This window comes from Streptomyces milbemycinicus (assembly GCF_002154605.1).
Classification (GTDB): domain Bacteria; phylum Actinomycetota; class Actinomycetes; order Streptomycetales; family Streptomycetaceae; genus Streptomyces; species Streptomyces milbemycinicus.
Window position 1 is genome coordinate 1 of the sequence record NZ_MUNE01000045.1, and the last position, 55,082, is coordinate 55,082.

A 55,082-nucleotide genomic window follows, 5' to 3' on the forward strand; every position below is an offset into this window, starting at 1 on the left:
TCGCTGCCCGCGGGCAGCGAACATGTCGTGCTGGGCATGCCGCGCGACTGCATGCGGCCGTCCTACGTCCCGCGCTCACAGTGGGGGAGCGGTCGACAGGCGACCGCAGACCCGGGTCAAGGACAGGCCGTGGCAGATCTGGGACGGCGGGCCACATTCACCCTGGCGCCGGAGCCTGGTCGGCAGCGACGCATACGCTTCCGCCCGGCCGGTCTGGACCATGGGAACACGCCAACAGGCTGGTGGGCGGCGTATGGCAAGGGCGTTGTCAGTGCCCGGGGTTAGGGTTTTGGTCCTCCGGTACGGGGTCGGTTCTGTGACGAGCGGGAGGAGTACATATGAAGCGTGAGCGGGCGACCATGCTGCTGGGCGAGATGCTCGACCGACTGGACCAAGGCGCATGGCCACTCAACCTGGTCGAGGAGGTCTACCTGTTCGGGTCCTACATCCGCGGCGCCCTGGAAGTCGGCGACATCGACGTCGTCGTGCAGCACACCACCGACGAGCGCTGGAAGCAGGAATCCCTCGACGCCCTCTTCAACGGCAGCGACGGCTACGTGACCATGCGTCAGGCATTGCGAGGACGGCGCCGCGGCATCAGCTTCCAGTTCCAGGAACGCAGAACCCTCGAAGAGGAGGGCTTCGAGCTGCTCCTGTTGTGGCGGCGGGGCGAGCCGGTCGCCCTCGCCCGGCAGCGGTTGGACGCGATCACGCCCGACCCGGCCGCCGGCCGCGCGCCCCGGGATCACGTCCTGCCTCCGTACGAGACGATCGCTGATCTGCTCCCGCGACCGGTCCGCATTGACCTGCACCGCCTGTGCGCCGATGGCGTCGCGACGGTTTCGGCGTTCCCTCTGCCCGACGCCCACCCGCGCTCGGTCGTAGCGGCGGCGCACGCGGAAGAGCGCTGGACTTCGAACAGCCCGCTGCGTCGTGCGGCCACCGCCGCGCTCGCCCACCTGGAGAGCACCGGCCAGGTGCTGGACCGAGTAGAGGTGCATGGCCAGTACCTGCACCAGGGGACGACGGACGACGACATCGACTGCTTCGTCGACCTGGGCTGGCGCTACTGGAGACGCGTGAAACGTTACCTGGGCGACGGTCAGGCGTGGTTCGAGGTCCTGCCCGCCACCACCCGGAAGCCCCTGCACGCCCTGCGCATCACCCCCGCCTCCCGGGCATAGCAGGGGCCCGGTTGGTTCAGGGACGTCCCTGGGGCCCAGGGCGGCCGAACAGGTCGCCGAAGGAAAACGTGAACCCGGAGTCGGGGCCACCGGCAGCGCTTCCGCCTCCTTCGGCTTCCCCGGCGAGCCTGGTGATGACAGCATCCCAACAGGAGGGACGGCCGCACTTGCCGTCCGGCCGGTGCTCCACGCCTGCCTGGACCACTGCCGCCCGCACCTGGTCGGCCGGTACCTCGAAGGCGGTCTTCCACCGGGCTGCCGACGCCTTGTGGGCCGCGTCTTCGCGCCTGGCCGAGCTGGCCTCTTCCTCAGCGCGCCGCCTGGCCCGGATGATCGGCCAGTCGGGACCGCCGCCGTACTCGTAGGACATCTGCACTCCTCTCGCACCGTCTTGCTGCCTTCAACCGCCCGCCCCCTTGGAAGACGCGCCCGCCGCACCGGTTGGAGTATGAGAGATCCCGCCCGTCGGACGTCGCTGGAGACGCTCTCCTGGCGTGCCGCACGTTCTCGCCACTCCCATGGGGCGGGCCCGCCGGGAGTGCGCTGAAGGCAGAGCTGGCGCGCAAGCCTCATCTCGGACCTGCAGGACCGGTTGGAACTGCCTCGGCCTTCTGGAAGCCGCGGAGATTCCGCCGCAGGAGCGGTAGCGGGATGGTGGCGCCGAGACGGTCCAGCCCGGTCGATTCGGGTAGCGGTCCGTGCTCGGCAGCCCCGGTACGGCTACTGGGCGGACGACGTTGAACATCCCGACGTCTTCGGATGGCAGCAAACCGATGCTGGTTCATCGGCCATGTAACCCTCGTGCCGTCATCAGGTAGAAGTTTTCGCGGCGTGTGCGACTCCGCCTGGCAGCCTCCCAGAGGCAGGGCGTCACGCGCGGCCGCCCAGGGCCCAGCCGTCCGGTGCGGGGGTCAGTTCGGTGGTGATCATCTCGACGAGCTTCCAGGGCAGACAGGACCGATCGCCGAGGGTCGCCTCCATCTTCTGGCTGGTGTGCGGGGCATGCAGGAGCAGCCGCCGGTAGCGGCCGCGGGCCGGCCGTTCCGCCGCGGCCTCGGCCGCGCGGCGCGGCCGAGGCAGGAGGGGATGGTGGCTGGCCCAGACCCCGGTGCGGGCACGTGGACGCGAGGAGCCGCAAGAGCCAAGCGGTCTTCGCGTGCACGGTCTGCGGACACCGGGACCACGCCGACGTGAACGCGGCCAAGAACCAAAGGGACGCGGGTCGCGTTCCCAGCCTGTGGAGACCTCGGCACCAGCCGGTCCGCGAAGCAGGAACCCGTAAGTCGGCCAACCGGCCGACACCCCTGAGAAGGGGAATCCCCGTCATTCATGACGGGGAGGACGTCAACTCCGGATAGATGCACACGTAGCCATCAGGGCAGTCAATGGCGGCGTGCGTGGTGGCGGGGCGGCGGAGGCCGACGTCGGCATCGTCAGGGGAAGACAGGTCAGGGCTGCGGCGACAGCGGCACGCATCACAGTGCTGATCACATGACAGGGATGGACCATGCGGCCGTACGGCGTGGTGGCATGACGCGAAGTTTCACTCCGAAGGGCGCGCGGCCGTCATCACGCATACAACCCTTGGGTTTCATCGCGAGTCTCCTGATCGGCAACCGTCTCGTGAAGCCGTGGCCGATCTACGGCGAACTTCCGGCGAACGCGGGCGGAATGCCACCCCATTGACTGCGGATACCTGCCAAGGTATCCCCCGCATGCAGCAGGAGAACCCCGCGTGCACAAGCACCTTCGTATCGCCCTCGCGACGGCCGCCGCGGCCTCGCTGACGGGCGGTCTGCTCACGTTACCGGCAGCGATGGCCATCGCAGCGGACTCGACGACGGTCCCCCAGGCCGACTTCAACGGCGACGGCATTGGCGACGTCGCCTTCTCGGCCGCCGGCGCCTATGTGAGCGGCAACAAGACCGCGGGCCAGCTCGTGGTGCTCTACGGCACCTCCACCGGTGTGTCGTCCGCCAAGCGGACGGTGCTCAGCCAGAACAGCGCGGGCGTCCCCGGCACCGCGGAGGCCGGAGATGCCTTCGGTGGTGAGACCGCTTACGGTGACTTCAACAGCGACGGTTACGACGACATCGCCGTGGCCGCGGACGGCGAGGACGTGGGCGGCGACACCGACGGCGGCACCCTTGCCGTGCTGTGGGGCTCGGCCTCGGGTATCACCGGCACCGGTGTCACGATCGCGGACCCGGCCGTCTCGTCGCACGACTTCTGGGGCAAGAACCTGGCCGCGGGCGACTTCGACGGCGACGGGAAGGACGATCTGGCCGTCGGTAACTCCTCCAGCACCGTCTATGTCTACAAGGGCGGCATCAGCACCTCCGGCACCGCCGGCGGCCGCTACACGATCAAGCCCCCGATCCAGTCCGGCGGCAGCGCCCGGGGCCCGATGAACCTCACCGCCGGTGACGTCAACGGCGACAGCCGCACCGACCTCGTGGTCGACGGCTTCGAGACGCAGACCGACTGGGGCTGGAACACCAACTACTACGTGCCGGGCACCGCGCGGGGCCTCAGCACCTCCTCGGCCACAGCCCTCAAGCCCGGCGTGATCACAGCCATCGGCGACGTCAACGGTGACGGCTTCGGCGACATCGTCAGCGGCGCCTACTGGAACAACACGACCGACGACGGCACGACCATCCCGAACTCCGCCCTGGGCGGCAAAGTCAACATCACCTACGGCTCCACCGCGGGCCCCGGTTCGACCACGGGCATCACCCAGAACACCGGCAACGTCCCCGGCGGGTCGGAGAAGAACGACCAGTTCGGCTACGAGCTCGACCTGGGCGACATCAACGGCGACAACTACCAGGACATCGTCATCAGCGCCGCCGGCGAGGACCTCAACGGCGTCGCCGACACCGGCGCGGTCACCGTCCTTTACGGCTCCGCGAGCGGCCTGAACACCAGCTCCGGCGCCCAGTACTTCGCACAGAGCACCGCCGGCGTGCCCGGCGACGACGAGAAGTATGACGGGTTCGGCCTCGACGCCAAGCTCGACGACGTCACCGGCGACGGCAAGGCCGACCTGCTGGTCAGCTCCTGGGAGAACTCCGGCAACGGCGCGGTGACGTACCTGCCCTCCAGCGGAACAAAGATCACCACGACCGGCGCCCGCTCCGTCTCGCCGAGCTCATCGGGCGTCTCCACCACCGGCACGCCGAACTTCGGCGCCAACTTCGCCGACTGACCACCACCCCAACCCTCACCGGGCCCGCTCCCCACCGGGACGCGGGCCCGGTCCGTCATGATCCTTCCTTCTCCTCGGGCTGATCGGTTCCGGTGCGGGAATGTCTGGGGATCGGTGCTGGTTGGACTACTCGCGGGTGCCGGCCGGTGGACAGTGTCCCCGGGCCTCACCTATTGCCCGTGGGGAAGATCGTTCGGCTGAAGCCCCATGGCGCGTTTCGCCGCGAAGGCGACCGCCACCGTCGGCAGCCCGCACCCCACAGTCCGGCGTCGGCCAGGTTCCCCCGTCCTGGCCGACGCCCTCTTCCACGCCTCTCAAGGGCCGGGTCATCAACCGACTTCCGCTCCAGCAGCTGGCAACTGGCACGGCGATCACGGTCGTCCGGTACGGCCCGGTGGCGCTGATTTCGGCCGGACATTGCCCGATATTGACCGTACCTGGCCGGTATCGGCCTTACTGCTTGTCCTGATGTGCCCTGGATAATTTGGCGTCGTCGCCGCGCCGTCGGCGCGGCGCCTCGGCTTGGAGGGGCCCATTCCGCCCTCCTCCGTCTGATTCACCTCGGTTTCTCTCTGTACCTCTCTGTACCTCTCCGCTCCATCGCACCAACGGGAATTCACTGATGGTCATTCACGCTCGTGGAACGGTTCGGCACCTTTTCCGGATCAACCGAAGACATCGTGGGAGACACACGTGAGAAAGCAGAAGTTGGGCAGCAGATCGGCCCGACGGGCGGCCGTGCTGGCGGTCGGCTTACTGATGGTGAGCGGCCTGTCGGCCACATCGGCCGACGCGGCGCCGTCCTCGGCCAACGCCGCGCCCGAACTGGGCGTCCGGTTCTACCCCGACGGAGACGGCCAGTGCGACGGGCCGACGAATCCGCCGGAGCGGTGGGTCACCGCGCCCGACTGGACCTCCACCATCCGCCTGGACACCGACAACCGCGCGGGCGGCTGTCAGCTGGCCTTCGGCATCTACGACCCGTCGAACACTCTCGCGGGCCTGAACGTCACCTACACCTGGATGGTGGAGCCCGGCAGCGACGAGAGCCAGTGCGAGAACGAGGGCACGCACACGATCCCGATCAAGACGTTCAGGACGTTCGGCGACAACATCCGGGTGGACACCGACGGCCGAGCGGGCTGGTGCAACCTCACCTTCGCCCTGTCCGGTCGCTCGGACATTCGGCTCGACGTGCAGTGGTACGGCGATGGCGGACGCGATGCCTCGGGGCAGTGCAAGGGGTACATTCCGCAGGGGGGCTGGGACACGGTCGATGAGACCAAGTCTGTGACGGTGGGCGACGACACGGACGGCCGCGCCGGCGGCTGCTACCTGTCACTCCGCCTGAGCCGCTCGTTCTAGGGGGCCGCGGACGGCCCGGGGTGCATGGGGGTCTGCCCCCGGGCCGTATGGAGTTCGCTGCCGGGTAGGGCGGTCATCGGTTCATTGGTGTGGAGGCCTTCTACCTCGACGACGACCAGCACACCGTGGTTGAAACCCTCACCGCCGTCATCAACGTCCGCCAGCCCCGCGAGATCTCCGACTACGCACGGGCGTTCACCGGCCTGGCGAAGCTGGCCGTGCACGGCGATGCCGCCCGCGCCCTGATCCGGTCCGCGGTTGACACTGAATCCGCGCAATCATCCGCAATTTCACTGAGACCCCTCCAGCGGGCCTCCGTAGCGTCGAAGGACACCGACGCCACCACCAGCAGCGGAAGAGGCGGCCCGTGCGCACGCGCACGAGCAACACCGCCGACGCTGCACCGGATGGTCACGGCCTTCAGACCCAGGACGACAAGGCGAGCAGTGACGATCACGCACCGAAGACGCCGGTGACCAACACGCATACGGTCCTGTACGACCCTACGGGATGATCGAGGCGGAACTCCCCTTCGACCGCGCCCCCACGAGACACTCGCCATGGCCATGCTCGCGTGGAGGGACCCGCGCCTCGCACCGCGCGACTACGAGCAGATCGCACTGCAGCTGACCGGGCACGCCCGCGCGGTCGCCGCAGACTCCAGCACCAGGCCCACCGACTGCCGGAAGACGATGGCCGGCGGGCGCTTACAGGTCGTCCTCGCCGAGGCCGAGCAGTTGCTGTCCGTCCCGCTGGAGGGAACCGCCGCGTGCGTCCAGGGCCTTGCCCGGATGGTGCGCGGTCTGTACGAGCGACTCGATCGCCTGACAGAAGCCTCCCCGGCCTCCGCCTGAACTGTGCCGTACACCCGGGCATGAGCAGGGTCCCCAGGTGCGCGGCCCAGCACGATTCCAGCTCACCGGTCCGGGCGGCACGCGATCCGACTCGAATACGACACCGTTGTCGACGCGCCTGCGCCCCGATCCGGGCCATCGCCCCCTGCCGGGCGGGACGAAGCTGCCCCTGTCACCTCAGCTTGTCGTTTAACGTTCGACGGCCGGCACCGGCATCTTGAGCGTCCGTGCGACCATCACTGTCGTTCGGCAGCGAACACCAGGTTGTGGACCATGAAGTGGAGTTGCCCGTCGTCCATGGACTCCGTCCACAACCCCTCAGCGTCGAGCACGGAGGCCGCGGCCATCCGTGCCTCTGCGACGAGTTCGGGGTGGTAGTTGAAGCCCGGCCAAGGGAGGACGGGGTAGTCGTTCTCCTCGCCGAACTGCCGCACCCGCTCGATGTCGCCCAGGACGGCGTGCGGTAGTGACTCGTTCGCCCAAGACCACAACCAGGTCTGTTGGGCAAGGCTGACGCTGCCGATCATCGTGAGTCGGCCGGTGAGGAACACCTCTCCGTCGCGCGACCATGTGATCTGCGCGTCGTCCATCGACCAGTCGTACTGCACGTCCCCTGACAAGCCGAAGCGCTCGACCATGAGGGCCTGCCGCGAGCGGGCACGCTCCCGAGCTGCGAGCACGACCGCCTCCCAGCCGGAGTGGTCATGCTTCGAGCCGTCGTCCACCTTGCCTCCTCATACAAAACTGTCGGCAAGATCCTCCCATCCCGGCTTCTGGCAGGACTTCCGGGCTCGGACGGAAGATCTGCCTGTCGCTCATCCTGTTCGTCGGGGCTTGGTTCCCTTCTGGTGATGCGCAGGCGGGGCGTATGCCTCGCCGGTGGCGAGGACTCTGCCGACGTCGTGGCGGGTGGCTAGGCGACGGTTCTTCGAACCTGGCGGTCGTCCTGGCCCGGGGTGTGCTGGTGGATGTGGGACGGCTGGCCGGACAGCGGCGAGACCGAGCGGCGCCTGGCCTACACCCCGCATGGCAAGACCGCCGAGGAGGTGCTGCGCCGCTGGTGGCGCGGGTGACGGCGGACACCGGTGCGCGGCCCACATGTGCCCGTTCACCTGATGTCCATTCACACGCCACTCCACCACAACCCTCCGCCTCGCTTGGGTGTCAAAGCCACGGAAGCCCGACCCCGCACCTCTGGGAGAGCCCGTGCACATACGAACCCTGGCCGTGACCGCCACCGCGGTGGCACTGGCCGCCGTCCTCACCCCCTCGGGCCCGACCGAGGACACGGCCGCCGCGGCACCCTCGGCTCTCAAGGGTGACTTCAACGGCGACGGCTACGGCGACCTGGCCGTCACCGCGCCCGGCGAACAGCTGAAGGACACCGGCGACGACCACGAGGGCACCGCCACTGCCGTATGGGGCTCGGCGTCCGGCTTCAGCAGCGCGCTCACCGCGGCCAAGGGCCGGGCCGACTGACGACTCGGCAGACTGCTCACCGTCGGCGACTTCGACCACGACGGCCACCAGGACCTCGCCGTGACCACCGAGGGCAACGGGGACGGCGGCACAGACGCGGCTGCGCTGCACCTTCGTGAGGTGGCGAGCCGGTCCGGGCGTGATGTGCGCAAGATCCTCGAAGAGGTGTGTCGCGGTGTGTGCGGGCTGTGAACCGGTGCTGCTCACTGCTCGTACGCGGATGCTGGACGGCAAGAACATCGCCGACATGGCTGTCGCGTCCGGCGCCGCCGCTGTGGCCGCTGCCCGCGCCCGCCTGATGTGAGCCCGCCGGGCCGCTGCTGCCCGTTTCGAGGAGGGGGAGGAGGAGCAGTGACCGACAACCAGCGCGTCTACCTGCACGCGGGGCTCGAGGGTCAAGGCAACCAGCCGCTGGTACGTCCGAAGGCGAGGACCGGCGGCCGGACCCGACGGCGCTACCAGGTCGCTATCGAGGCCCTGGTGAGCACAACGGCCGACCCTGCTCACGTCGCAGATCTGCTCCCAGGCCAGCGGCGCATCTGCGACCTGTGCCGGGAGGTCAAGTCGGTGGCCGAGGTGTCGGCGCTCCTGTCGATTCCGCTCGGAGCCACCCGCCTCCTCGTCGCCGAACTCGCTGCGGCTGGCCTGGTGGCCGTACACCAGGCGGGCGACGGCAACCCCAGCGGCCCACCAGAGGCGACGCTACTCGAACGAGTGCTCAACGGGCTCCGCAACGACGAAGCAGTGGAGCGGTGGCTCGCGGATGGCTGCCAAGCGGTGGTCGACGACCTCGGCCATGCCCTGGACACTGAGGCAGGCCTTCGTGAGGTGCTGCTTCAGCACCACCACGACGCCGCCGTTGACAGTCTCGATGATGTTCTGGACGTCGAGGCCGGCCTGCGCGAGGCCTTGGGAGTTCAAGCCGATCTCGACACCTGAGAGACCTGACCCGGTCAGCAGCGGTCCGTGAGGTGAAGGCCGTCTGGGACGTGGTGCGTCAGCTCCACGTCTACCGCCGTCTGCCGGTGGAGCGGCATCTGGGTGGGCGGTGGTTGACGGTGGAGCCGGCTGCTGTGGGTTGCCGTGGTGGTGAGGCGCGTGGCGCAGCATTCGCACGGCGCCGTCAGGTCTCGCAGCGGGCGCGCATCACGTCGGCCCACTGCTGGGGCGACGCTCTCACAGCCGGCGCAGCGGTACCCGGCGATCCAGACACGGGCCGGGTAGTCCTGCTGGGCGGAGGGGCGGGTGCGGTCGTACTCGATCCGGAGCGGTCGGCGAGACAGCGGGCAGAGGCCGTCTCCGAAGAGCGGTTCGTGGTTCATTCGGCGGACTGTGCACATGGCGGCGGCTTACCGTCGCGGGCTGGCGGGTCGGCCCGCCGGGCGGGCGCTCCAGGCCGCCGAACCACAGCTCCGCGAGGGCCGCACTGTTCGCTGCGCTGGCCGCCCCTCCCGCCCTGGCCGCCGTCGCTCTGGGCTCAGCGTGGTCCCGCGCCAGCGCCACCCCTGCTCCGGGCCCTTTTCGTCGCCCGCAGGAGGGAAACACGGAGCAGCTGATTGACGGACAGCGAGCCAACCGGTAGCAGCCTGCCGCCCCGGGGCCGACCGCAGGACGGCCTGTGACCAGCGTCGATGCTGCTACGGCCGCTCCAGCCGTCGGGGCGGCGGGGATCACCGGCGCACTGCGTGCCCTGTCAGACCCGCTCCGTACGGTTCTGCCGCCAGCGCGCCACACACGTGACGCGCTACCGCATCGAGCAAGGAAAGAGATCACTGTGGATGAGTCGACCATCACCGTGGACAACCTGCCGGACTTCATCAAGCAATGGGCCGCAGACCACGACATGTTCCTGCTGCCCCCGTTGTCGGCGTCGGACAGCCAGCACGCAGTGCAGCTTGATGCGCAGGACTTGGGCATCGAAGCCTTCTGCCACCTGGCATCCACTCTCGGAGCACGTGTCCTCTACCAGGACATCGACCGCTTCGACGTTGACGAACACGTCGACTGCTACACCGCTGCCGACAAGCACACCGACAGCGAGAAGCAGGAAGACAAGCCCTCGGACGACGCTGTCCAGCAGGCCCTGACTGACATCCAGACCAAGGCCCGCCCACACGACGGCAAGACCGCCCGCGTCGAAGTGAGTTTCGTGCACGACGCCGTCGCCCACACTTGGGAAGCAGTAGCCCCCTGGTACACCGCATTAGTCGCCGAGTGTGACGACGTCCACGCGCTGCAATGCACCGCCCGACAGGAACAGTACGAGGACCACTACCAGGCCAGGGAGGCAGAGCGGCAGGCAGACGAAGAGCAGCAGGTAATCATGGCCGCGCACCTGGCTGAACGCCCCGATTTCCGCTCGGCCAAGAACGCAGGAGCACGCCGCGAGATTGCGGAACGCGTCTTCCCCGAGCCGCAGGACAGCGAAGGTTACCGTCACTCTTTCCGGCTCAACCGTGCTGTCGCGACCGCCCACGCCGCTGTCCAGGCAGCTGTCCGGGCTGTCTACGCGGATTATGAGTGTCGCCTCGATGAGCTGGCCGAGGAACTGCTGGCCAGCGGGAAGCTTGATCAGGCAACGGGTGCAGGGCCTCGCAGGATCCTGGCAGCCGACTTCCTCACTGAGCGCTCTGGGGGATACCCGCCCCCCGGCCGCACATTGACGCTCTTGCTCGCCCGGCCACAGCTGAAGCCGGGCAAGACCCCGTCCTCCAGCGCTCTCTCATTGCCGCTGACCTGAGACAGGGAGCAGCTCGCGATGGCCGCCGCCGGGAAGCGCAGCTTTGTGGACCGGCGGCGCCCACAGCCGTCGGCGGCCGTGGTCTGTCGGGCTGGTCTGCATGTATGCGCGCATACGGCGCCTCGGATACGCGCCGGACGTGGGTGCGGCGGCATCGATGAGGGCACCGGGACCTCCCGGGGGCGAGCGCCATCTTCATGAAGCAGGTCGGCTCGTCCCGGATGCGTGAAGCATAGATCGCGGGACCCAGCCGTTCGGTGACGAGGCAGCAGGGTGCCTGCTGGCTAGCGGCATTCAGCTCAGATGTGGAGGGGAGGTCCCCGGGCCCGTCGTGTCCGCGATCCGCGGACGACCCGGCCCGGGAGGCGCCGTCCACGGTCAGGGCGAGTCGGCACCCGGCAGATGTGCCGAGCGGCGGATGCGAGGGTGTCGCGGCGGCCCCTGTCTGATCCGAGCCATTTGCTCGCGGTGACGGAGCAGTCCCGAGTGACGGGACTACGAGGTGAGATCAGACATGCGCAGTGGTTCCCGCCGTTGGCGCCTGATGCTCGAAGTCGTCCCCGACTGCATTTCCGAGGACCAAGAAGCCGTCCGTCTGGCCCCGCTGTGCGAGGAGATCGGCGCCCCCCGACTACGGGCTGGCCGTCCGCCGCTTACGCGCTGGTGACTGCCGTGCCCTGCCCGGCATCGTCCTCTGCCCCCTGTCGGGTTCCAGGCTCGTCGGCCTGTGCCCGGGATGACGATCATCACTTTGAGGCGGCGCTATCAGATCATGCAAATGAGCGCCTAATGTATGCCTAAGTAATTTCCATTCTATGCCTAGATGGATGTACCCTTGAGGTATGAGTGGTGAGCAATTCGACCGTGTGGAGGCGTTGCTGGAGGAGGCGCGGCTGACGGCACGTATGCCGAAGCCGGCCGAGCGTCTGCGTCTGCGGCAGGCCGCCGGTCTCTCCCGTGCCCAGGTGGCGGCGGCGGTGGGTGTCGGTCGGCAGACGGTCGCCAACTGGGAAGACGGCACCACCGATCCGCAGCCGCCGGGGCGCTTTAAGTACCTGCGGCTGCTGGAGGGCCTGGCCCAGATCCATCCCGCCGCCGCCCCGGCCCAAGGACCCACCGAGACGGCCGCCCCGAGCGGCGCCCCGGTCGCAGGATCCGCCGTGCCTGAGACCGCGTGGGGCCCCAACGGGCTAGCCGTACAGGGCGAGCCCGCCCCCTGCCTCCGCTGCGGCGTCACGACGCCCTACAAGGCCACCGACGGCCGTTCCCTGCACCCCGGCGCCATGTGCCAGTCCCCAGCCGCCGTGGCGCCGCTCCAGGCCGCCGCCGTGCCCGTGCCCGCCCCGGTCAGCGCACCCTCACCGGCACCCTCACCGGGTCCCGCGCCGGTTCCCTCGCGGCCACAGCGCCGGGCGAAGTCCGCGGCCCGCGCCCAGGCGGAGACCGCCGGCCTCATCGGCCAAGCCGTGCACGAAGAACTGGAACGCGCTCAAGGCGACGCCGACGCCGCCATGAAGGCCCTGGTCAAGCGCGCCATCCCGGATGTCATGCGCCTGTTCGGGGAGACCCGGGCCACCGCCCGCTACACCTACACCGCCTACCCGGCCCTGCCCGACATCCTCACGAAGCCCTCGAAGAGGGAGCCGGACCAGATCTGGGAAGCCCGCCCCAACTTCCACCACCCCCGCTACTCCCTCAAGAACCCCGGGAGCATCGCGGTCACCGCCCTGGACGTCAACGCCGCCTACCTCTCCGCCCTCAAGACCTGGCTCCCGATCGGAAAACTGGAACACTCCACCGGTATGGACGGCATCGACCCCAAACGCTCCGGAGTCCACCTGATCACCCCCTCACCCTGGCACCACCCTCACCTCCCCGACCCCCTCGGCGACCGCGACCAGCCCGGCCCCGTATGGGTCACCAACGCCACCCTGCGCCTCCTGTTGCGCCTCGCCACGCCGAAATACGGGCTCCTCGATCCGCCGGTGGTGCACGAATCGTGGACGTCCGGCGCGACCGAGAATTTCCTGGACGCCCTGCGGAAGACGCTCACCGCCGCACGGGAGACGGCCATCGCCGAGGACGACACCATCACCCTTGAATACATCAAGGCGATGTATTCAAAGTTCATCTCTACGATGGGCGAATCAATCCACAACCGCGAAATCATGCGCCCGGACTGGATGCACATCATCCACAGTCAGGCGTACGCCAACCTCTGGGGCAAGGCATACAAGGCGCACCAGGCCGGTCTGGACGTCATCGCCATGATGGGCACCGACGAACTGCACGTCGCAGGCGACTGGCGGCAGGTCTTCCCCGAGGGACGGGGTGTCGCCCAGATGAAGATCAAGCACAGCGATGCCAAGGCGTCCGGTGAGTACACCATCGGCACGGCGGCCCGCTGATGGCCGGCACCAGCGGCCGGTGGAGGGACCTGGGCGCCTTCCGCGCCCGGGGCGTCCACGGGGGAGTGGCCCTGGCCGAAGGCATCGACCGGATGGTCACCGGCATCGAGTCCCCCGTCGACTCCGAGCGGGGCCTGGCCGCCCGCCTGCGCTACCTCACCGCCAGCGACGCCGGGTACGAGGCCATGGACCGCGCGGGCATCCACGTCAGACCCCGCACCCTCATCGCCTGGCTGGCCGGGGAACAGACCCCCAGCAAGGCCAACCTCGCCCGCCTGGACGCCGCCTACTGGGACCTGCGCCGCTGCAATGTAGTCGCCGGCCTCAAGCGCCGGCTCAACAACCGCGGCCGCGGAACCCGCATCGAGATCGACCCCGTCGACCAGTCCCGCGTCCAGCACAGACACCAGCGCGACCTGCAGACCCGCAACATCAACGTACGCGGCGCCGTATGGGACCGCGCCGTCGACGCCTGGATCGCCCACGACACGCAGGAACTCGAAGCCATCTGGGACGACATCATCCAAAGCACCCTCGGCACCGACTGGGACGCCTACACCCACGTCTCCTCTATCGGCTGGGCCGCCTGAAAGCACCCGTATCGCGAGAATCCCTATGGGCCCGGCAGTTTTTGCACGGATCAGAGCCACTCCTTGAGCGGGAAACCGGTCTTGAGCTCTCGCAGCGAAGCGTTGTCGTCGAAGGTTGGTCACCGCTGGGACCTTCATGGAACACGCGGCCGGCCGTCCCCGATGTCACGTACAGAGAGCGGCTTCGCGGTCCTGTCAGGCGCGGTCCGTCAGGTCCTCTGCGAACACCTGTGACAGAGGCTGCGGTCCCACGTACTGCTGGCAGTTGCACTGGCCGGCCTCGTAACGCAGCGGCTTCTTCTTCTCATCCCAGGCTGTTGGCACCTCGACGCGTTCGTGGCACCGGCCCTGTTTGTCGTGCTTGGCGAGATGGTGCGTGCATCCGCACACTGGTTCCGGTGGCTTGTGCGCCGCTTCGATGGCCAGACGTTCCTGCCTCGCCGCTTCCAGCAGCTGCAACTTGCGCTCATGCCGATTGCGCAGTGCAGTGCGGACGTTGTCGGCTGCCCATGCGAAGCCACCCGTCCAGAAGACGATGAGAACCCACCAGAACCAGTCCATCAGCTGCCCCTTCCCCCTGTGCTGCTGCGGGCCAGCATAGATGGCTCATCCGAAGCGCCTTCGTCTTTGCAGGCCTCAGGCACAGCTTCTGAGTAAGCGCATGGCGGCGGGCGTTGTGCACGTAAACCGCCGCCCGTGTCCCGAGCTCCTCGGCGAAGATCGGATCGTCGTGGTCGAAGCCGTCGGGACGCTGATGGCGTACGAAGGTCGCCACCCCCGGAATGGCCCCGCGGGCGCTCAGCGGAATCGCACGCCCGGATACCGGGCTGGGTCTCGGCCGGAAGCGGGCGGGCGGCGATACCTGCGGGGCGGCCCTCTCTCTCCTCTGGCGCCCACACCGTTTCGGGATAGTCCGTAAGAACGGACTTGGCGGGCGACACGGCGCAGTGCGACCGGATCCGGGAGCGGCTCGGTTGAGGGTTCCCCGCCCCGCAGGACGGCATCGGACAGCTCCAGTGACGGTGTCGGCGAACCGGGGGACGGCGGCCTCGGCCGGCTCGCGGGCGGTGCATACCGCGTCCAGGGTGCTGCCGATGCGCTGGCCGGCCGTGCCCCGGGAGGATGATTCGGTCCCGGTCGGTCATGAGTCGCTTCCAGCGTTCCTCCTGATCCAGGCGGACGGACCTGGCCGGCCACGAGGCTGACACCGGAGGATGGCGCCACCGCCGTGGTGACGGCGAGGCGACCGCCTGGCGAGACCCCATCGATCACGAGGCCGTAGACAGCGGCGGCCGCGAGCGGTCCGGGCTTTGACCACCAGGCCGCAGCGGCAGCAGCGCGGCGGCCACCAGGGGCGCGAGCAGCGAGTAGCGAGTAGTAGCCCGCCCGCCGCACGAGGCTGCCGCCCGCGGTCTCGAGCTTTGGGGCGGAGGCCAGCCCGATGCAGACGATGAACAGGGCGCACATCTGTCAAGTCGACGGATAGTCAGGGAGATGCCTCCTCCCACGAGGCCCGATGCGATGGTGGGGGAGGGACGGTCCGGGCTCCTGGCCCTCGTCCGGCCAAAGGGGGCCGCCGGATGGCGACCATGGCGAGATCGTCATCAGGCCGGCCACCGGTGTAGATCTGCAGGTCATGGAGGATGTGCCGCACGAGGTGTTGGGGGTTGTCTCCGGCCCAGGGGACGGCCCGGTCGCCGATCGGGTAAAAGGCGCCGGCGGAGCTGCGGGCCTCGATCGCGCCGTCGGTGCAGAGCAGCAGGGTGTCTGCGGCGTGGAACGGGAAGGAGTGCAGCTGGTAGGCGTCGGGAATGAGGCCGGCCAGGCCGGGGGGCGGTGCGGGACGGTCTGTGTGCAGGGCGGTCACCCGGTGGGCGTGTGCCAGCAGGGGCGGAGGGTGGCCGCAGCTGATCATCCCGATCGTACCGATCTCGTCGGGTATCTCGACGATGAGGGCAGTAATGAAGTGTTCACCGGCCTCTTGGCCGGTCTCGGCGATCTGGGTCAGGTGTCTGCGGACGCTGTCCTCCAACGAGGGGGCCGGCTCAGGCAGGGTGGTGCGCCGGTGGGCGGCTTCCCGGAAGGCGCCGAGTACTGCGGAGGCGTCGTCGATCGCGGGCAGGCCCTTGCCCCGGACGTCGCCGATCAGAAAGCGGGTCGCGCTGCTGGTACGGACGTATCTCTCGGCCGCCCGGTACGCCGGGGCAACCTCCAGCGGGCCCATCCGGTCCGGTAGGGGGCGCAGCAGGACCCGCTGAGCGGTCTCGGAGACTGCTCGTACCTGGGCCGGCTCTCTGGGATCGCGGTCGCGCAAGGTTCGGAAGGCGATGACGAAGCCCGAGACCACAAGGAGTGCGACGACGTGCACCAGCAGGACCGGCGAGTGCAGCAAGCCGTCGTGAATGTCGACGACGGCCCCGACTGCGCCGGCCGGGATGGCAACGCCTGCGGTGTACGGGGCGCCCGCGAACGCGGCCACGGAGGTGGGGGCGGCGACCAGGAGAGGGGCGAGACGGACATGGGGGCACAGATGCCGGCCGGGGTTATCGCCACGGTCAGTGCGGCCGCTGTCGCCGGCGCCGTGCAGTTACCTGCCGGCCACGGCCGACGGCCGGGCGTGCCGGGGTCCCGCGGATGTCGGGGACGCAGGCCGCCGGCAGTGCCGGTACCGGCTTCCCCGGCGCTGCTCTTGAGATCACCGACACCGGCTGTGGCACGGGACGAGAGGCATGAACTTCATGGGCGGTCCTTGCGGAGCAGGGCGGATTTCTCGCCGACGGCCTCGCCGGGAACCGCAGCCGGGACGTCGACGTACACCCCGCCCGGGCGCCCCGGGACGGCGGCGCGGATCACCCGGCTGGCACTGCGTCCGATGTCCTCGGCCTCCTTGACCCGGTAGGCCGCCTTGACAGAGGCCGGGCCGCTGCCGGCAGGCCGGTTTCTTCGCCGTCGCGCGGCAGATCGACGGTGTGCCGCGCGCTGGATCCGGAGATCTGCACCGCCTGGAAGCGATGCGTTATGGCGTTGGCGAGCACGGCGAGCCCGTTGAAGAACCCGGCAGCCGCCGCGGCAGGCGCTGCGTCGCTGGGAGCGGAAGCCGATGAAGCCGATCCCCGGCGCCCGCACCAGGCGCGCCGGGCCGGTGACCGGGATGCCGGCCGACCCGTGGGCGGCCTCGACGCCGTTGAGCTTGGGCGTGCCAATGACCAGGCGGCAGCTGTCGTTGAGTCCGGCCGAGGTCGCGGCGCCCTGCGTGGTCTGCGGTGTGGAAGCGGCGGCCATGCTGCGACTCCTCATATGGTGCCCTGGTTCTTTTGCCGTTCTGGTCCCACGGTTTGGCAGCGAGCGTCGCGGCGTCCAGGACTCGTCGATGACCGGCCGATAAGCAGGATCTATCACTGAGCGGTGCGCAGAAGGTGCCTGGTCCGGGAAGCTGTGGGTGAGCGATACCCTCGCGCACACCAGCCGGATCGCCGTACTTCTTGCCCTGGAATCGGACTCGGACAAGGGCGGAGCAGGTGGCGGCAACCATCTTCGCCGCCTGCTGCCTGCTGCCTGCGTCGACCGGCCCGGTCCCCCCGCTGATCGAGGGGCCGGGCCGGCCGGGGGGAAGGGGAGTGCTCAGCCCTGGCGGGCCTTGGATCGGGGGTCCTTCTTGTTGATCACGTAAGTCACACCCCGGCGGCGCACCACCTGTGCACCGGGCTTCGACTTCAGCGAGCGCAGGGACTTGCGTACTTTCATGATGTTCTCTTCCTGCTCACGCGCCGGTCCGCGGTCAGCGGCCGGCCGGCGCCGTGCGGCCGTAGCGCCGCTCGAAACGCTCCACCCGGCCGGTGGTGTCCACAATCCGCGAGGTGCCGGTGTAGAACGGGTGACTGGCCGACGAGGTCTCGACGTCGATCAGCGGGTAGGTGTTGCCGTCCTCCCACTCGATGATCCGCGATGTGTGCGCGGTCGAACGGGTCAGGAACGTCGCGCCCGCCGCGCGGTCGCGGAAGACCACCGGCCGGGAGACGGGGTGGATTCCAGGCTTCATGATGTTTCCTTCCTCGTGACCGTCCGCGAAAGGGCAACGGCTGGGTTCATCGCTCCTCGCGGAAGAGGACGTGTTCCCCGGCCACCGGGTCGTACTTGCGCAGGACGAGCCGGTCGGGGTCGTTGAGACGGTTCTTGCGCGTCACGTAGGTGACGCCGGTCCCGGCCGTCGACTTCAACGTGACGACGGGGCGTACGGTGGTGCGTGCCATGAACTCCTCCTTCCGCTCACATTCGGCGGGTCCTTGATCCGCCCATGTCAGCGACGTTCCTCTCAACGCCACCCCCCGCTCCTGCATTCCCGACGGCTGCCGAGCCGGTCATCAGGCTGTTGCGGCGGCTCGCACCGGGGCCGGCAGGCTGCCGATGTCGTAGGCGCCGTGGTGCCTGCGTCCGTGGACGAAGAAGGCCGGCGTCCAGGCCACGTCGCTGAGATCCGCCGACTCCGCGTCCCCGGCGATCCGCGCCGCACCTGCGTGGGCGCGCAGTCCCGCTCGGAGCGCTCCTTGTCCAGGCCGGTCTGTGCCGCGTACCGGCGCGGATATTCGAGGCGCAGTGCGACTTCTTGCTTCGATGTCACCATCAGTTCTCATCAGCCTGTCCTCAATCTTGGCTGGTCAGGGTGTGAAGTTTCCCCGTGATCCTGGACACTCTTCTTCTACGCTGCGAGTGTTTGGTCGTTGCGGAACCGCTGGCGCGTCTCGTGGGGTGTGAGGTACCCGAAGAGAGGGTGTTTGCGCAGGCGGCGCCGGTTGTAGAAGGTCTCGATGAATGCGAAGACATCGGCGCGGGCGGTAGCCCGGTCGGGCCAGGTTCGGGTGCCGATCTCTTCCTTGAGGACGGCCCAGAAGCTTTCGGCTGCGGCGTTGTCGAAGCAGGAGCCGGTCCGGCCCGTGCTTTGCCGAAGCCCCAAGGCGTGTATCTCAGCGCGGAATTCGGACGAGGTGTATTCGCTTCCACGGTCGCTGTGTGCGATGCAGCCGGGTTGCAGGCTGCCCCGGCCGTGAGCCATCCGCAGCGCGTCAGTCACCAGCTCGGCGCGGTGGTGGTCGGCCATCGCGTAGCCGGCGACCTCGCGGGTGGCCAGGTCCAGCCAGCAGGCCAGATACAGCCGGCCCTCTCGCGTGGGCAGGTACGTGATGCCACCCGGCCGGGTGCCCGGCCGGGTGCCGGGCCGGGTGGCAGTGAAGTCGCGGCCGATCAGGTCCGGCGTCGGCCACGCCTGCTTGTCGGGCCGGGTCAGCGAGCGGCGTCTTCGGCGCCTGAGGCCGACGATCGCGCGTTCGCGCATGATCCGTTCCACCCGTTTGCGGTTGACCGGCTTTCCCAGCCGGTGCAGCTCGGCGTGCACCCGCGGGACACCGTAGGCACCTTTTGAGGCCAGGTGGATCACGGCGATCTCATGGGCGAGCGCGTCATCAGCACGTATCCGCAACTGCCGGGCCTCCTCCGCTTCCAGCCAGGCGTAGAACGAGGAGCGGGCCACGTACAGGACACGGCACAGCAGGGCCACAGGGTATGCGGCCTTCTCCGCGTCGATGAACCGGTAGCCCTCGCTCACCGGTCGCTGTCCTGGGCGAAGAAGGCCGCGGCTTTTTTCGGGATCTCGATCGTCTTGTGCTGCTCGATGTTCTGCTTGCGCAGCCGCGCGAGCTCCTCGCGTTCGGTACCGGTCAGCTCGCCCGGCCTGTCCTCACCACGGTCGTTCCGGTCACGCTTGACCCAGCCGCGCAGACTCTCCGGACTCACCCCCAGATCCCGCGCAACCTCCGTGATCGTCTTGTCGGAGGAGCGGGCCAACGCGATGGCGTCCCGCTTGAACTCCTCCGAATACCGCTTCGAGTACTGACTACCCACCTGGCACTACTTCCTCTGGAACCTCATGTCCCAGTCCCCAGGTGTCCAGTCACAAGGGGAAGCTTCAGTGGGGCCGCGCTAGAACGGTAGGACAGCTTCTCAGCCCGCCGGTATCCCGTAGCACGCGCACTTCACACGACGATGCAGGTCATGGCCGCCCACAGCAGGGGTGAGTGCTCGGTCCGGCCGTCGGCGCGCCAGCGGTCGAGCTGCTCGCGCTGCCAGCGCCCGAGCCGCTGCACGGGGTCAGGGTCCTCGTGGGCGGTGTCGACGGCGACGATCGCCTCCGACAGTGGGCGCACGGACTCGGCCAGACCTGCCAGCCGGTGGAACGCGAAGCTGGTCGGCAGCACCCAGCGGGTGGCGGTGACCAGTTCGGCACCGTTGTGGATCATCGCCGTGGCCAGGCCGAACGACTCGGCGAACCGCAGATCGCCACCGCTCTCACAGCCGATCAGGGCGACCCGCGGCGGCGCGGGCCAGATCCGCGCCCCCGGCTCACCGTCAGCCCGCAGGGGCAGCGTGCCCAGCAGGAGGTCCTTGGCCGACAGCGGCCGATGCGTGCGGACCGCCTCGGCCAGGCCGACGGTCTCCGGACCGCAGGACAGATGCAGCGTGCCGTCCTCGCTCTGCCCGCCCTCGACCGGTGTGCCGCTCACATGCCCGACGTACATCAGTCGGCGTGCCCCCTTGCGGAGCACGCCGCTCAGCCAGTCCCGGTCCAGGTCGGTGCGGCGGAACGCCTCCGCCGGGCCGGCGAGGGACGGCTCGACGGCGCCCGCGTCGAGGCGGCTTTGGACCAGCGCCAGCAGCTCCGGATCCGAGCCGGGCGGCCCCAGGACCGAGCCGAGCGGGGAGTCGGCGCGGAATCCGGGCACCCGGGGGTCGAGGACGAGCACGACCGGGCCGGTGTCCCGCGCCGGACCTTCAGGAGCGCGCTGCACTGTGTTCTGTCGTCGCAACGACGTCGGCGCGGTGGTCACCACGTCCGCCAGCTCGATGAGCCGGGTGCCGGCGTCGTCGACGGCCAGCAGTTCCCATGGGACTTGAGCGACCCGCGGCGACGGCTGGATGCGGACCAGCGGGCGGCCCGCGCGCTCCGACACCTGGCGGATCTGCGCCGTCAGCCCCTCCGGCCACAGCGCCTCGGCCAGCGTCCGCGCGAGTTGCCGCTCGGCGCGGTGATCGGCCAGCGCGCCCGACTCGAACGCCCGCCGCATCCCGGCGGTCCCCTCGCCCGAGCCGGGGAGCGCCTCGGCCAGCTCACGTACCGCACGGTCGACTTCGGCTGCGGGGCCGTGTCCGGTGCCGAACCCCTGGGCGCCGCCGGCCCACGTCCAGGTCATGAACAGGTCGCCCGCGTCGGCCAGCCGGATCTGGACCACGGGGCGGGCGGTCAGCTCGTCGGTGATCCAGAACGGCACCTCCTCCTCGTCCACGATCCGTCGGCGATAGCGGAACTCTGCCGCCGCGATGAACTCCTGGAGCGCGACCCGGCCGGACTCCGCCGACATCCGCACCTTCCGCGGCGGCGCGACCCGCAGCCCGGCGGAGGCGGCGGCCTCGGCGGCCACACCCCCGAGGGCCATCGGCCCGCCGTCGCCGTACGCCTTCATGCCCGCGTTCGGGAAGACCGTCGGCCCGTCATGCCCGTCGTCGGGGCCCGGCCCTGGACCCAGTGCCAGCGCGGCGCCTGCGCACCGGTGTTCCACCAGCTCGAAGAGGAGCCCCTGGTCCTGGCGGCGCACGGCGAGACGGAACGCCAACTGCATGGCCCTGTCCGCCAGTTGAAGCCACTGGGCGCGCGCGTGGGCGGTGACGAAGTCGTGGCGTGCCGCGGCCAGCGCCAGGGCGGCGGGCAGGGCGAGGGAGAGCGCGGTGTCGATGGACCGCGTCTCGTGCCGGCCGTGGTCCGTCCGGTTCAGGTTGTCCTCAAGGGCGCCCGCGAGCATGAGGTCGACCTGGGCGCACCGCTCGTGGATCGCCCGTGCCTGGTAGACGTCACGGGCCTCCTGGGCCAGCCGCTTCATCTCCTCGATGTCGCCCCGCTCGTACGCGTGTTGGGCGCCCAGCAGCATGGAGTCGGCGGCGGCCACCGAGGCGCCGAGCCGCTCGAACCGGTCCAGGCTCGCCGTCGCGAGGTCGTGCGCCCCGGCGGTGTCGCCGCGCAGACCGGCGAGATGGCTGCGGGCCTGTTCACAGACCGCCAGATCACCGAACCTCCGCTGCTCCTCGAAGAACGCGGACGCCTCGGCGAACAGCCGCTCAGCGAGGTCGAGTTCACCGCGCTCCATGGCGAGGGACGCCCGGTGCGCGAGCAGCGTCTGCCGCTCCCCGGTGTCCCCCAGCGCCCGGAAGCCGTCGTCCGCGCGGGCGAAGCAGTCCTCGGCCAGGTCGAACCGTCCGGTCGTGGCACAGATCGTGCCGAGCGCGGTCAGCAGGCGTGGGACGGCCTCCGCGGCGGTGGCCGGAGTCGTGGACAACAAGAGCGTGGCCTGTTCCTCCGCCCTTCCCCACTCGCCCCGGTTCATCAGCAACAGGACCCGGTTCAGGCCGAGTTCGGCGGCGCGCAGCCCATCAGGGTCGTCGAACTCGGGGAACAGGGCCGCCGCTTCGTCCAAACAGGCCAACGACTCGTCCAGACGCCCCGTCCTGCTCATCACGTCGGACCTGGCGATGAGTGTCTTCAGTACGGTTTCCAGCCACAGTTGACGGCCCTGCGGGCCCATCTGCGCCGACGCGATGCCCTCGAGCAGGGCCAGGGACCGTTCGACCGCACCCTCCGCCCCGGGCAGGTCCGAGGCGGTGAGGAGGACGATGGCGAGGTCGGACAGCACGTGCGCGCGCAGGAACCGCACGTCGGGCGAGTCCTCGATGGACTCGGCCAGGGTGAGCATCTCGCCGTACACGGCGCACGCGGCCGCGAAGTCGGCGGCCATGTGGTGCTCGTGGGCCAGGGCGAAGCGGCTGTCGAACGGCTCCCCGTACAGTTGCGCCGCCCCCTGGACCTGTGACTCGTTCTCGTCCGGCATCCGTCAGTAGTCCTCACGCGTGGCGGTGGCGGCGAGGGTCTCGGCAAGGAAAGGCGCCGAGACGCTGTGGTACGCGTCGTCGGATGTCAGGGGCTGCGCCGCGGCGGCCAGTCGGCGTCGGGCCAGGGCGCGGGCCGCGTCACGGTCGGCGCGGCCCCCGGGACCGGCGCCTGGGTCGAAACCGGGCAGCAGGACTCCGACGTCGACATGGGGCGGTGTCGTCGCCGGCAGATCGAGATGCGGGCTCAGGCCGAGATCCGCCCGGCCGGTCCACACGTCGTCCCGTCTGGCGAGGGGCACCCGGCTCGGCGGGCCGCCGTTCACCTGGACCTCCGCGACGAGCAGCGCACCCGCGACGGGAGCCGCGACGTGCGCGACGACCTCGACCTCGATCTGGCGGCGCGCACCGAGCGCGCGGGCGGTCCAGGAGACCGAGTCCTCGGCGGCGTCGACGAACCCCGGCGGGTAGCGGCGCCAGTCGTTCGTCCCCGAGCCCCGGGCGACGACCCGGCCGCCGGGCACGGGTGCGTCGCCTGCCGCGAGGGCGTAGCCGTCCCGCCGAGCGAACAGCGTGCCCGCGTCGACGGGCGTACGTACCAGGCCCCGCTCCAGGGCCGAGCGGAGTTCACGCAGGGCCGGCCCGTCCAGCCCGGCGCCGTCCGCCGCGTCGTCGATCAGCCGCAGGACGTTCTCCAAGTGGCGTGCCGTGCCCGCTGGTTGTGGTGCCGAGCGCCACCACTGGATCAGCGGGCCGAGTCCGGCCCGGTGCTCTTCGATGAGTTCGGGCACGCAGTCGTCGGGCTGGTCACCGAAGTCGTCGAACAACTGCTGGCACCGGTGGGTGAGCGCCGCCGACTCCAGGCCGAGCACATCCGGTTCGAGCACCGCAATGCCGTCGGTGTACGACGCCGGCCACCACCGGGCCGCCCAGTGCGCCAACCCGAGCCGGGCGGCAGCGCCCGCGAGAGCGCCGAGGTCCACCGGCACGGGGCTCACCTCGCCTCCCCCTGCCGCGCACGCGTGCACCGCGGCAGCGGTGGGCTCGCCGTAGACCGCCCACAGCCATTCCAGCGCCCGCCCCACGTCATGCACTTCCGCCACCGGCGGCCTCGGCTCCCCGAGGATGGGCCAGACCAGCACAGCGCCCGCGACGTCGAGAACGGAGCGCGCGAAGTCGGGGCCTGGGGCGTCCACATCGTCATGGGTGAAGACAGGGCTGCCGGCGGCGACCCGGATCGTGCCGTCCGCGCCCTGCGCGACGTGGATGAGCGACCCGTTCTGGGCCATCACGTGCTCCTCGGCTCGGCCGTGTCCACGGCGGTCGCCGCCGACAGGGTGCGCAGTGCCGATCGGACCCTGTCGCGGTGGTCCATCATCACCGAGCGGGATACCCCGTCGAGCACCGCCCAGAGCGAGGCGAGGTCCCCCAGGGGCGCGTCGCGGACGTCCCGCCCGTGCAGCCGCACCCACAGCCGCCGCATATAGGCGGCCCAGGGGGTGCGCAGGTCCCGGGCGAGGGCGTCCAGGACGCCGCCGCTGTCGCCGTGGCCGCCGTCCGGGTCGGGGCGGGGAGAAACGGTCATCCTGCGGGCGCGCAGGACCGATGCCTCGCGCCGCCAGCGGCTGTTGACGGCCCGGTGCGCCGCGGTGCGCCCCGGCGCGGGTTCCCCGGTGCCCAGCGGGTCGAGGCCGACCGCGAGCCGCCCGCCGAGGACGACGGCGACGCGCAGGCTCTCGTCGTGCAGGCCGAGCGGAGCGCAACTGCGGCCGACCTCCCGCTGAACGAGATCCGGCACGGCCGGCAGCTCCTCGCGCCGGGACGACGACTGCAGCACGACGAAGAGCCGCTCGAAGAGCGTGCGGTCGAGCGGCGCGGGAAGCGTGGCGGTGGAGGCGGCGCGCCCGACCTTAGGACGCGGCGGCGCCTGGCGCGCGGTCAGCCCCAGATGCGCCGGCAGCTCCTCGGCGCCCCAGACCTCGCCGGCATGCGCCCACAGCGCCCGGCCGAACAGCCCTCCGTGCCCCGCCTCGACCATGGCCGTGTACTCCGGCGAGTTCACCGCCGGCCCCATCGGCCCCGCCGCACCGCACGCTTCGAGCACCTCGCCCGCCAGCGCGACCGCCACACCGACGTCGGCGGCGACCGGAGGCCGGCCCGCCCACGCGACGGCCAGCTCCCCGTCGAGCCGGGCCCGCCGCGCGGCGTCCGCCAGATGGCCCTTCAGCGCTTCGACAGTACGTCCGCCGCCCGCGTCCGCCACGTCCTCCACCACGCCCCTCGCCACGGCGTCCGCACCGGCGGAAGGCGCCCCGTACCCGGTCGCCAGCTCGAAACACCGCTGGAAGTACAGATCCTGGGGGTGACCCGCCACGATCCCCAGAGCCCGGCGGGTCTTCTTGAGCAGCGTGAACCACTGAGCCGTCGCCCGAAGACGCGCACCGGACTCCTGGATCAGCGCGTCCAGGCGCGCGGCCTGCGCCGGTTCGAGGAAATCCGCCGCGAGTTCGGGACACAGCGACGGCCTGACGATCAACGGCAGCACGATCAGCTTGACCGTCCGGGTCAACGGCGCCCCGCCGGGCCCGCTCAGCGACTCCAGCCCCGGCCCGAGGCCACGCCAGGCACGGTCGATGACCAGGGCGCGAGATCGGCATGCATCGGTCGGCTGGCTCGGCGGCGGCATGCGGCGAGCGTACGTCGTCCGGGAACGGGCGGGCGAACCTGGGATCGGTAGGAGGTTCGGGCCGCCTAGCGTCCACACCGTGCACCGCACATGACATCACCACAAGGAGAAGCGGCCATGGGAATCTTCAGCAAGCGCAGCAAGAACCGCGAGGTGCGGGCCGCCGAGATCGCCGACCAGGTGGCCGACGGCAAGGGGTTCTACGGCCGTGCCACGCGCGCGTTCCTCGCCAAGGAGGACTTCGCCAAGGTCCAGCAGACGATCGGCGCGTACAAGTCAGGCCAGGACGTCCGGCAACTGCTCGCCATGGGTGCGCCGACCGTACCGGCCGTCGTCGTGTCGATCGGCGACACCGGCCGGCTGGTCAACTTCGACCCGGTCGTCGACCTGGTCCTCCAGCCGTCCGGGACAACCGACCGGACCACCGTCCAGACCGTCGTCTCCAAACTGCGCATCCCCCGCACCGGCGACCAGGTCCTGCTGATCGCCGACCCCGCGCGGCCGGGCGGCTACCTCTACGCCGGGGACGGCGTCACTCCGTGACCTCGCCGATCTTCCACGAAGCGCCGGCGAGCGACTTTGTCCTGCTCTCCTTCGACGGCCGGGTGCTGGAGGTGTTCGGTTACGTCGACGACGCCCGCTATCACCTCTGGGAGCGGCCTCGGCTGGAGTTCCGCCCCGGCCGAAGCCGCAGAGCGTCGATCGTCACCAGGCACGGCAGACGCCACACCATCCCGTACGACGCACACCTGCTCCCCGGCCTGCAAGCCCTGGCGGCCCGGCTGGCTGAGAGCGTGTCCGAGACCCCGGAGCCCTGACATGGCGGACGACGCGGACGGGACCCGGTGGACGCAGGTGTCGCGGGTCGGCCCGGGGGGTGCCGCCTCCGCGTACGGCAGCGCGGCGGTGATGTGCGTGTGCGGCCCGGTCATGCTCGGCTCGGCCCTCCTCGGCGCCGCGGACCTCATGGTCATGGGCATCGTCTTCACGGTGGTCTTCCTTCCTCTGGGCCTGGCGTTCTGGGGCAACACCACTGTCGAGCGGGAGCACAACCGACGGCTCGACGCCGTAGGGGTTGCGGCGACTGCGGAGATCACCGAGCTGACCGACTGGGACGACGGAGACGACGTCGGCGTCACGGTGGGCCTGCGGGTCAGCGGGCCGGGATTCCGGACGTTCGAGACGACCTGGAGACGCTCGCACCATGGCGCCCTGCGCGTGGGCCTGCGCCTCACGGCCGTCGTGGACCCGTACAACGGCATCTTCCGCGTGGAGATCTGATGAGGAATCACGAGGCACTGGAGTTCTGGTGGGTGATACCCGCCGCGCTGGCGCTGCTCGGCTACGCGCGCTCGCTCGCCGGGGTGACCCGGGCCCAGCGAGCGGTATGGGTGAAGGCGCGGATCGTGGCAGTGGAGCAGCCGGCCCACGGCGGCTCCAGGAAGCCCGGGATACCGGTGACGCTCACGTTCCAGGACCCGGGCACGGGCCGGGAGTTCACCTTGTCGAACGCCGGCAAGCACGGCGAGGCGATCGAGGAGGCCTGGGTGGGCCGGGAGGTCGAGGTGCGCTACCCGCCAGGGCAGCCTCTCCGGTTCGCCGTCGTGCTGGGCGGCGCGGGGGAGCAGACCGGCCGCGAGGGTCCCGACTGTGCAGTCATGCTGCTCCTCATCGGGCTGGTGATCCACGCGACCGTCCGCTGGGGCTGGCCATGGGCGCTGCTCGGCTTCGGCACTCTGCTGACGGCTGCCGCGGTGAGGAGCCCCGACATCCGCATGGTGCGCGCCCGCAACGCCCAGCTGGCCTCGGCCGTAGCCGTCCCGGCCCGGGTGGTGGCCGTCACCCGGGACGTCTACACCGACGACGAGTCCGGCGGCGACATCGTCGTCCATGCCCCGGTCATCGCCTTCACCACCCACGAGGGCGCCCACGTCACCGCCCTGTCCGGCGAGGGCATCCCCGATCCGGGCCGGTCCCTCCACCGCGCCCTCACCATCCACTACGCCCCCACCGACCCGGCCGTCTACACCCCCGACCCCGCGGCCGACCGCCGTTCGGGAGCGATGAACATCGCCTTCGTCGTCGCCCTCCTGCTGGCCGGGGCAGCGGGGGCAGTGGTCGGCGCGGTCATGTTGTGACACCCCGGAAGGCGACCGGAAGGGGATAAGGAGCGGAAGAGGAGCAATGCGCAGCCATATAGGTGTGTTCGTCGAGAATCTCGTGTTCACAGCGCTCTGCTTGTCGACAGGCCCGGTCTTCCTCGTCCTCCAAGGCGCCGCCTGTCATGACGGCACGAGCTGGGGCTGGGCAGTGTCCGCATTCGGCGCGGCCGTCACCGTCATGATCTCTGTCCTGGCTCTCCGCTCGACGCGCGCCGAGTTCCCTCGGATCACGGGCGGGGACCGCGTGCGGGCCGAGAGCGGCTCGTACGGGGACGACACCTTCGTGATGTGGGCGCCACGGTCCGAACCGGGGTCGGTGGGCGCGCGGTTGGTGCGGGCGGACGTCCTGGAGGCGTCGTCGGTGCGGTACGACCCTGACGGAGAGGGGACGTTCACGACGTACGTGGGCGACTACGCGCCCGCCGAGTTTACGCCGCTGGTCAGGCTGAGGCTGCGGGTGCACGCCGCGGAGGAGGCGGAAGGGGCTGTGGGGCTCTCCGGGTTCGAGATCACGGACGAGTGGCGGGCCCCGGCCCTGTGCCTGTCGGCGATCACGGCGGGCCGACTGGCCGTCCTCACAGACGGCCTTGGCAAGGTCACCGCCCTCTGGCCGCACAGCGTCCTGCTCTCGGGCACGAGAACCTGCCGGTTCATCGACCACGACGGTCGGCTGATCGACGTGACGCGACGCACCGGGCATCTGCTGGAACAGATGCGGCTCTTCTAGTGCCGCATCAGGCAACGTTCGCCCTGTCATGACGCATCGTTTTGTTGCTGCGCGCGGAGGCGCTGGCCGGTTTCTGGACTACCGGAGGACCGGCGTCCGCGAGTAGGTCGTCGGCTCGCTGACCACGGCAATGTTCGGGCACTTCATCCAATTCACGAACGTTGATCGCGCGCGGTGCGCTCGCTGAGGATGATCACAGCCAGAAAATGAGTGTGCGGTTGCATAGCCTCAACCGATCATGGGGGGTGTGGCCGAACATCTGACGATCAGCACCTTGATTTTGCAGCACAGGATTCCGGACGACTGGGCGGCGGATCCCTGGGCCGAAGTGCATCCTCTGATCGACGGCGTGGACGTCCTGAAGGAAGTCCATCCGGAAGGCCTCGGGCTCAGCTGCCGACACTGGAGGGGGCCGGCCGAGAGCTGGCCGCTGGCGGTCACGGAGGAACCCCGCAGGATCATGATCACCGAGCCGACCTGCACGGCCGGCTGCTGCGGCGCCCTGTACGTCACGATACGCCGCGAGGGCGATCAGGTGATCTGGGGCGCCTGGGAAAACACCAGCAACATCACAGCGGTGCCGGCGGACTTCCGCTTCGACAGTGCGCAGTACGAGGCTGAGCTCGCGCGGGCCGCTGCGGACCGCAGCTGGGAAGAGCCAGTGGACACCGTTGCTCGGCTCCTCGAGCAGACGCTTGCGGACAGCGGCTGGTTCGAACGGTGGGGCTGCGTTCTTACGAATTGCTGGCCACGACGTGAGGAGCCCGGTCTCCCCGAGGAGTTCACCAGTCCCCAGGGTGTTGATGTCGACTTCCACCAGGTCCGGGGGCCAGGCGAGCGTACGGATCTCTACCGGTACGAGTTGTTCGTCACCCGCGATCACCCCGTGGAGGAGCAGGTACGGCGGCTGACGGACCTCGTTCTGGCGGACGATCCGCGGAAGACCGCCGAGATGCAACGCTGAGGACCGGCTACCGGCGACACGGTCGCGACGGGGCGGCATCGGGCAGCCAGAATGACGACGTGGCCGAACGTGTGCGGATCCGGGAGATTGATGACGACGAGGGCAGGAGGTTGCTGCGGATCATCCGCCGGGGCACCGGTTCGGTGGTGACCTGGCGGCGGGCCCAGATGGTGCTGTTATCCGCGCAGGGCATGTCCGTGGCGAAGATCGCCGAGGTGACGTTTACCAGCCCGGACCGGGTCCGGGACGTGATCCACAACTTCAACACCGACGGCTTCGACTCGCTCTACCCGAAGTACAAGGGCGGCCGGCCGAGAACCTTCACCCTTCCCGAACGCCGGGAGATCAAGAAGATCGCGAAGTCGAAGCCGGCCGAGCACGGCCTGCCGTTCTCGACCTGGAGCCTGGCCAAGCTGGCGGACTTCCTGGTCGCCGAGGGGGTGGTCGACGACATCAGCCACGAGGGTCCTGCTCCGCGAGGAGGGCGTCTCGTTTCAACGCGTGAAGACCTGGAAGACCTCCCGCGACCCGCACTACGCGGCCGAAAAGGCCCGCGTCGAGCATCTCTGCGCGATCGCCGACGGCGAAGTCATACCCGAGGACGGCGAGCCCGAAGTCGTCTTCTGCATGGACGGGTTCGGTCCGCTCAACCTCCAGCCCCATCCCGGCCGGCAATGGGCCGAACGCGGCGGCCGCCACAGGGATCCCGACCGCGAGCCCAGACCACGGCGCCGGGCGACCTACACCCGCCCACACGGTGTCCGTCACCTGTTCGCCGCCTACGACCTTGCCAAGGACCAGCTCTACGGACACGTCAAGAAGACCAGGAACCGCTCGAAGTTCCTGGAGTTCTGCCGCTACCTGCGCTCGCTGCACCCGGCGAACGTGCGCATGGCGACCATCTGTGGCGACCTGCTCGGCGGCCTGGAGTCGATCTCCGCCGGCATCACCACCGTCGTCGACCGCAGCCGCCTCCAGACCTCCGCCGACATCAGCGCCGCTCTGCTGCGTGGCCTGTGGGACAGCGGCGTGGGCGGCTACTTCGCCTACGCGTTGCAGAACGCCCCCGACTGGTCCGGTGACGCACCCGCCGACCCGGAAGCCCTCAACGACCTCCTCACCCGGGCACCGGACCCGGAACACGACGAGCGCTTCCACGGCATGCGCAAAACGCTCACCGACCTGGACCGGACCGGCTCACACCGCCTCCGGCTCGGCGTGGCCCTGCCCGAGACAGCCCCCTACCTGCCGCTCGACCTGGTCCGGCCCCTCCTCGAACGCGTCCGATCCCTGGAGCCGGCCCTCGTCACCGGGCACTGGAACGCTCTGGTGCACGGGGACCACTACGTCTCCACACTCGGGCAACTCGTCGAGGAAGGGCTCTTCGACGGGACGACGGTGCTGTCACACTGCAACCAGCTCAACGACGGCGACCTCGACGTCATGGCCCGCGCGCACATCGGCCTGGTCACCACACCCGGCACCGAAGGCGGCATGGGGCTGGGCCCCTTCCTCGCCAGCCGGCTCGTCGCCCGGGGCGGAGCAGCGGCTCTCGGCGTCGACACCACGTGCTACGCACAGGTTGACATCCTCGGCGAGGCGCGGACACTGCTGGACGCGGAACGCCGAGACGCGGCCGTCACGGCAGGCGGCATCCCGCAGGAGGTGCAACCCGCACGCGCCGCACTGGAGTTGGCAACCGGCGTCGGGGCCCGGGCCGTCGGACTACAGGACGAGGTGGGCTCCCTCACCCCGGGCAAGCGCGCGAACGTCACGGTCGTCCTCCCGGACGCCGTACGAGCCCGCCCCGCCACGGACGCCGTCGCCACGCTGGTCCACTACACCGGACCCGGCGACGTGGAGACGGTGCTCGTCGACGGCGAGATCCGCAAGCGCGCAGGCCAACTCGTCGGCATCGACATCGCCGACCTCGCTCGGCGGTGTGCGCAGTCGCTCGATGCCATCCGCAGGCGTTATGCGGCCCTGCCCGCCGATGTCGTCGAAGGCGCGTGGCGCGGCATGTTCTGACGGCGGACCGGGCACCGAGGCGCATCGCCCCGGGCGGTCGGGACGATGCGCCTCGGTATCCGTTTGGTAACCGCTGTCCGCTGCGGACTAGCGTGCTGTCCGGGCGTCGCACGACGCACCTTCATCCCGGTTGACCAGCACTTTCACCGGGCGCAAGGAGAAAGCATGAGCACCGGCACGGCGAGAGACACCAAGCTGCCCACGCGGTTCGGCTCCCGCCGGCGCACCACTCCCGCCACCCCCCACCTACAGCTCGACCAACACGTGCCGAGGGTGCTCCAGGACGACCTGTGGAGCTTGATGACCGGCTTGCGGGGCGTGCGGATCGGGCGCAGTGGCATCTCGTTCCCGCAGACGCGGGCCCTGCACCTCGACCCCAGGCCCGCTCTGGGCCCCCGCGACGCGTTCATGGCCGGAACCGAGTTCGCCCACCTGCACGGCGACGGCAGCGGCAGCCTGCACGCGGCTCTCTCGCCCGAGCGTGCCGCAGCGGCGATCCGCAGTCGGCTCACTCACCTACTTCGACCTGGTCTTCGTCCTGACCGGCGGCGGCCCCGGCTACGCCACCCGCATCCTGCCGCTCGACATGTACATCACCGGCTTCCAGGGCAACGAGATGGGCCTCGCCAGCGCCGTCTCCGTCGTGCTCGTCCTGGCCGGGCTGATCCTCTCCCTCGCTCCCGTCCGGTTCTCCGGTTTCAGCCGGATGCGCAGCCAGCAGGCAGGTATGTGATGTCCGCGCTTTCCCACGCCCCGTCCACCGACTCGCCCAAGATCCCGCGGCGCGCGGCGGCGCCCGCGACGCCACCGGGCCGCGCCCGCCTCGTCCGGCGCCTCCGTCGCACCAACCCGCTCGGTGCGCTGGGCGGTGTCGTCTGGCTGGTCGTCGTGCTCGTCCCGGTGTACTGGGCCGTCGTCACCAGCCTCCGCACCCGCGAGGGCTACTTCGAGGCCAACCCCCTCGCCATCCCCACCGACCCGGCCCTGGAGAACTACCGCCAGGTCCTCGACAACGACTTCACGCACTACCTGCTCAACAGCCTCGTCGTCACGGCCGGCGCCACCCTGCTGACCCTCTCGGTGTCCTTCCTCGCCGCCTACGCCATCGTGCGCGGCACCAGCCGGGCCCTGTGGTGGACGTTCAGCGTGTTCCTGCTGGGTCTCGCCATCCCGCTACAGGCCACGATCATCCCGGTGTACTACCTGATCGCTAAGGCGAACATGTACGACACCCTGCTCGCGATCGTGATGCCCTCGGCGGCCTTCGCCATCCCGCTCACCGTGATTATCTTGGTCAACTTCCTGCGGGACATCCCCGACGAGCTGTACGAGTCGATGCGTGCCGAGGGCGCCAGCCACTGGCGCATGCTGTGGAACCTGGCCCTCCCGCTGTCCCGCCCCGCCCTGATCACGGTCACGATCTATGACGCCCTGAACGTCTGGAACGGCTTCCTCTTCCCGCTGATCCTCACCCAGAGCCCCGACAAGCGGGTCCTGTCCCTGTTCGTGTGGAGCTTCCAGGGTGAGTTCACCATCAACGTGCCCGCCATCCTGGCCGCCGTCGTCCTGTCCACTCTCCCCATCCTGGCGCTGTACGCCATCGGTCGTCGCCAGCTCATCAGCGGTCTCACGGCCGGCTTCGGCAAATGACCGCCCGCATGAACCGCTGCGCCCGAACTCACCTTTCGCCGAAGGGCACCAGTACATGACAGGCACCCGTCCCGTCCGCTGGGGCATCCTCGCCACCGGTACCATCGCCCACCTGTTCGCCGAGGACCTGCGCCTCGTCCCCGACGACGCGGAAGTCGTCGCCGTGGGCTCCCGCACTCCGGAAGCCGCCCGGAACTTCGCCGACCGGCACGGCATCAGCCGAGCCCACGGCACCTGGCGGGCCCTGGCCGACGATCCGGACGTCGACGTCGTGTACGTCGCCACGCCGCACTCGGCACATCACACGGCCGCAGCCCTGTGCCTGGAGGCCGGAAAGGCGGTGCTCTGCGAGAAGCCGTTCACCGTCAACCTCGCACAGGCACAGGACCTCGTGGCCCTCGCCCGCAAGCGGAACGTGTTCCTGAGGGAGGCGATGTGGACCTACATCAACCCGGCCGTGCTGCGCATGCAGGAGCTGATCGCGGACGGCGCGATCGGTGAAGTCCGCTCGGTCCACGCCGACTTCAGCATCGCCCTGCCGTACGAGGCTACCCACCGGCTGCACGACCCGGCGCAGGGCGGCGGGGCCCTCCTCGACCTCGGGGTCTACCTGGTCTCCTTCGCCCACCTGCTGCTCGGAACCCCCGACGCCGTCTCCGCGTGGGCCCACCTCAACCCCTCGGGCGTCGACGACAACACCGGCATCCTGCTCGGCTACGACAGCGGTGCGGCCGCGGTGCTCTCCTGCTCGCTCGGTGCGCAGACGGAGCAACGGGCGTCGGTCAACGGCACGCTGGGGCGCATGGAGTTCGTCCGCGAGTTCTTCCACGCGGACGGCTTCGTCCTGCACCGGCAGGGCCGTGAACCCGAGGAGATCCGCCTGCCGGACGGCCCGGGCAACGGCTACACCCACGAGGCATTGGAGGTGGCCCGCTGCCTGCGGGCGGGGCAGACCGAGTCGCCGTACGTCCCTTTGGACGGCACCCTGTCGGTGATGGCGACGCTGGATGCCGTCCGGGAGAGCATCGGGGTGCGCTACCCGGGCGAAGGGCAAGCACCTTAGCTTGGTCGGACAGCTAAACGGCCGAGTCGTCGGCGATGTCAGGCGAGCCGGTGAGGTTCGCCTCGATCCGGGCCAGCAGGTACATCGCCTGGTCGTACTCCTCGTCGGTGAGGCCGTGCGCGGTGACCTCCTCCAGGTCCCGCCACGCTTGAAGGACCCGGTCGCGCAGGGCCTGGCCCGCTCGTGTCGTGTCGACGACGACGGCGCGGCGGTCGGTGGAGGACTGCCTGCGGGTGACGAAGCCGGACTGTTCGAGGCGCTGCAGCATCTTGGTGACGGTGGACGGATCCAGGCCCAAGGTCTTGATCAGGTCCGCTTGGCGCTGCTCGCCGCGCTCCCAGAGCTGCATCATGAGCAGCTCCTGGCCCGGATAAAGGCCGGTCTCGCGCAGGAGGCTGCCAGCCATTATCCGGTGGACACGAGCGGCGCGGAAAATCGCTTCGCTCATGGGGGCGTCGGCGACGGTGGGTACCGCGCCGTCCTTTCCCGGCATCGGCTCGGATGCTGGCGCCATGGTTCGTGTTCCTCCTGTGTCGTGCGGATCAGAGAATCATCTCACCCCTTCACTCCATTGGTCGACCAATGGAGTACGGTGGCCGCAGATCGCCGATTTAACAGCGGAGTGGAGCCATGGGTCTGCCTGCCCTTTTTGGTGCGAACGTCGACCCGCTGTGGGGCGACGGAGACCAGCCGTTGCGGCGTGCGCTGCAAGCCGATCGGGAGGGTCTGGACTTCGTCACGGTCCAGGACCACCCGTATCAGAAGGCCTTCTACGACACCTGGACGCTGATGGCGTTTCTGGCGGCCCGGACCGAGCGGGTGACCTTCGTGCCGACGGTGGCCAACCTGCCGCTGCGCCCGCCCGCGATGCTGGCCAAGGCCGCCGCGAGCTTCGATCTGCTCTCGGGTGGCCGGCTGCAGCTGGGTCTGGGTGCCGGAGCCTTCTGGGAGGCCATCGAGGCCATGGGCGGTCCGCGCAGAACCAAGAAGGAGTCGCTCGAAGCCCTGTCGGAGGCGATCGACGTCATCCGGGCGATGTGGAGCGGTGAGCGCTCCGCGCGGGCCGGTGGTGCGTACTACCGCGTGGCCGGTGTCCATCCGGGGCCCGCACCGTCGCACGCGCTCGGCATCTGGCTCGGCGCCTACGGCCCCCGCATGCTGGAGCTGACCGGGGCCAAGGCCGACGGCTGGATGCCCTCGCTGGGCCATCTCGGCCTGGACCGCCTCGGCGAGGCCGTCGCCCGCCTCGACGACGCCGCGGCCCGGGCCGGCCGCGATCCGGGAGAACTCCGCAAGAGCTACAACCTCAACGGGATGATCACGTCGACCTCCCGCGGTGCGTTCCATGGCCCCGTCGAGCAGTGGGTCGACCAGATCGCCGAGCTGTACCGCGATCATGGCATGAACGGCTTCTCGTACTGGCCGAACGAGGACCACGACCGCCAGCTGAGTGTCTTCGCCCAAGAGGTGGCACCCGCCGCGCGGGAGGCGGTCGCGAAGCTGTGAAGAGCCTGGTCGAAGCGGGCGGCTTCATCTGATTTTTCCCTCGGGAATAGATCAGCGTCACCCGGCGCTGACGGGATCGATTGGTCGGCCAAATAATTTGAACCTGCCGACTGATCCGGCATCGGCCCACAGCGCTCACCTTGAAAGGTCCCCTTCATGTCCGCAGAGCGTTCCACCGCCGACAACACCGCGATGCTGCTGATCGACCACCAGCAGGGCACGATGAGCCAGGTCGGCCCCATGGCCCTCGAGGAGATGAAGGCCAACGCCATCTCCCTGGCCAAGACGGCCAAGGCGCTGGGCATCCCGCTGATCCTCACCTCCTCCCAGGAGGAGAACATGCAGGGCCCTCTGATGCCCGAGCTGGAGGAGATCGCCCCGGAGGAGTTCGCCGCAGCGGTCAAGGCGGCCGGCCGCAAGAACCTGATCATCGCCGGTGTCACCAACGACGTCTGCACCGTCTACCCCACCCTGACCGCCCTGAGACAGGGCTACCAGGTCCAGGTGGTCGCCGACGCCGGAGGTTCCCCGACCAGGGTGTCCGACGACCTCTCCATCCGCCGTATGGAGATCGCGGGAGCGGTGATCACCTCCACCAACTCGCTCATGGCCGAGCTGGCCGGGAACTGGACCAGTGAGCACGGCAGCAAGATCGTCGCGATCGCGATGGAGCGCATGAACCAGCAGTAGTCGCGTCCAGCCGGAACGGCATCGCCCGGGACCGCCCCGACGGCGCGGCGGTCCCGGGCAGCCGGCGGCCCTCACTTCTCCCACCCCACACTCCGGAGCACGCCATGCAGTTCGGCACTTTTTCCATCGGCGACGTCAACGCCAACCCCGTCACTGGCCAACCGCGGACCGAGCAGGAGCGGCTGAAGGACATGGCCGCGATCGCGGTCAAGGCCGAGGAAGCCGGCTTCGACGTCTTCGCGACCGGCGAGCACCACAACCCGCCGTTCGTCTCGTCCTCGCCCACCACCCACCTGGCCTACATCGCCGCGAAGACCAGCCGGATCATCCTCTCCACCTCGACGACGCTGATCACCACCAACGACCCGGTGAAGATCGCCGAGGACTACGCGGTCCTCCAGCATCTCGCCGACGGCCGCGTCGACCTGATGCTGGGCCGCGGCAACACCGGCCCGGTCTACCCCTGGTTCGGCAAGGACGTCCGCCACGGCATCCCGCTCGCCATCGAGAACTACGCGCTGCTGCACCGGCTGTGGCGTGAGGAGTACGTCGACTGGGAGGGCCGCTTCCGCACCCCGTTGCAGAGCTTCACCTCCGTCCCGCGCCCGCTCGACGGCATCCCGCCGTTCGTCTGGCACGGCTCGGTCCGCAGCCCCGAGATCGCCGAGCAGGCCGCGTACTACGGCGACGGCTTCTTCGTGAACAACCTCTTCATGCCGAAGGACCACTTCCGCCGCCTGATCGGCATCTACCGCGAGCGCTACGCCCACTACGGCCACGGCAGCCCGGAGCAGGCGATCGTCGGTGCCGGCGGCATGATCTTCGTCCGCAAGAACTCCCAGGACGCCGTGCGCGAGTACCGCCCCTACTTCGACAACTCGCCCATGGCCGGCCACGGGCCGACGATGGAAGAGTACATGGAGCAGACCCCGCTCATCGTCGGCAGCCCGCAGCAGGTTATCGACAAGGCGCTGACCTTCCGCGAGCACTACGGCGACTACCAGCGCCAGCTCTTCAACATCGACACCGGCGGCGTGCCGCTGAAGGCCGTGCTGGAGACCCTCGACCTGCTCGGCGAAGAGGTCATACCCGTCCTGCGCAAGGAGTTCGACGCCCTGCGCCCCAGCCATGTCCCGGAGGCACCGACACACGCCTCCCGGCTCGCCGAGCGTGACGCGACCGTCACCTTCGTCGACGCCGACAAGGAGGAGTCCAAGTGAGCGCCCGCCAGCCCCAACGGCTCGCCGTCGTATCGGCCGGCCTGAGCGTCCCCTCGTCCACCCGGCTGCTGGCCGACCGCCTCACGGAGGCGGTGCGCGCAGAACTGGCCGGGGCAGGACGGGAGGTTGACGTACAGGTCGTCGAACTACGCGATCTCGCCGCCGACATCGCCAAGAACTTCGCCTCCGGCTTCCCCTCGCCCGACCTCGCCGACGCCATCGAGTCGGTCACCTCGGCCGACGGACTGATCGCCGTCACCCCGGTCTTCACCGCCTCCTACAGCGGGCTGTTCAAGTCGTTCTTCGACGTCATCGACAACGACGCCCTCACCGGCAAGCCCGTCCTGGCCGCGGCGACCGGCGGCACGGCCCGGCACTCGCTCGCCCTGGAGCACGCGCTGCGTCCGCTCTTTGCCTATCTGCGCGCCGTGGTCGTACCCACCGCGGTGTACGCGGCCTCCGAGGACTGGGGCGGCCACGGCGATCCGCTGACCGACACGCTGCCCACCCGGATCGCCCGCGCCGGCCGCGAACTGGCCGCGCTGATGCGCGACCTCCCGGGCGGCGCCGCGCGGGCGGACGACGGCACGGACGTGGTGCCCTTCGCGCAGCAACTGGCCGCGTTGCGGCCGGAGTAGCGCGGACGAAGAACGAGAACGACGAGCAAGGGAGAGACATGGCAGCACCGGCGAATCGGGCCGGACGGTCATCCTGACCGTGGACGACGACCCGGGAGTGTCCCGGTCCGTAGCCCGGGACCTGCGGCGCCGCTACGGCGACACGTACCGGATCGTGCGGGCGGAGTCCGGTGCGACCGCGCTGGACACCCTGCGCGAGCTCAAGCTCCGCGGTGACCGGGTGGCGGTGATCCTCTCCGACTTCCGGATGCCGATGATGAACGGCATCGAGTTCCTGGAACAGGCCATGGACGTCTATCCGGGCGCCCGGCGAGTGCTGCTGACGGCGTATGCGGACACCGACGCGGCGATCGAGGCGATCAACGTCGTGGACCTGGACCACTACCTGCTCAAGCCATGGGATCCGCCGGAGGAGAAGCTCTACCCGGTCCCGGACGAGCTGCTGGAGGCGTGGCGGAACACCGAGCACCGTACGGCGCCCACCACCAAGGTCGTCGGGCACCGCTGGTCGGCCCGCTCGTCGCAGGTCCGCGAGTTCCTGGCCCGCAACCACGTGCCGTACCGCTGGTACTCCTCGGACGAACCCGAGGGACAGCGGCTGCTGGCGGCGGCCGGACAGGACACCGAGCGGCTCCCGCTGGTGATCGCCGCAGACGGCATGGCCCTGGCCGAGCCCTCGGAGCCCGACCTCGCGGCGCTGGTCGGCCTGGCGACCACGCCGACAGAGGAGCTACGACCTCGTCGTCATCGGCGGCGGCCCGGCCGGGCTCGGCGATCGCCGCGCACAGCGTCCTGCTGGCAACGGGCGTGTCCTATCGCCAGTTGGAGGCGCCGGGCCTGACAGAGCTGACCGGACGCGGTGTCTTCTACGGCTCCGCGCTCACCGAGGCACCCTCCTGCCAGGGCCACGACATCTACATCGTCGGCGGCGCCAACTCTGCCGGTCGGGCGGCGATGTACCTGGCCAAGGGCGCCGAGTCGGTGACCCTGCTGGTGCGCGGCCCGGACCTGTCGGCGTCGATGTCGCACTACCTGATCCAGCAGATCGAGCAGACGCCCAACATCTTCGTGCGCACGCGGACGGCGGTCGAGTCCGCGCACGGCTCGGACCACCTGGAGCAGCTGCCCCTGCGCGAGGTCGACAGCGGGCACACCGAACTGGTCGACACGCAGTGGCTGTTCGTGTTCATCGGTGCGGCTCCGCTGACCGACTGGCTGGACGGCGCGGTGCTGCGGGACGAGCGCGGGTTCATCCTGGCCGGGCCCGACCTCACCCCGGACGGGCGGCCGCCGGCCGGCTGGGAGCTGGACCGGCCGCCGTACCACCTGGAGATGGAGACCAACATCCCCGGTGTGTTCGTGGCGGGTGACGCCCGCGCCGAGTCCGCCAAGCGGGTCGCATCCGCCGTCGGAGAGGGAGCCATGGCCGTCATGCTCGTCCACTGCTATCTGGAGCAGTCATGAGCGGACAGCCGCTGCCCTGCGAACGGGAAGAGCTGGGCAGTCTTTTCCTGTTCGAGAAGTTGACCGATGAACAGCTGGCCCGGCTGTGCCGCGAGGGCCGGGTGGAGAAGTTCGAGCCCGGCTACGTCTACCGCGAGGGCGAGCCGGCCACCTGTTTCTTCGTCCTCCTCGAGGCACGATGGTCGTCACACGCCGGGTCGGGGACGACGACGTGGAGATCAACCGCACCTCCCACCGGGGTGCGTACGCAGGTGCCCTGCAGGCGTATGTGAACGGCCACGAGAGCGACCGATACCGGGGCTCGCTCCGGGTCACGGAGCCCTCGCGGTTCTTCGTGCTCCTCGCCGAGATCTTCGCCACGATCATGCGCGGCTGGTTCCCGATGGCCGTCCACCTTCTGGAAGGGATGTTCTTCGGCACCCAGAACACCCAGCAGACCATCAACCAGCGCGAACGGCTGCTGGCACTCGGCTCCCTGTCCGCCGGTCTAACCCACGAGCTCAACAACCCCGCCGCAGCGGCCGTACGTGCCACGGCGGCACTGCGCGAGCGGGTGGCCGGGATGCGGCACAAGCTCGCGGCGATCACCGTCGGCCCGTACGCGAACGAGGCCCTGGCGCTCGTCCACCTCCAGGAACGCACCGCCGAACCGGTGTCGAAGTTCACCTCGCTCAGCCCGCTCGAAGCATCCGACCGGGAGGACGCGCTCGCCGACTGGCTCGACGAACACGACATCGACGGCGGCTGGGAGCTGGCGGCGACGTTCGTGCAGGCCGGTCTCGACATCGACTGACTGGAGGAGGTGGCGTCGACTGTCGACGAGCAGACCCTCGGCGGGGGGTTCCGGTGGCTCGAATACACCGTGGAGACCGAGCTCCTCATGAACGAGATCGAGGACTCCACCAACCGCATCTCGCAACGACGTCCAGGTGATGGACGGGGCGGGGACGCTGACCCTACGTACGGCTCTCGACGGGGAGCGGCTGCTCGTGGAGTTCCGGGACACCGGGCCCGGCGTGGATCCCGGGATCCAAGGGCGCATCTTCGACCCCTTCTTCACGACCAAGCCAGTCGGGGAAGGCACCGGGCTCGGGCTCGACATCTCCTGGCGGATCGTCGTGAACAAGCACCACGGAAGCCTTGACGTGCAGTCCGTCCCGGGCGACACACGGTTCCAGGTACGACTGCCCCTGACAGCGGATTCACCTGACGGAAACTGAATGTGTATGCACCTACGCCATAATGGGTGGCATGCCTCAGCCAATCATCCGCATCCCGGGCATCGAGCCGCTCAACCTGCCGGGCGCCCGGCAGGCGGTCGCTCCGTTGCACACCTTCCTGCGTGAGTGCATCGTCGACGGCCGGCTGCCACCGGGAACCGTGCTGTCGCAAGTGGCGCTCGGGCGGCAGCTGGGCGTGAGCCGTACGCCCGTGCGTGAGGCATTGCGCATGCTGCAGGAGGAGGGCTTCGTCGAGGCGGAGCCCAACCAGCGGATGCGCGTGGCGTCCCTCGACCCGGCCGAGCTGGACGCCACCTACGCGCAGCGCATCCTGCTGGAGACGCTGGCGCTGACCATGACCTTCGACGGGTTCGGCGCCCGGGAGCGCCGGGAGGCCAAGGCGCGGGTCACGGCGATGCGGCGGGCCGCGCGGGCCAAGGACCTCGAGACGTGGTTCGTCGTGCACGCCGAGTACCACGGCCTGCTCACCGCCAGGGCGAGCGAACCGCTGCAGCGGCAACTGCGTGCGCTCTCCGACCGAAGCGTGCGCTACATCCGCATCGCCCAGCGTTTCGACCCCGAGAGCTGGTCGGAGGCGGGCGACATCGAGCATCCGGCGATCCTGGAGGCGGTTGTCGCTGGGGACCGTGAGGCGGCGGTGTCGTGCCTCGCGCACCATCTGGAGCGCACGGCACTGCGGGTCATGCGCGATCACGCCCCCGACCACGTCCCTACGGCGGTGCAGCGGGCCATGGCCCTGGTGCACGCCGGTCCGGCACCCTGGCCCGCGGCGGACGAGGCGGCGTGGCCGGGGGTGGCGTGACGGGGGCGGGGAGGCCGCTTACTGGGCGGGTGTGGTCCACTCTCGCCGTGCCCAGTCCTCCAGGGTCGTCAGCTCGGGGTGCTGGGCCCGCAGGGCCGGAAGATCGGCGCTGAAGCCCTCGTCGTTGAACCAGCCGAACATAAGGCCCATCTCCTCGTTGAACTGCGTCGCCTGCTTGATGGGCAGCTCCTGGAAGCGGGTGGGCAGTCCGGACACCTTCTCGAACACCTCGGCCATCTGCGGACCCGTCAGCTCCTCGGTAGCCAGTTCCGCCTGGCGGCCCACGTACTCCTCCGGATTGTCGAAGGCGTCAGCGGCGGACAGGCCGATGTTCTCGGGGGCGAACATCTGGAGGGAGACGTCGGGATTCAGGCCCAGGGCGAGGACCAGGCCGTCCCCGGCGCGCTGCGGACCCGTGAAGGCGAAGTTGTTGATGAAGAAGGCCGGACGCAACACCGTGGCGGGCAGCTTGAGTTCGGCGATGTGCTGCTCGATCCGGCCTTTGCTCTCGAAGTGCAGGACCCCGCTGTTGCGCTCGGTGCCGCCCACCGAGCCATAGACGAAGTGCCCGACTCCGGCGCGCGACGCGGCGTCCGCGACCGCCCGGCCTTGGCGCTCCTCGGCCTCGATCCCGCCCGGGCCCATGAAGGTCTGGACGCTGTAGACGCCGTACACCCCGCTCAATGCGGCGTCGAGCGACTGCGGGTCGTCGAGGTCGCCCGCCACCACCTCCGCGCCGGCCTTGATCAGCGCCTGGGTCTTCGCCGACTGCGGATCACGCGTCAGCGCGCGTACGGGCCGGCCCCGGCGGAGCAGCTCCCGCGTCGCCGCACCGCCCTGGCTGCCCGTCGCACCCAGCACAAGGATGGTTCCCCTGGTGTCGTTGGTGGGCATGGCTCACGCCCTCTCGTCATTTATTGGTCGGCCAAGCAAGCGTTGGCATGCATGTACGAAAGGAGACTCGCTGACGTGGCCGGCCAGCTGAAGAGCGAAGCGAAATTCGCCCGGCGACGACTGTGGATCTGATCAGCATGCGTAGTCGGCGTCTGATGTCGCGACCCAGCCCAGGAGATCGCGAAGCGTGGTGCGCTCCCGGGTGGACAGCATGGCGAACAGGCGGTCCTCGACTTCGGTGAGGGTTGTGTTCAGGGAGTCGAGCGCGGTCATGCCCTAGGGGCAATACTGGTGATTTAGGTGTTTTTCTGGTGTCTGCTGGTTGGTTTGGTGGGTGGGGTGAGGGTGATGGTTGGCGTCGGTGGTCGGGGTGGGCTGCGGTGGTGGGTGTGTTTGAGGTGCCAGTTGGTCATCTTGCGTTTGATGACGCGGGGGTTGGAGCGTGGCCTGCGGGGTGGCAGGAGGCGTTCTAGCAGCTCACGGGTGGTGTGAGTCAGGGCTTGTCTGAGTCGTGAGGGGGGAAGGTGCCGCCTGGTCGGTGACGTGGCGGCGGGCGATGCGAAGAGTGCGGGTGAAGGACACTCGAGGTCGTTGAGGACGGCCACGAGCACGCTCGGGTTGACGTCGATTACGTCGATGAGTGCCTGCTGGCTCACCGGCCCGGAGCCGAGGTGTATCAGCGTCATCGCGTGGCGTGGGGTGAGCGCGGGTGCGGCGGCGGGACGCAGGGATGGCACGCCTGGCGGGCGAGGGCGGACAGCGCTGACGCTTGACGCCCGCTCAAGGGCGCGGACCTTATGGCGGGCGCGGGCGCAGTCGAATCAGCCGGTGTGGGTCGTCGCGCGGGCGAGGCTGTCCTCGATGCGGCTCAGGACCTCGATGGCCTCGGTCTGCTGATCGGGCGTGAGGCCCCCGGCGACACTGCTCTCCAGGTCGAGCCAGACACGCTCGACCTCCTGGCGCAGGGCATTGCTGGCGGCCGTGGGTTCCACGATGGTGGCACGCTTGTCGATGGGGGAGGAGAGGCGTCGGACGAAGCCCGCCTTCTCCAGCCGCTGGATGGTACGAGTCATGGTGGCGGCGTCGGAGCCGAGGAGGCGGGCGAGGTCGGTCGGGCGCTGCGGGCCGCGCTCCCACAGCTGCATCATGACCAGCTCCTGGCTTGGGTGGAGGCCAACACGGCGAAGCAGTTGGCTGGCCAGCATGCGGTGCAGACGGGCCACTCGGAGGATCGCGTGGCTGACTGGGCCGGCCATGACGGAGGTCGGAAGGGGCTCGCTCGCCGTCGACGACACGTCCCCGGTGTCCTCGGTCTTCGGCTGGCTCATACAGTCCCCGCTGCGCCTGAAGTTGGCTGAACATGCAAATCGTACCTTCCCGCGGTGGGGCGTGGGCAGTGCGGGCATATTCGCCCCAGTCGCGACCGGGGGCGTGGATCACGCGCCACTGGGGAATGGTCCATGGGGTTTACTTGTTCGGACAGTAAATAATGCTCCGGGCAACGGCTGGGCCGACTGGCCACCGTCGACCCCAGCGGGCAGCCGCAGAACAACCCCGTCATGTTCAGCCTCGCGGCTGAGGGAACCATTCTGATCGGCGGCCACAACATGGGGGCGTCGAAGAAGTGGCGCAATCTGCAAGCCGATCCCAAGCTGGCGTTCGTCGTCGACGACGTGGTCAGCTTCCGGTCCTGGAAGGCGCGTTTCGTCGAGATCCGCGGCAGGGCCGAGCTCCTGGACGGCGCCACCGCGCGGCGCGGGATTCAGTTCCGAGGTGATCCGCATCCACCCGGAGAAGATCTTCAGCTTCGGGGTGGATCAGTGAGCGCCACGGTCAGGCTGTCACCATGGGCATGATGTCCAGGTAGACCTGCATGTCCTTGATGATTCCGTCCGCGCGTCGACGGAGGAGGGTGACGGCGGGCAGGCACATCGTGCGACCGTCGCGGAGGGTGTAGTCGACATCCGCGACGAGCACCGCCGAGTCGCCACACTCCCACACCTGGCGGAATCGGTGCGAGACGCGGCTGATCATCTCGAGGAACGGTGCCGCCGCCGCTCGGTACTCGGCGTGGCCGATGGTCTCCTTCCCGCTGCCGAACCGGACGCGGGCGTCTGCAGAGAAGCGGGCGACGGCGGCATCCACGTCCATGGCGTCGAAGCACGTGTAGAGCTCTGTCACCCAGGTGGGTATCTCGTCGGCGAACCGTACGGCGGCGGTGGCGGGCTGATTGTCGATCATGATGTCTCCCTGCGGCCTGGTCGTCCCTTGGTGGTGCGTCTGCGGTCCCCGTGAGGTGCTTGCTGCGGGTCGTGGTCGGTGCGGGCTCACGCCCGCACGAAGCCCCCGTCGACGACCAGCGTCTGGCCGGTCATGAAGGCGGCGTCGTCGGTGGCGAGGAACGAGACCACGCCCATCAGGTCCTCTGGCAGCCCGGTGCGTTTGATCGCCTGGTTCGCGACGATCGCGTCGAAGGCGCCCAGCTCCAGCTGCGGCCCGGAGAGGGTGCCGGGTGTGCGCACGAGACCCGGCGCGATCGCGTTGACGGTGACGCCCTGTTCCCCGACCTCGGCGGCCAGCGAGCGTACGAAGCCGATGACCGCGCCCTTGCTCGCCGTGTAGGCGACCATGCCGGCGGAGCCCGCGTGGAAGGTGGTCGAGGCCATGACGACGATCCGGCCCCAGCTGCCCCGAGTCATGGCAGGCAGGAACGCCTTGGTGAGGTGGAAGACGGAGTCGAGGTTGACGTCCATGATCCGGCGCCAGGGCGTCCAGTCGGTGTCCGCGAAGGGCGCCATGGGGTAGATGCCGGCGTTGTGGACGAGGATGTCGACGCCGCCGAAGCGGTCGGTGACCGCCTCCGCGCAGCGGGCCACACTCTCGGCGTCGGAGACGTCGCATCGCACCGAGAAGACCTCACCGCCGTCCTCCCGGACGAGCTTCTCCGTCTCGTCGGCCGAACCGAGGTCGGCTATGGCCACACGGTGCCCGTCGCGGGCGAGCCGCAGGGCGTAGCCCTGTCCGATGCCCGCGGCTACGCCCGTGACCAGGGCGACTCTCCGAGGTCTGTGTTCCTTGGCTGTGTCGGTCGGCATGCCAACTCCCTTGGTAGGGCGGGGGGCGTGTCCTCAGAGGCCACGCCCCTCGATAGGTGTTCAGGTGCTGGACTTCTCGATGCCGAGCAGGTGCTCGTAGTACGCGCGCTTGGTGCCTTGGTCCTTGTCGAGGTAGGCCAGGACCAGGGCGTAGATCTCGTTCTGCTGAATGGTGTAGTGGTCGTCATTGCCGGCGAGGAGTTCGCCCAGCTGGTCGAGGTGGAGGTGCCAGGCGGCGCTCAACAGGTGCTCGCGGCCGACGGAGAACGGCAGGGCATGGGTGAGCGCGATGCGCGAGCCGTCGCCGTCGGCCCGGACCTCCCAGCGCATCGTGGTGCCGATCAGGTCGGGGGTGTGGCCCCAGGCAGGCACGTCCCAGGTCAGCGCGAGGACGCGCTCGGGGTCGTACTCCAGGACCTTGCCGTAGACCGTCGCGCCCATCTTGGGGGCGATCTGGATGACCACCTCGCCGCCCACGACCGGCTCCAGCTTGTCGATCGGGCCGCCCATCCACTTCGCCAGCGACTCGGGCTCCGAGACGAAGCGCCACAGGCCGGTCAGGGGCGCGTTGAAGCGCCGTTCGAAGTGCACCTCGTTCATCTCGGAAGTGCGGCGGATGATTCCGTCCACGGGGTCCTTCACTGGTGTCACTGCTGCTTCCTCCTCGGGGGCGAAGTCGGGGTCGAAGTAGACGTGCATGCGGCTGATCCGGCCGTCGCGGAAGTCGAAGACGGCACAGAACCGGCCGGGGACCGTACGGCGGCCGTCCCAGGTTTCGCCCGTGACGAGCTCGCCCTCCGTCGTGCCCTCGACAACGACGCGGTCGCCCTGCTCGACGACGTCGAAGTCGGCGACGTGGTGGGCCATGTGACGGAACCTCACACGGCCCTTTCCGGCGGTGACCATGGCCTCGATGCCGGTCGCGGTGCCGAACTTGGGGGCATAGATCTGAACGTCCTCGGTGAACAGCTCGACGGGGTTGCCCTCGATTCGGCCGTCGGCGATGTCGTAGAACCGCTTGATCGTGGCGACGTTCTGGGAGTTCACCATGCGAGATAGCCTCCGTCGGCGTTGACTACGGATCCGGTGATCAAAGAGGCCTCGTCGCCGCACAGCCAGGTCACCGCGGCCGCGACCTCCTCCGGTCGGCCCGGGCGGCCGATGGGCTGGCGGGCCAGGACGGCGGCCACGGCGTCGGGCGGGTTGGCGGCCGTCATCGGGGTGTCGATGTAGCCGGGGGAGACCGCGTTGACTCGGATGCCCTGGGCTGCGTACTCGACGGCCGCCGTCTTGGTCAGCCCGGCCACGCCGTGCTTACTGGCCACGTACGCCGCCTGAGTCGGCATGCCCGTGTGGGCCCAGATCGAGGTCGTGTTGACGATCGCACCGCCGCTGACCTCGAGCATCGCGGGGATCTGGTACCGCATGCAGAGAAATACGCCGAGCAGGTTGACGTTCACCACACGGGTGAAGTCCGCCTCCGCCAACTCTCCTGTAAGGGCCATGGAGTAGGTCCCCGCGTTGTTGTGGGCGAAGTGCAGCCCGCCGTACGCCGTCGAGATGGCGTCGACCGCCGTGCGGACCGCGTCGCCGGAGGCCACGTCGGTGTGCACGAAGAGCGCCGCGCCCCCGGCCTCCTCGATGAGGGCAACGGTCTCCTTGCCACCCTCGGTGTCGATGTCGCACACCCCGACCGCCGCGCCACCGGCCGCGAAGGCCAGCGCCGAGGCCCTGCCGATGCCGGAACCGGCGCCGGTCACCATCGCGACACGCCCCTCGAACCGTTCGGATGCCGGCACGGGCTACTCCGGCTTCGATTCGAAGTTCTGCAGGAACTCCTCCGGCATGATCGGGCACCACACCGCCGGAGGGACGTCCCAGTCCTTGCCCTGCCAGTCCTCCGTGATCTGGTCGATGTCGCTGAAGTACTCGATCCAGCTGCCCCACGGGTCGCGCACGTAGTGGAAGAGGTTGGAGCCGAGGCTGTGCCGGCCCAGGCCCCATCCGACCGTGTGGCCCTTGCCGGCCATGATCTGCGCGCCCATTGCCAGCTCGTCGAGGTTGTTGACCTCCCAGCTGGAGTGGTGCAGGCCCGGGTGGCTGGACTGGATGAAGCCGAAGACGTGGTGGTCGCCCGGGCCGGAGTTCATGAACACGGCCTTGCCGGTGATCCGGTCGGACAGCCTGAGTCCAAGGGCGCGCTCGTAGAAGTCCTGGGAGCGGTTGACGTCCGAGGAGAAGATCAGCATGTGGCCCAGCCGGCGCGGGCGCGGCGCGGCGTCCGCGGTCAGCCAGCGGGCCTCGTCGACGCGCTGATGGTCACCGGGCAGGTTCTGTTTCACCGGCTGAGCGGGACGCGCCGGGGCGAGTTCCTGCTCGCGGACGTTGACCGCGTTGCCGTCCGGGTCGCGGAACCACAGGCCGCCCTCGGGGGCGCCGGCCGGGGCGTCCAGCAGGGCAATGTCCAGGGATTCGAGGTGACGCTGGAACTCGCCCAGCGAGCCGGCCGGCGCGGCGAAGGCCACGTGGTGCAGGCGCTTGTCCTGCCCCTCGACCAGCAGGGTCTGGTTCTGGTCGCGTCCGTCGCAGCGCACGACCAGACGGTCGGAGTGCTCGTCGACGGCGAGGCCGAAGTCGGTGTAGAAGTCCTTGCCCTGGGCCAGATCGGGTAGTTGGAGGCCGTAGTGCAGCAGGCCGCTCACGCGCATGGTGCGTTCCTTAGGTGGGGGTGGGGGAATTCAGGATTCGGTCGTTCGGCGCAGGTGCGCCCAGAGCCGGTCGAGCAGGGGCGGCGCTGCCGCTCGCCAGGACGCGATCTCGTCGGGGGTGAGGGGGCGGCTCGCCCCCGCCTGGCGGGCTGCGAGGTGCAGACGGCAGGTGACGTCCAGCAGCCACATGCGGGCCACCGCGTGACCGGGTGAGCAGCCGGTGGTGACTGCACCGTTGCCGCGTAGCACGAGCGCGTCGGCCTTGCCGAGGGTGCGTACGGCCGCCTCGGCGATGGCGGCAGAGCGCATGAGCCGGGCGTCGTCGTGGACGGGGACCGCCTCGCCGAGCATGGCGCCCTGGCCGTGCAGGGGCGGGATGCGGGACGTGACCGAACCCGCCGCGAAGGCCGATTCTGGGATGGCCCGGGCGACGGCGTCCACGTCGGGGCGGGCCCGGTAGACCGCCAGATGGACCCAGGCCTCGCCGGGCGCGCCCGCCGGCAGGGTCCGGGCGTCCAGCGGGATACCGACGAGGGTGTCCGGCGTGGCCTCGGCGAGGTCGATCGCGGGGGTGATCAGGACGTGGTCGGCGTGTCGCACCGACACGTGTCCGAACGCGGTCACCATGCCGAGCGCCGCGAGGACGCGGGCCGCGGTGACCATGTCCTCGCCAAAGTTCGGCGCGTCCGGGGTCATGACCGCGGGAGCCAGGGGCGGCGACCGCTCATCCCGTGACCTCCTGCGCGGCCACGGCCTCGGCGTCCAGGGCCGCGAACAGCGGCGCGGCGTCGATGTGCACGCGCAGCGATGTGATCAGGGCGGAGGGGCCGCGGCCGATGACCGTGACGGTGGGGAGGATCACCTCGGCGCCGCCCCGCGTGAGGTAGTGGACGCGGGCTTCGAGCACGAGGGTCGTCGGGGTGACCTGCCAGCGGTTGCACCACTCGTGCCGCATGCCGGTTAGGGCCGCACGCAGGTTCTCCAGCAGTTCGCGCACCGCGTCGTGGCCGATGGCGGGCGGGTTGTTGCCGAAGACGATCTCCCCGTCGGGGGCGAAGCGGTCGAGGACGCGCTCGGTGAGCTGTGCGTCGACGTCGGCGTAGAAGGCGTCGGTCCAGTCGCCCCAGTCGGACTTGTCAGACATCTTTGTCACTTTCCGTCCGTGTTTGTTTTCGGCGTCAGGCTGCGTCAGCCGTCGCCAGCCGGCGCATCGCGTCCCTGGTGGCGGTGATGGCCTGGAGGTAGTCGGCGGTCATGGTCCTGGCGTACGTCTCCTCCGCCTCGGAGCTGCCGGGGATCCCGACGAGAACCAGGGCGAAGCTGAAACGCAGCTGCATGTCGTCGCCGTCGCCGTCGATCTCGTTGGCGATCGTGCCGAGCACTGGCCCCGACAGTCGGGTGAACACCACCCGATGGGGTTCTTCGAGCGTAATGCGCTCTCGGAATGAGTCGCTCCGGATGCGTATGTCGCGGTCGAAGCTTCCGTCCTCGTATTCGGCGACGACAGCGCAGTCGCTCATCGCGGGCACGAACGGCAGGGCGTTGTTGGCCTTGCGGACCAGGCCCTCCCACACCGCTGCGCGGTCGAGACAGGGGGCTCCCGGTTCGTTGACGGGCACTGAGTGGCTCACGAAGATCATTGGATCTCCTCCTCCGGCCGGCGGCGTTGCCGGTCTTGTGGGCGAGTGCGAGGGGACGTCGCTACGACGCCGCGGGCAGCTGGCGCTGCCGGATGGTCGGCGCGACCGGGCCGCGCCACATGTCGATCGACGAGGGCTGCTCGAGGTCGAACACGCGCGGCGCCCACGTCGTGTCGTCCTCGATCAGCTGCCCGCCGACGGCGTATTCGTAGGTGAGGTTCTCGGGGCCCCTGAAGTAGAGGAACACCGAGCCGGAGGTGGGGTGGCGCCCCGGGCCCATGACGATCTCTACGCCCTGTTCGATGAGGAAGTGCCAGTTGCGCATCAGGCCGTCCAGGGAGCCGACCTGGAAGTTGACGTGGCAGAGCGCCGCTTCGTCGCCGCGGAACACGGCGAGCTTGTGGTGGACCGGGTCGATGCGCATCAGGCAGGCGCCGTCGCCGACCCAGTCCGACACGCGGGCGTTGAAGGTGGTGGACCAGAAGCGGTACGCCTCATGCACGTCGGGCGCGTCCAGGCACAGGTGGCCGAACTCGGTGACGCCCGAGGCCCGGCCGAGCCGCACCGGTTCGGCGGACTGGAACTGCGCGGCGGCCAGCTCGACGCGGTTGCCGAACGGGTCGTCGAAGGCGAGGTAGCCGGAGACCCCGCGCGAACGCGCCCCTGCCTGGTCGCCGCGCTCCACGCGCACCCCCTGCTTCTCCAGTTCGGTTTCGGCCGCGGCGAGTGCGTCCGGACCGGCGACCGTGAACCCGGAGGAGATCACGCCCGAGGGGCCCTCGACGAAGGTGAGGCAGTGGTGCCGGGCGTCCGCGCGCAGATGGACAACACCGGGTTCGCCGGAGTCGACTACTTCGAGCCCGACGATGTCCCTGGCGAAGCGGACGGCCCCGTCCAGATCCTCGACGCCCGAGCGCACGTAGGCGATGTCGGTCAGGGTGATCACGGGGTGGTCCCTTCGTCGTAGCCGAGGAAGCCGCGCGACTGGGCGCTTTCGGGCCAGTGGCCGCAGATGGCGCCGGTCAGCTGCGTCTGCAAGCACCGCGGCGGGTTGCACGGGCAGGTGCGGCGGGCGCCGGCGGTGCCGGACTGCACCTTCGTGGGCCAGTCGGGGTCGACGAAGAGAGGGCGGGCGAGGCCGACCGCCGAGGCCTGGCCCGTTTCCAGGACCTGCACCGCCGCACGCGGGTCGCCGAGGCCGCCGTTGGCCACTACCGGGATCCTCACCGCGCGTTGCAGTGCCTCGGTGTCGTCGAGCGAGTAGCCCGGCTTGGCGAGCATGCCCAGATTGGCAGGCAGGCGCATGGTCTCGAAGGTGGCCGGGATGGCGAAGAGGAACGCCGCGCCCTCGGCCTCCAGCAGCGGGGCGAGCCGTACGGCGTCGTCCAGAGTCCAGCCGCTGTCCACCCGCTCGTCGCTGAGCAGGTGCACGCCGACCACGAAGTCCGGGCCGGTGTTCGCGACGATGCGGCGTACGACCTCCAGCGCGAAGCGCGTCCGGCCGGCGAAGTCGCCGCCCCACTCGTCGGTACGCCGGTTGGTGCGCGAGGACAGGAACCCGGAGATCAGGAAGCCCTGCGCGGCGTGCACGTCGACGCCGTCGAACCCGGCGCGCTCGCACAGCCGCGCGGCGCGCACGAACTCCTCGATGGCTTCCTCGATCTCCTCGGGCGTGATCTCCTGCGGGGTGACGACCCGGCCCGGAGCCAGTTCGAAGGGAATCGCGGAGGGCGCGAGCCGGGGCCTGGCCTCGTACTCCTCCCAGGGGCCGGCGTACCGCCCGGAGTGCACGATCTGGACGATCGACAGGGCACCGTGCCGACGGATCTCGTCGGCCAACCGCCGCAGGCCGGGCAGCTGCTCCTCGTCGCTCACCAGGGTCTGCAGGGGCATCTGGCGGCCGGCGACGCTGATCGCGAAGTTCTCCGTGACCACGACCCCGGTGCCGCCCTGTGCGCGGCGGGCGTAGTGCTGGATCTCCTTGTCGGTCACCGTGCCGTCGGGGTTGGCATATCCGACGGACATGGGGGCCTGGAAGATGCGGTTGCGGGCCGTGCGCTTGCCCAGGCTCAGCGGTGCGAACAGCGGAGCGAAGTCCGCGGTGACGGCGGTGTCACTCGTACTCGTGGAGGTCATCCCTGCTCCAAGGTTTCTCAGGCCACCTGCGGGTCCCGCTGGGCAGACGGCTCGCCTGCACGCCACACGTGATTGCGCAGGGCGCCCAGGGGGTTGATGTCGATGTGCAGTTCGTCGCCCGGGCGCAGCGACAGGCCCTTGGCGGCGCCGACGCCGGCGGGTGTGCCGGTGGCGAGCACGTCGCCGGGTTCAAGGGTCATCAATTGGCTGGCCGCAGAGATGAGTTGCGCCACGCCGAAGATCATGTCCTTGGTGTTGCCGTCCTGTTCGAGCACGCCGTTGCGCCACAGACGGATCGGCAGCGACTGGGGGTCGGGCGCGAACCAGGACGGCGTCACGCCGGGACCGATCGGGGTGAAGGTGTCCCGTCCCTTCGACGCGAGCCAGTCGAAGGCGAACGGCGGAGCCAGGGGGTTTGGCCGGGCATGGAGGCCGCGCGCCGAGATGTCGTTGACGATCGTGTAGCCCGCGACCGCCTCCAACGCCCACTCCACCGGCACCTGGTGGACGCGCCGCCCGATCACCACGCCGAGTTCGGCCTCCCAGTCCACCCGGGCTTCCGGGTTGTCCGGGATCTCGATGGCGTCGTCCGGCCCGACGATCGTGGTCGGCGGCAGCAGGAAGAAGTACGGCTCCATGCCCGGCGGCACGTCGCCGACGCCCATCTCCTGCAAGTGGTCGCTGTAGTTGGCGCCGGCGCAGACGAGCTTGCCCGGCGACGGGATCGGCGTGAGGAGCCGTACGCCGTCCAGGGACTTGCCGTCCGCCGGCTGCCAGTCGCGCAGGACCGGCTCCAGCTCTGTCCAGTCACGCAGCGCCGCCCCCACGTCGGGGTAGCGCGCCAGGTCCGGATGGCGCCACACGCGCCCGTCGGCGTCGGCGGCCGCGACGAATGACTCCGCTGGTTCCGCATCGCGGCCCTCAGGGCGGCAGGTCACCAAACTCCATACGGTCATCCGAACTCCCGAAGCTCGATTATTGGCCGTCCTACCATTTGGCAATGACTCGATGCAACGCTGCCTGGCGGCCATGACGACCACAGTGCATACAGTTTCATCGCCAGTCAATAGGTCGACCAAGGGTTGACTTCGGTCCGCGAAAGTGCACACAGTTTGAGCGTGGATCGCCTGCCGGCCCAGCCCGGCGCGCACCTGAACCGACCCGATCGGAGATCGCCAATGACGGAGTTGATCGCACGCCCGGCGGAGCGGGGCGAGGGGGTGACGTCATGACCGACGCGACGCTGACCGAGGCAGCGGACACCCTGCTCGCCGCCTACGACACCCGGGTCCCGGTCGAGCCGCTGGTGGACAAGTATCCCGGGCTGACACTCGCCGACGCCTACGAGATCCAGCTGGTGCAGATCCGCCGCAGGGTGGAGGCCGGCGCCCGGATCAAGGGCCACAAGGTCGGCCTGTCGTCGCCCGCCATGCAGCGTCAGATGGGTGTCGGCCAGCCCGACTACGGCCATCTGCTGGACGACATGTTCTGGCTGGAGAACGCGCCCGTTCCGGCGTCGCGGTTCCTGCAGCCACGCGTCGAGCCGGAGATCGCGTTCGTGCTCAAGAAGTCCCTGACCGGCCCGGGCGTCACCGTGGCCGAGGCCGCGGCGGCGGTGGACTTCGTGCTGCCCGCCCTGGAGCTCATCGACTCACGCATCCGCGACTGGCGCATCGGCATCATCGACACCATCGCCGACAACGCCTCGTCCGGGGGAGTCGTCCTGGGCAGCACCCCCGCCCGGCTCACCGACGTCGACCTCCGCCTTGCCGGCTGCACGCTGCACCGCAACGGCGACCTCGTCGGCACCGGCGCGAGTGGCGCGGTGCTCGGCTCGCCGCTCACCTCACTGGTGTGGCTCGCCAACACCGTCGGCACGCGTGGTGTGGTCCTGGAGGCCGGGCATGTCGTGCTGCCCGGCTCCATCACCGCTTCCGTGCCGGTCGCCGCCGGGGACACCGTCACGGCGGCCTACGCCGGACTCGGCAGCGTCACGGCACGTTTCACCGAGGAGACCTCATGAGCAAGGCGATCGCGGCCATCGTCGGCCCCGGCAACATCGGCACCGATCTGCTGGCCAAGCTGCTGCACGGCGAGACGGTCGACGTGCGCTACATGGTCGGCGTCGACCCGGCCTCGGACGGCCTCGCCCGGGCACGCGACCTGGGCCTGGAGACGTCCGCGGAGGGAGTCGACTGGCTGCTGTCCCGCGACGAGCTGCCCGAGCTGGTCTTCGAGGCGACCTCGGCGAAGGCGCATATCGCCAACGCGAAGCGCTACGCCGAGGCAGGCATCCAGGCGATCGACCTGACGCCGGCGGCGGTGGGCCCGCTGGTCTGCCCGCCGGTGAACCTGGGTGAGCACCTGGACGCCCCCAACATCAACATGATCACCTGCGGCGGACAGGCCACCATCCCGATCGTGCACGCGGTCTCCCGCGTGGTGCCGGTCGCGTACGCCGAGATCGTCGCGTCGATCGCCTCCCGGTCCGCCGGACCCGGCACCCGCGCGAACATCGACGAGTTCACCGAGACCACCGCGCAGGCGATCGAGCAGGTCGGTGGCGCCCGCAAGGGCAAGGCCGTGATCATCATGAACCCGGTCGAACCGCCGATGATCATGCGGGACACCGTGTTCTGCGCGATCCCGGAGGACGCCGACCGCGACGCGATCAGTGAGTCGATCGTCCGCATGGTCGACGAGGCGGCCGAGTACGTGCCCGGCTACACGCTGCGCGCCGACCCGCAGTTCGACGACCCGCGCCCCGAGTGGAAGGACCAGGCGCGGGTGGCTGTCTTCCTGGAGGTGCGCGGCCGGGGCGACTACCTGCCGCCCTGGGCCGGAAACCTGGACATCATGACGGCCGCGGCCGCTCGCGTGGGCGAGCTGCTGGCGGGCGCGAAGACGACGGCGGTGACCTCATGACCCCCGAAACGACCACCGGCACGACACCTGAGACGCCCCCCGAAGGGACCGCCGAGCCGCGCAGGTTGCGGATCACCGACTCCACCC

Annotated in this window: 57 protein-coding genes and 5 pseudogenes (1 of these 62 running past the window's edge); 34 read left to right on the plus strand and 28 right to left on the minus strand. The window is 69.7% G+C overall.

Translation table 11 applies throughout. The features are described from left to right. The first annotated feature begins 338 nt into the window (after positions 1-338). Entirely contained in the window at positions 339-1,184 is an 846-nt protein-coding gene (locus CCN51_RS03910) for a nucleotidyltransferase family protein (RefSeq protein ID WP_086859250.1), read from the plus strand. A 16-nt stretch (positions 1,185-1,200) separates the two neighbouring features. On the opposite strand, the gene CCN51_RS03915 is transcribed toward CCN51_RS03910, so the two are convergent. After that, the gene (locus CCN51_RS03915) at positions 1,201-1,554 is read right to left on the minus strand and encodes a hypothetical protein (protein ID WP_014172602.1); all 354 of its coding nucleotides are present in this window, start codon (positions 1,552-1,554) and stop codon (positions 1,201-1,203) included. A 748-nt stretch (positions 1,555-2,302) separates the two neighbouring features. Between CCN51_RS03915 and CCN51_RS03920 the strand changes: the two genes are divergently transcribed. The 5 genes and pseudogenes from CCN51_RS03920 (at position 2,303) to CCN51_RS03940 (ending at position 6,614) form a co-directional block, all read left to right on the plus strand. Then, on the plus strand, positions 2,303-2,542 hold the full coding sequence (locus tag CCN51_RS03920; RefSeq protein WP_238545230.1) for a hypothetical protein: 240 nt from the start codon (positions 2,303-2,305) through the stop codon (positions 2,540-2,542). A gap of 377 nt (positions 2,543-2,919) precedes the next feature. Continuing rightward, positions 2,920-4,395 (plus strand): integrin alpha, encoded by a 1,476-nt coding sequence (locus CCN51_RS03925; protein WP_014174078.1) that lies wholly within the window; start codon positions 2,920-2,922, stop codon positions 4,393-4,395. Between the two features lie 693 nt (positions 4,396-5,088). Then, a complete protein-coding gene (locus CCN51_RS03930; RefSeq protein ID WP_238545302.1) occupies positions 5,089-5,760 on the plus strand; it encodes a hypothetical protein in 672 nt (223 codons plus the stop codon). 89 nt (positions 5,761-5,849) lie between these two features. After that, positions 5,850-6,023: pseudogene (locus tag CCN51_RS03935) on the plus strand (transcriptional regulator); the annotation flags it as partial. 303 nt (positions 6,024-6,326) lie between these two features. Beyond that, complete coding sequence (locus tag CCN51_RS03940) at positions 6,327-6,614, plus strand: restriction endonuclease (protein ID WP_238545303.1); 288 nt, start codon at positions 6,327-6,329, stop codon at positions 6,612-6,614. Positions 6,615-6,850: 236 nt separating this feature from the next. On the opposite strand, the gene CCN51_RS03945 is transcribed toward CCN51_RS03940, so the two are convergent. Next, on the minus strand, positions 6,851-7,339 hold the full coding sequence (locus CCN51_RS03945) for a DUF6882 domain-containing protein (protein WP_014174082.1): 489 nt from the start codon (positions 7,337-7,339) through the stop codon (positions 6,851-6,853). Positions 7,340-7,820: 481 nt separating this feature from the next. Here CCN51_RS03945 and CCN51_RS03955 point away from each other — a divergent pair, with 481 nt between their 5' ends. The 6 genes and pseudogenes from CCN51_RS03955 to CCN51_RS03985 all read left to right on the plus strand — a co-directional run bounded on the left by CCN51_RS03955 (position 7,821) and on the right by CCN51_RS03985 (position 13,831). Next, positions 7,821-8,093: an FG-GAP repeat protein gene (locus CCN51_RS03955; RefSeq protein WP_014174084.1), complete on the plus strand. Its 273-nt coding sequence runs from the start codon at positions 7,821-7,823 to the stop codon at positions 8,091-8,093. Positions 8,094-8,105: 12 nt separating this feature from the next. Continuing rightward, on the plus strand, positions 8,106-8,285 hold the full coding sequence (locus tag CCN51_RS59130; RefSeq protein ID WP_078610342.1) for an FG-GAP repeat protein: 180 nt from the start codon (positions 8,106-8,108) through the stop codon (positions 8,283-8,285). Positions 8,286-8,444: 159 nt separating this feature from the next. After that, positions 8,445-8,825 (plus strand): annotated as a pseudogene (locus CCN51_RS59560) (DUF742 domain-containing protein); the annotation flags it as partial. A 1,042-nt stretch (positions 8,826-9,867) separates the two neighbouring features. Next, positions 9,868-10,833 (plus strand): hypothetical protein, encoded by a 966-nt coding sequence (locus tag CCN51_RS03975; protein WP_014174088.1) that lies wholly within the window; start codon positions 9,868-9,870, stop codon positions 10,831-10,833. Between the two features lie 842 nt (positions 10,834-11,675). Continuing rightward, positions 11,676-13,241, plus strand: a complete 1,566-nt coding sequence (locus CCN51_RS03980) for a helix-turn-helix transcriptional regulator (RefSeq protein WP_043486228.1) — start codon at positions 11,676-11,678, stop codon at positions 13,239-13,241. Beyond that, the gene (locus CCN51_RS03985; RefSeq protein WP_014174090.1) at positions 13,241-13,831 is read left to right on the plus strand and encodes a hypothetical protein; all 591 of its coding nucleotides are present in this window, start codon (positions 13,241-13,243) and stop codon (positions 13,829-13,831) included. Before CCN51_RS03980 ends, CCN51_RS03985 begins: the two co-directional genes overlap by 1 nt. A gap of 195 nt (positions 13,832-14,026) precedes the next feature. Here the strand turns inward: CCN51_RS03985 and CCN51_RS03990 are convergent, their stop codons facing one another. The 11 genes from CCN51_RS03990 to CCN51_RS04045 form a co-directional block, all read right to left on the minus strand. After that, the gene (locus CCN51_RS03990; protein ID WP_014174091.1) at positions 14,027-14,392 is read right to left on the minus strand and encodes a hypothetical protein; all 366 of its coding nucleotides are present in this window, start codon (positions 14,390-14,392) and stop codon (positions 14,027-14,029) included. Between the two features lie 925 nt (positions 14,393-15,317). Next, complete coding sequence (locus CCN51_RS03995; protein WP_014174092.1) at positions 15,318-16,310, minus strand: PP2C family protein-serine/threonine phosphatase; 993 nt, start codon at positions 16,308-16,310, stop codon at positions 15,318-15,320. A gap of 257 nt (positions 16,311-16,567) precedes the next feature. Further along, positions 16,568-17,113 (minus strand): hypothetical protein, encoded by a 546-nt coding sequence (locus CCN51_RS04000; protein ID WP_014174093.1) that lies wholly within the window; start codon positions 17,111-17,113, stop codon positions 16,568-16,570. Positions 17,114-17,452: 339 nt separating this feature from the next. Further along, positions 17,453-17,575, minus strand: coding sequence for a type B 50S ribosomal protein L36 (ykgO, locus tag CCN51_RS04005; protein WP_014174094.1), 123 nt, complete (start codon positions 17,573-17,575; stop codon positions 17,453-17,455). A gap of 34 nt (positions 17,576-17,609) precedes the next feature. Further along, on the minus strand, positions 17,610-17,870 hold the full coding sequence (locus CCN51_RS04010; protein ID WP_014174095.1) for a type B 50S ribosomal protein L31: 261 nt from the start codon (positions 17,868-17,870) through the stop codon (positions 17,610-17,612). Positions 17,871-17,916: 46 nt separating this feature from the next. Continuing rightward, positions 17,917-18,081 (minus strand): 50S ribosomal protein L33, encoded by a 165-nt coding sequence (rpmG, locus tag CCN51_RS04015; protein WP_014174096.1) that lies wholly within the window; start codon positions 18,079-18,081, stop codon positions 17,917-17,919. A gap of 446 nt (positions 18,082-18,527) precedes the next feature. Then, the gene (locus tag CCN51_RS04025; RefSeq protein WP_014174097.1) at positions 18,528-19,430 is read right to left on the minus strand and encodes an IS3 family transposase; all 903 of its coding nucleotides are present in this window, start codon (positions 19,428-19,430) and stop codon (positions 18,528-18,530) included. Continuing rightward, positions 19,427-19,726, minus strand: coding sequence for a transposase (locus tag CCN51_RS04030; protein ID WP_014174098.1), 300 nt, complete (start codon positions 19,724-19,726; stop codon positions 19,427-19,429). Before CCN51_RS04030 ends, CCN51_RS04025 begins: the two co-directional genes overlap by 4 nt. A 131-nt stretch (positions 19,727-19,857) precedes the next feature. Then, positions 19,858-22,758 carry a CHAT domain-containing protein gene (locus CCN51_RS04035; RefSeq protein WP_014174099.1) on the minus strand — a complete coding sequence of 967 codons (2,901 nt, stop codon included), beginning with the start codon at positions 22,756-22,758 and terminating at the stop codon, positions 19,858-19,860. A 3-nt stretch (positions 22,759-22,761) separates the two neighbouring features. Beyond that, complete coding sequence (locus tag CCN51_RS04040; RefSeq protein WP_014174100.1) at positions 22,762-24,045, minus strand: hypothetical protein; 1,284 nt, start codon at positions 24,043-24,045, stop codon at positions 22,762-22,764. Next, positions 24,045-25,442, minus strand: coding sequence for a hypothetical protein (locus CCN51_RS04045; RefSeq protein ID WP_055413867.1), 1,398 nt, complete (start codon positions 25,440-25,442; stop codon positions 24,045-24,047). Before CCN51_RS04045 ends, CCN51_RS04040 begins: the two co-directional genes overlap by 1 nt. 117 nt (positions 25,443-25,559) lie before the next feature. On the opposite strand from CCN51_RS04045, the gene CCN51_RS04050 reads away from it, so the two are divergent. The 11 genes and pseudogenes from CCN51_RS04050 (at position 25,560) to CCN51_RS04100 (ending at position 34,036) form a co-directional block, all read left to right on the plus strand. Continuing rightward, the gene (locus CCN51_RS04050) at positions 25,560-25,985 is read left to right on the plus strand and encodes a hypothetical protein (protein WP_014174102.1); all 426 of its coding nucleotides are present in this window, start codon (positions 25,560-25,562) and stop codon (positions 25,983-25,985) included. Then, the gene (locus tag CCN51_RS04055) at positions 25,982-26,260 is read left to right on the plus strand and encodes a hypothetical protein (protein WP_014174103.1); all 279 of its coding nucleotides are present in this window, start codon (positions 25,982-25,984) and stop codon (positions 26,258-26,260) included. Before CCN51_RS04050 ends, CCN51_RS04055 begins: the two co-directional genes overlap by 4 nt. A 1-nt stretch (position 26,261) precedes the next feature. Next, on the plus strand, positions 26,262-26,723 hold the full coding sequence (locus CCN51_RS04060; protein WP_014174104.1) for a hypothetical protein: 462 nt from the start codon (positions 26,262-26,264) through the stop codon (positions 26,721-26,723). After that, the gene (locus tag CCN51_RS04065) at positions 26,723-27,580 is read left to right on the plus strand and encodes a DUF3592 domain-containing protein (RefSeq protein WP_014174105.1); all 858 of its coding nucleotides are present in this window, start codon (positions 26,723-26,725) and stop codon (positions 27,578-27,580) included. The genes CCN51_RS04060 and CCN51_RS04065 overlap by 1 nt, the downstream gene beginning before the upstream one ends. A gap of 46 nt (positions 27,581-27,626) precedes the next feature. Beyond that, the gene (locus CCN51_RS04070) at positions 27,627-28,331 is read left to right on the plus strand and encodes a hypothetical protein (protein ID WP_014174106.1); all 705 of its coding nucleotides are present in this window, start codon (positions 27,627-27,629) and stop codon (positions 28,329-28,331) included. A 238-nt stretch (positions 28,332-28,569) separates the two neighbouring features. Further along, on the plus strand, positions 28,570-29,295 hold the full coding sequence (locus CCN51_RS04075; RefSeq protein ID WP_063647522.1) for a hypothetical protein: 726 nt from the start codon (positions 28,570-28,572) through the stop codon (positions 29,293-29,295). Between the two features lie 59 nt (positions 29,296-29,354). Then, positions 29,355-30,201: pseudogene (locus tag CCN51_RS59565) on the plus strand (helix-turn-helix domain-containing protein); the annotation flags it as partial. A gap of 255 nt (positions 30,202-30,456) precedes the next feature. Beyond that, complete coding sequence (locus tag CCN51_RS59570; protein WP_319637776.1) at positions 30,457-31,323, plus strand: amidohydrolase family protein; 867 nt, start codon at positions 30,457-30,459, stop codon at positions 31,321-31,323. 481 nt (positions 31,324-31,804) lie between these two features. Further along, positions 31,805-32,056 (plus strand): sugar ABC transporter permease, encoded by a 252-nt coding sequence (locus tag CCN51_RS04090; RefSeq protein ID WP_014174109.1) that lies wholly within the window; start codon positions 31,805-31,807, stop codon positions 32,054-32,056. Then, positions 32,056-32,973: a carbohydrate ABC transporter permease gene (locus CCN51_RS04095; protein ID WP_014174110.1), complete on the plus strand. Its 918-nt coding sequence runs from the start codon at positions 32,056-32,058 to the stop codon at positions 32,971-32,973. Before CCN51_RS04090 ends, CCN51_RS04095 begins: the two co-directional genes overlap by 1 nt. A 55-nt stretch (positions 32,974-33,028) precedes the next feature. Further along, entirely contained in the window at positions 33,029-34,036 is a 1,008-nt protein-coding gene (locus tag CCN51_RS04100) for a Gfo/Idh/MocA family protein (protein ID WP_014174111.1), read from the plus strand. Positions 34,037-34,049: 13 nt separating this feature from the next. Here the strand turns inward: CCN51_RS04100 and CCN51_RS04105 are convergent, their stop codons facing one another. Next, positions 34,050-34,442, minus strand: a complete 393-nt coding sequence (locus tag CCN51_RS04105; protein ID WP_245881573.1) for a MarR family winged helix-turn-helix transcriptional regulator — start codon at positions 34,440-34,442, stop codon at positions 34,050-34,052. Positions 34,443-34,666: 224 nt separating this feature from the next. Here CCN51_RS04105 and CCN51_RS04110 point away from each other — a divergent pair, with 224 nt between their 5' ends. The 7 genes and pseudogenes from CCN51_RS04110 to CCN51_RS04140 all read left to right on the plus strand — a co-directional run bounded on the left by CCN51_RS04110 (position 34,667) and on the right by CCN51_RS04140 (position 41,597). Next, positions 34,667-35,542, plus strand: a complete 876-nt coding sequence (locus CCN51_RS04110) for an LLM class flavin-dependent oxidoreductase (RefSeq protein WP_014174113.1) — start codon at positions 34,667-34,669, stop codon at positions 35,540-35,542. Between the two features lie 156 nt (positions 35,543-35,698). After that, the gene (locus CCN51_RS04115; protein ID WP_014174114.1) at positions 35,699-36,232 is read left to right on the plus strand and encodes an isochorismatase family protein; all 534 of its coding nucleotides are present in this window, start codon (positions 35,699-35,701) and stop codon (positions 36,230-36,232) included. A gap of 104 nt (positions 36,233-36,336) precedes the next feature. Beyond that, positions 36,337-37,452 (plus strand): CE1758 family FMN-dependent luciferase-like monooxygenase, encoded by a 1,116-nt coding sequence (locus CCN51_RS04120; protein WP_014174115.1) that lies wholly within the window; start codon positions 36,337-36,339, stop codon positions 37,450-37,452. Beyond that, positions 37,449-38,090 carry an FMN reductase gene (locus tag CCN51_RS04125; protein ID WP_014174116.1) on the plus strand — a complete coding sequence of 214 codons (642 nt, stop codon included), beginning with the start codon at positions 37,449-37,451 and terminating at the stop codon, positions 38,088-38,090. The genes CCN51_RS04120 and CCN51_RS04125 overlap by 4 nt, the downstream gene beginning before the upstream one ends. A 73-nt stretch (positions 38,091-38,163) precedes the next feature. Beyond that, positions 38,164-39,554: pseudogene (locus tag CCN51_RS04130) on the plus strand (NAD(P)/FAD-dependent oxidoreductase). Beyond that, positions 39,551-40,774 (plus strand): annotated as a pseudogene (locus CCN51_RS04135) (ATP-binding protein). Before CCN51_RS04130 ends, CCN51_RS04135 begins: the two co-directional pseudogenes overlap by 4 nt. A 31-nt stretch (positions 40,775-40,805) precedes the next feature. Continuing rightward, positions 40,806-41,597: a GntR family transcriptional regulator gene (locus CCN51_RS04140; RefSeq protein WP_014174117.1), complete on the plus strand. Its 792-nt coding sequence runs from the start codon at positions 40,806-40,808 to the stop codon at positions 41,595-41,597. 18 nt (positions 41,598-41,615) lie between these two features. On the opposite strand, the gene CCN51_RS04145 is transcribed toward CCN51_RS04140, so the two are convergent. From CCN51_RS04145 to CCN51_RS04155, 3 genes are all read right to left on the minus strand, one after another. After that, positions 41,616-42,491, minus strand: a complete 876-nt coding sequence (locus CCN51_RS04145; RefSeq protein ID WP_014174118.1) for an NmrA/HSCARG family protein — start codon at positions 42,489-42,491, stop codon at positions 41,616-41,618. A gap of 132 nt (positions 42,492-42,623) precedes the next feature. Beyond that, the gene (locus CCN51_RS54770; RefSeq protein WP_014174119.1) at positions 42,624-42,764 is read right to left on the minus strand and encodes a hypothetical protein; all 141 of its coding nucleotides are present in this window, start codon (positions 42,762-42,764) and stop codon (positions 42,624-42,626) included. Between the two features lie 548 nt (positions 42,765-43,312). Further along, positions 43,313-43,819: a MarR family winged helix-turn-helix transcriptional regulator gene (locus tag CCN51_RS04155; RefSeq protein WP_014174120.1), complete on the minus strand. Its 507-nt coding sequence runs from the start codon at positions 43,817-43,819 to the stop codon at positions 43,313-43,315. Between the two features lie 186 nt (positions 43,820-44,005). Between CCN51_RS04155 and CCN51_RS04160 the strand changes: the two genes are divergently transcribed. Next, the gene (locus tag CCN51_RS04160; protein WP_338000813.1) at positions 44,006-44,347 is read left to right on the plus strand and encodes a PPOX class F420-dependent oxidoreductase; all 342 of its coding nucleotides are present in this window, start codon (positions 44,006-44,008) and stop codon (positions 44,345-44,347) included. Here CCN51_RS04160 and CCN51_RS04165 read toward each other — a convergent pair. The 11 genes from CCN51_RS04165 to CCN51_RS04215 form a co-directional block, all read right to left on the minus strand. Beyond that, positions 44,325-44,732, minus strand: coding sequence for a nuclear transport factor 2 family protein (locus tag CCN51_RS04165; protein ID WP_014174122.1), 408 nt, complete (start codon positions 44,730-44,732; stop codon positions 44,325-44,327). The genes CCN51_RS04160 and CCN51_RS04165 overlap by 23 nt on opposite strands. A gap of 86 nt (positions 44,733-44,818) precedes the next feature. Then, entirely contained in the window at positions 44,819-45,586 is a 768-nt protein-coding gene (locus CCN51_RS04170) for an SDR family NAD(P)-dependent oxidoreductase (protein WP_014174123.1), read from the minus strand. Positions 45,587-45,646: 60 nt separating this feature from the next. Then, positions 45,647-46,636 (minus strand): SRPBCC domain-containing protein, encoded by a 990-nt coding sequence (locus CCN51_RS04175; RefSeq protein ID WP_014174124.1) that lies wholly within the window; start codon positions 46,634-46,636, stop codon positions 45,647-45,649. Then, the gene (locus CCN51_RS04180; RefSeq protein WP_014174125.1) at positions 46,630-47,385 is read right to left on the minus strand and encodes an SDR family NAD(P)-dependent oxidoreductase; all 756 of its coding nucleotides are present in this window, start codon (positions 47,383-47,385) and stop codon (positions 46,630-46,632) included. The genes CCN51_RS04175 and CCN51_RS04180 overlap by 7 nt, the downstream gene beginning before the upstream one ends. Positions 47,386-47,388: 3 nt before the next feature. After that, positions 47,389-48,294: a VOC family protein gene (locus CCN51_RS04185; RefSeq protein ID WP_014174126.1), complete on the minus strand. Its 906-nt coding sequence runs from the start codon at positions 48,292-48,294 to the stop codon at positions 47,389-47,391. Between the two features lie 30 nt (positions 48,295-48,324). Then, the gene (locus tag CCN51_RS04190) at positions 48,325-48,990 is read right to left on the minus strand and encodes a class II aldolase/adducin family protein (RefSeq protein ID WP_014174127.1); all 666 of its coding nucleotides are present in this window, start codon (positions 48,988-48,990) and stop codon (positions 48,325-48,327) included. 28 nt (positions 48,991-49,018) lie between these two features. Then, entirely contained in the window at positions 49,019-49,438 is a 420-nt protein-coding gene (locus CCN51_RS04195; protein WP_014174128.1) for a nuclear transport factor 2 family protein, read from the minus strand. A gap of 34 nt (positions 49,439-49,472) precedes the next feature. Continuing rightward, positions 49,473-49,934 carry an SRPBCC family protein gene (locus CCN51_RS04200; protein WP_014174129.1) on the minus strand — a complete coding sequence of 154 codons (462 nt, stop codon included), beginning with the start codon at positions 49,932-49,934 and terminating at the stop codon, positions 49,473-49,475. A gap of 61 nt (positions 49,935-49,995) precedes the next feature. Next, a complete protein-coding gene (locus CCN51_RS04205; RefSeq protein WP_014174130.1) occupies positions 49,996-50,880 on the minus strand; it encodes a VOC family protein in 885 nt (294 codons plus the stop codon). After that, entirely contained in the window at positions 50,877-52,070 is a 1,194-nt protein-coding gene (locus CCN51_RS04210) for an oxidoreductase (protein WP_014174131.1), read from the minus strand. Before CCN51_RS04210 ends, CCN51_RS04205 begins: the two co-directional genes overlap by 4 nt. Before the next feature lie 17 nt (positions 52,071-52,087). Continuing rightward, positions 52,088-53,101 (minus strand): fumarylacetoacetate hydrolase family protein, encoded by a 1,014-nt coding sequence (locus CCN51_RS04215; protein WP_245881574.1) that lies wholly within the window; start codon positions 53,099-53,101, stop codon positions 52,088-52,090. Positions 53,102-53,298: 197 nt separating this feature from the next. On the opposite strand from CCN51_RS04215, the gene CCN51_RS04220 reads away from it, so the two are divergent. The 3 genes in view from CCN51_RS04220 to dmpG are tightly spaced (each overlapping or abutting the next) and all read left to right on the plus strand, a layout consistent with a single transcriptional unit that may run on beyond the window. Beyond that, positions 53,299-54,093, plus strand: coding sequence for a 2-keto-4-pentenoate hydratase (locus CCN51_RS04220; protein ID WP_014174133.1), 795 nt, complete (start codon positions 53,299-53,301; stop codon positions 54,091-54,093). Further along, positions 54,090-54,995, plus strand: a complete 906-nt coding sequence (locus CCN51_RS04225; RefSeq protein WP_014174134.1) for an acetaldehyde dehydrogenase (acetylating) — start codon at positions 54,090-54,092, stop codon at positions 54,993-54,995. The genes CCN51_RS04220 and CCN51_RS04225 overlap by 4 nt, the downstream gene beginning before the upstream one ends. Then, a protein-coding gene (gene dmpG, locus CCN51_RS04230; protein ID WP_014174135.1) for a 4-hydroxy-2-oxovalerate aldolase crosses the window boundary here: on the plus strand, positions 54,992-55,082 show its 5' end (the start). Its footprint extends 998 nt past the window's final position; 91 of the gene's 1,089 nt are visible here — the first part of the coding sequence; it begins with the start codon at positions 54,992-54,994; the stop codon falls past the right edge of the window. Before CCN51_RS04225 ends, dmpG begins: the two co-directional genes overlap by 4 nt.

Excerpts from the sequence above, each read along its gene's own strand:
- CCN51_RS03910 (WP_086859250.1), top strand. The coding sequence starts at position 339 with ATGAAGCGTGAGCGGGCGACCATGCTGCTGGGCGAGATGCTCGACCGA.
- CCN51_RS03915 (WP_014172602.1), bottom strand. The coding sequence starts at position 1,554 with ATGTCCTACGAGTACGGCGGCGGTCCCGACTGGCCGATCATCCGGGCC.
- CCN51_RS03940 (WP_238545303.1), top strand. The coding sequence starts at position 6,327 with ATGCTCGCGTGGAGGGACCCGCGCCTCGCACCGCGCGACTACGAGCAG.
- CCN51_RS03980 (WP_043486228.1), top strand. The coding sequence starts at position 11,676 with ATGAGTGGTGAGCAATTCGACCGTGTGGAGGCGTTGCTGGAGGAGGCG.
- CCN51_RS03985 (WP_014174090.1), top strand. The coding sequence starts at position 13,241 with ATGGCCGGCACCAGCGGCCGGTGGAGGGACCTGGGCGCCTTCCGCGCC.
- CCN51_RS03990 (WP_014174091.1), bottom strand. The coding sequence starts at position 14,392 with ATGGACTGGTTCTGGTGGGTTCTCATCGTCTTCTGGACGGGTGGCTTC.
- CCN51_RS04000 (WP_014174093.1), bottom strand. The coding sequence starts at position 17,113 with ATGGCCGCCGCTTCCACACCGCAGACCACGCAGGGCGCCGCGACCTCG.
- ykgO (WP_014174094.1), bottom strand. The coding sequence starts at position 17,575 with ATGAAAGTACGCAAGTCCCTGCGCTCGCTGAAGTCGAAGCCCGGTGCA.
- CCN51_RS04010 (WP_014174095.1), bottom strand. The coding sequence starts at position 17,870 with ATGAAGCCTGGAATCCACCCCGTCTCCCGGCCGGTGGTCTTCCGCGAC.
- rpmG (WP_014174096.1), bottom strand. The coding sequence starts at position 18,081 with ATGGCACGCACCACCGTACGCCCCGTCGTCACGTTGAAGTCGACGGCC.
- CCN51_RS04035 (WP_014174099.1), bottom strand. The coding sequence starts at position 22,758 with ATGCCGGACGAGAACGAGTCACAGGTCCAGGGGGCGGCGCAACTGTAC.
- CCN51_RS04040 (WP_014174100.1), bottom strand. The coding sequence starts at position 24,045 with ATGGCCCAGAACGGGTCGCTCATCCACGTCGCGCAGGGCGCGGACGGC.
- CCN51_RS04045 (WP_055413867.1), bottom strand. The coding sequence starts at position 25,442 with ATGCCGCCGCCGAGCCAGCCGACCGATGCATGCCGATCTCGCGCCCTG.
- CCN51_RS04050 (WP_014174102.1), top strand. The coding sequence starts at position 25,560 with ATGGGAATCTTCAGCAAGCGCAGCAAGAACCGCGAGGTGCGGGCCGCC.
- CCN51_RS04060 (WP_014174104.1), top strand. The coding sequence starts at position 26,262 with ATGGCGGACGACGCGGACGGGACCCGGTGGACGCAGGTGTCGCGGGTC.
- CCN51_RS04065 (WP_014174105.1), top strand. The coding sequence starts at position 26,723 with ATGAGGAATCACGAGGCACTGGAGTTCTGGTGGGTGATACCCGCCGCG.
- CCN51_RS04070 (WP_014174106.1), top strand. The coding sequence starts at position 27,627 with ATGCGCAGCCATATAGGTGTGTTCGTCGAGAATCTCGTGTTCACAGCG.
- CCN51_RS04075 (WP_063647522.1), top strand. The coding sequence starts at position 28,570 with ATGGGGGGTGTGGCCGAACATCTGACGATCAGCACCTTGATTTTGCAG.
- CCN51_RS59570 (WP_319637776.1), top strand. The coding sequence starts at position 30,457 with ATGCGCAAAACGCTCACCGACCTGGACCGGACCGGCTCACACCGCCTC.
- CCN51_RS04095 (WP_014174110.1), top strand. The coding sequence starts at position 32,056 with ATGTCCGCGCTTTCCCACGCCCCGTCCACCGACTCGCCCAAGATCCCG.
- CCN51_RS04100 (WP_014174111.1), top strand. The coding sequence starts at position 33,029 with ATGACAGGCACCCGTCCCGTCCGCTGGGGCATCCTCGCCACCGGTACC.
- CCN51_RS04105 (WP_245881573.1), bottom strand. The coding sequence starts at position 34,442 with ATGGCTGGCAGCCTCCTGCGCGAGACCGGCCTTTATCCGGGCCAGGAG.
- CCN51_RS04110 (WP_014174113.1), top strand. The coding sequence starts at position 34,667 with ATGGGTCTGCCTGCCCTTTTTGGTGCGAACGTCGACCCGCTGTGGGGC.
- CCN51_RS04115 (WP_014174114.1), top strand. The coding sequence starts at position 35,699 with ATGTCCGCAGAGCGTTCCACCGCCGACAACACCGCGATGCTGCTGATC.
- CCN51_RS04120 (WP_014174115.1), top strand. The coding sequence starts at position 36,337 with ATGCAGTTCGGCACTTTTTCCATCGGCGACGTCAACGCCAACCCCGTC.
- CCN51_RS04140 (WP_014174117.1), top strand. The coding sequence starts at position 40,806 with ATGCCTCAGCCAATCATCCGCATCCCGGGCATCGAGCCGCTCAACCTG.
- CCN51_RS04145 (WP_014174118.1), bottom strand. The coding sequence starts at position 42,491 with ATGCCCACCAACGACACCAGGGGAACCATCCTTGTGCTGGGTGCGACG.
- CCN51_RS54770 (WP_014174119.1), bottom strand. The coding sequence starts at position 42,764 with ATGACCGCGCTCGACTCCCTGAACACAACCCTCACCGAAGTCGAGGAC.
- CCN51_RS04155 (WP_014174120.1), bottom strand. The coding sequence starts at position 43,819 with ATGAGCCAGCCGAAGACCGAGGACACCGGGGACGTGTCGTCGACGGCG.
- CCN51_RS04165 (WP_014174122.1), bottom strand. The coding sequence starts at position 44,732 with ATGATCGACAATCAGCCCGCCACCGCCGCCGTACGGTTCGCCGACGAG.
- CCN51_RS04170 (WP_014174123.1), bottom strand. The coding sequence starts at position 45,586 with ATGCCGACCGACACAGCCAAGGAACACAGACCTCGGAGAGTCGCCCTG.
- CCN51_RS04175 (WP_014174124.1), bottom strand. The coding sequence starts at position 46,636 with ATGGTGAACTCCCAGAACGTCGCCACGATCAAGCGGTTCTACGACATC.
- CCN51_RS04185 (WP_014174126.1), bottom strand. The coding sequence starts at position 48,294 with ATGCGCGTGAGCGGCCTGCTGCACTACGGCCTCCAACTACCCGATCTG.
- CCN51_RS04190 (WP_014174127.1), bottom strand. The coding sequence starts at position 48,990 with ATGACCCCGGACGCGCCGAACTTTGGCGAGGACATGGTCACCGCGGCC.
- CCN51_RS04195 (WP_014174128.1), bottom strand. The coding sequence starts at position 49,438 with ATGTCTGACAAGTCCGACTGGGGCGACTGGACCGACGCCTTCTACGCC.
- CCN51_RS04200 (WP_014174129.1), bottom strand. The coding sequence starts at position 49,934 with ATGATCTTCGTGAGCCACTCAGTGCCCGTCAACGAACCGGGAGCCCCC.
- CCN51_RS04210 (WP_014174131.1), bottom strand. The coding sequence starts at position 52,070 with ATGACCTCCACGAGTACGAGTGACACCGCCGTCACCGCGGACTTCGCT.
- CCN51_RS04215 (WP_245881574.1), bottom strand. The coding sequence starts at position 53,101 with ATGGCCGCCAGGCAGCGTTGCATCGAGTCATTGCCAAATGGTAGGACG.
- CCN51_RS04220 (WP_014174133.1), top strand. The coding sequence starts at position 53,299 with ATGACCGACGCGACGCTGACCGAGGCAGCGGACACCCTGCTCGCCGCC.
- CCN51_RS04225 (WP_014174134.1), top strand. The coding sequence starts at position 54,090 with ATGAGCAAGGCGATCGCGGCCATCGTCGGCCCCGGCAACATCGGCACC.